This is a genomic window from Pseudomonas reactans (assembly GCF_013387025.1).
GTDB classification, from domain to species: domain Bacteria; phylum Pseudomonadota; class Gammaproteobacteria; order Pseudomonadales; family Pseudomonadaceae; genus Aquipseudomonas; species Aquipseudomonas reactans.
Map to the genome: position 1 here is coordinate 1 of NZ_JACAQP010000036.1, position 55,001 is coordinate 55,001.

Sequence of the window (55,001 nt, forward strand, 5' to 3'; positions counted from 1 at the left end):
GTCTTTTTCAGAGTTTCCTTAACTGGAAATGCAGGATGGACGGGGTGCGCGCAGGCCGTCTCACTGGCACCACGGGTTGCGGTCATACCCTGTAACCCACCCGTTTTTGACTCCTTCAAAACATCACCTAAGTTAGAAAGGCAGCTTCGGAAAGCTGCTTTTCTTCTATCGATGTCATGGAGCGTCACAATGCACAATGCGTACATTTCTTCCCTTGTTTTCGCCTTTCTCACCAGCCTTTCAGTGACTACCACTGCAGCACCCTCAGCGAAACCCGAGTTGCCAACGCCGATCACCGCCCAGATGACCCAGGTCGAGCAATCCACCAAGGTCAACCTCAACGCAGCTGACGCCGAAACCTTGCGCCGCGACCTCTTCGGTATTGGTGCCGCGAAGGCAAAGGCCATTATCGCCTATCGCGATAGCAACGGCCCGTTCACTTCGGTGGATGAGTTGTTGGAAGTGAAGGGGATTGGCAAGGCTTTGCTGGAGAAAAATCGCGAGAGGCTGATGATCAATTAAGTGAGGCGAGAGGGCCGGTCACAGACCGGCTTTTTCATGCTCTGAAACCTGGGTTTTCAAATGCTCCCGCACGACCTCCAGTATTCGCATAGCCAATGCCGGATCTTCGACACTTCTGGCGAGCACCAATGCTCCAACCAGCGTCGACATCAGCACAAGACTGTGTGCATCACCCCGTCCATTTGCTAAAGCCGTTTCAATCTGCGTTAGCCGTGCGTCGAGTACTGCGTCCGTCGTTGCACTGTGCTGGCCCCTCAGGCCCAGTTCGGAGGACATGGTTGGCAGCGGGCAGCCTTGGTCCGGGGACGTCAGGTGCCACTCCGACAGGTAGCTATCAATAAACGCTTCCAGCGGCCGCTCTTGGCTGAACAGCATCTCGCAATGGGTATCCAGTTCTGCCGCAGCCGCCTGCAGCGCCTTCTCCACCAACTCATCCTTGGATTTGAAGTGGGCATAAAACCCGCCATGCGTCAGGTTCAGCGCCTTCATCAACGGCTGTAAGCCAGTCGCGCCGATACCGTCGCGTCGAAAGCGTACGGAAGCCTCTTTGATGATGCGCTGGTGGGTCTGGGCTTTATGATCGGATGAATAACGCATAGGACCGCCTCGGTTACAGGCAGGCAGTTTAACCAACTTGAGTCTTTTTACACCCATGCACATTGGCATGAAACGTGATTACCTCTACGTCGTAGATTGTTCAACAATCATGAGGTGTCCATGACGCTCAGTTTGTCTTTAGCCGACCAGATTGCCCTGGAGCTTCGCGCCGACATCATCGGCGGGCGGTTGTTGCCGGGGATGCCGTTGGTCGAGGTAGAACTGGTGAAGGCTTACAACGCATCACGCAATACTATTCGCGAAGCGTTGCATCGCCTGGGTCAGGAAGGGCTGACGCGTTATGTGCGCAACAAAGGGGTAATGGTCCGGCGTCTGCAACGAGAGGAGGTGCGCGATTTGTTTGTCGTCCGTCGTACCTTGGAACTGCAGGCCATCGCCCAAAGCGGTCCCCTCACAGAGACCCAATCCGAACACATGCAAAACGCAATCGACGCCACCACTTTGGCCCGTGAGCGCGAAGACTGGCGTGCGGTCGCCACCCACAGCCTGGTGTTTCACCAGCAGATCGTCGGGTTGATACGCAGCCCTTTGTTCGATGAGTTTTTTGCCCAGGTCATCGCTCAACTGCGTCTGGTGTTTTGCGCCGCGCCTGATGAGCAGCGTTTTCAATCGCCATGGTTGGAGCGCGACCGGGAGATTTTCACGTTATTGGCCCGGCAGGATAAACCGTCGGCAGGGGAGGCGATGAGCTTGTACCTGGATGATTCGGAACGCCTGTCACTGGCCTTGTTTAACCAGCCCTGATCGAGGATCTGCACCATGTACAAAGACTACCCGGCCGCTTATCAGGTCAGTAAAGGTTCGGCGTTGCAGGTCGACACGGCGTTTTACGAGCGCATTCGTGATCGAAAAGATCAACGCAGTTTGATTGAGCAGTTTGAGGTGCCGATTCGTACGGGCAGGGCATGGAAGGTGCCGGCCGGGCACGTGTTCCGCGTGACCACACCAGTCGGCCCGCAGGTGGGTGACTTCAATGTGTGGAATGCCAACGACCCTCGCGAACGTCTGTGGGCAGCGCGTACACGCCAATTGCAGGGTGCGCATGTCAGCACTCATGACCGGTTATGGTCGAACCTGCCATTCCTACGGCCTTTGGTGACGATCACCGACGATAGCCTGGCGAGCTACGGCATCGACGAACACGGCGGGCGCTTGCATGACTTACTCGGCACGCGTTGCGATCCCTATGTGAACCGCATGCTGACCGGCGAAGACTTCCATCACCATTGCCATTCGAATCTGACCCGCGCGGTGTTACCCCACGGTCTGACAGAATTCGACGTGCATGACGTGTTGAATATTTTTCAGTGCACCGGCCTCAATCACGACGATATGTATTTCATGAAGGCCTGTCCGGCGCAGAAGGGTGACTACTTGGAGTTTTTTGCCGAAATTGATTTGCTGTGTGCGTTATCGACGTGCCCCGGTGGGGATTTGTCTTTGCCGATGTGGGGACCGGAGGCGCAGGATCCGCTGACGGTGTGCCGTCCGCTGGGAGTCGAGATCTACAAGCTGGAGGATGAGTTGCTGAACGGCTGGAGCCAGCCGGAACGTGCTGCCTATAAGGGGCAGCACGGGCTGCATATTGCCAAGGCGGCTTGGGAGTAGCTCCTCAGAGGGGCTGCTTCGCAGCCCAACGGGAGCAAGCTCCCTCGCCACAGGTGTGAATCAGGTCAGCCACGTCAGCGATCCTGCGCGTCCTTGGCATCCGCCTGGGCGTTGCGTTCGGTCACACGCTTGCGTTGTTCGTCGGTGAGCTCGACTTTGTTGGCGCTGTCTCGCAGCATCATCAACCCACCGACGATCGACCCGATCGCAACTACCATAATCAACCACGCATACCACGGCATAAGGCTCTCCTTGAGGCAGATTGCCGTGGGAGAACTTTCCCACGGGAACAACTGCTTTGAGTGACGGGCTTTCTTACTAGTTCAGTGTAGGCCCGTTCTGCCTCTCAGTAGATCAGAGCCCGGTCAACATCGCATCTGCCGGTGCATCGGCCCGGTCTTGTGCCGTCATCTGGAAGTAGGCAAACCCCACCACCATAAAGCCCAGGAAGATCAGCCCGATCAGCGCGTTGAACCAGGCCATGGCTACCAGGCACACCACCGCCAGTACCAATGCAATGCCCGGCACGATAGGGTAACCCGGTGCGCGGAAGGTACGCTCCAGCAGCGGTTCGCTCTTACGCAGTTTGAACAGGCTGAGCATGCTCATGATGTACATCACGATAGCGCCGAACACCGCCATGGTGATCATCGCGGCGGTCAGTGTCATGCCGCCCAGGTTGATCAGGCCGTCGCTGTAGATCGCCGCGATGCCGACCACGCCCCCGGCGATGATTGCGCGGTGCGGTGTCTGAAAACGCGACAGTTTGGCGAGGAAAGAGGGCAGGTAACCGGCGCGTGCCAGGGCGAAGAACTGCCGCGAGTAACCGAGGATGATGCCGTGAAAACTGGCCACCAGGCCAAACAGGCCGATCCACACCAGCATGTGCAGCCAGCCGGAGCTGTCACCCACCACGCTTTTCATGGCCTGTGGCAAGGGATCGTTGATGTTGGACAGGGTGCGCCAGTCGCCCACGCCGCCGGCAAAGAACATCACGCCCATGGCCAGGATCACCAGGGTCAGGATGCCGCTGATGTAGGCTTTTGGAATGGTGCGCTTCGGATCTTTCGCTTCTTCAGCCGCCATGGCCGCGCCTTCAATGGCGAGGAAGAACCAGATGGCGAATGGGATCGCAGCAAACATGCCAGCAATCGCGGGTGCGCCAAAGGTGTCTGAGCCGGCCCAGCCGTTCAGGGCGAAGTTGCTGAAGCTGAACGCAGGTGCGACGACGCCCATGAACACCAGCAACTCGGCGACGGCGAGCACACACACCACCAGTTCAAAGGTGGCGGCGAGTTTGACGCCGAGGATGTTCAGGCCCATGAACACGATATAGGCCCCAACGGCTGCGTGTTTTGGGTCCAGCGCGGGAAATTGCACATTCAGATAGGCGCCGATGGCCAATGCGATCGCAGGCGGTGCGAAGACGAATTCGATCAAGGTCGCAAGCCCGGCGATCAGGCCACCTTTCTCACCGAAGGCGCGACGGCTGTAGGCAAATGGGCCGCCCGCATGAGGAATAGCCGTGGTCAGCTCGGTGAAACTGAAGATGAAACAGGTGTACATCGCGGCGACCATCAACGAGGTCACCAAGAAGCCCAGTGTCCCGGCCACGCCCCAGCCATAGCTCCAGCCGAAGTATTCGCCGGAAATCACCAGCCCGACGGCGATGCCCCATAAATGCAGGGTGCCCAAAGTGGGTTTGAGTTGTGTGTTCATTGTGTTGCTCTCCCTGAACCGGTTGGAATGATTCAAGGTGTTGCAGCGGACATGCCAGGATGGGAATGATTGTCGTAAAGCTGCGCAACTGTCGCCACGGGAACGGTTTGGCGTTTGAAATTTGCCTGCCTTGCACCAGATAGGTGCTGCGTTGACTGAGCTGGCGCCTTCGCGGGCAAGCCCGCTCCCACACTCGACCGAGTTGTCATGGCGAGCGGTGATCAAAGTGTGGGAGCCGGGCTTGCCCGCGATGAGGCCCTCCCATTCAACAAAAAAAACCCTGTAAACCCCGCATAAACCCACTCTTTACGCCGTCTTTACGCCCTGCCTGCTCCCTCGCTCTCGTTCCTTTACGCCACTCCTGCCGACAATTGCCCCACACGCGGCACTCGCCGCTAAACGGAGAGACTTCCATGAGCGTTCTGGACGGGGTGTCACTGCTATTGGCCGTGGCGCTGTTCATTTATCTACTGGTTGCGCTGTTACGCGCGGATCGGAACTAGGAGCGGGCCATGCACAGTTATGACTATTGGCTGATCATTGCCTTCTTTGCGGTGGTGCTGGTGCCGGCCCCGTTCCTGGGGCGGTTCTATTACAAAGTGATGGAAGGGCAGCGCACCTGGCTCACGCCGGTATTTGGCCCGGTAGAACGCGCCTGTTATCGCCTGTCGGGCGTGGACGAGCATCAAGAACAAAGCTGGCAGAAATACATGCTGGCCTTGCTTGCGTTCAACCTCGCAGGCTTTTTGCTGTTGTTCGCGATCCTGCTGTTCCAGGACTACCTCCCACTGAATCCGCAGAAATTGCCGGGTCAGGAGTGGACGTTGGCCTTCAACACCGCGGTCAGTTTCATGACCAACACCAACTGGCAGTCCTACAGTGGTGAAGCGTCCCTGAGCTACCTCAGTCAGATGGCGGGCCTGACCGTACAGAACTTCGTCAGTGCGGCCACCGGTCTGGCAGTGCTGGTCGCTTTGTGCCGTGGAATCGGTCGCAAATCCACCAAGACCTTGGGCAACTTCTGGGTCGATATGACCCGCGCCACCCTCTATGGCCTGCTGCCGTTGTGCCTGGTGCTGGCGTTGTTCCTGGTGTGGCAGGGCGTACCGCAAACCTTCGCTCACTACGTTGATGCTGTGACGATGCAAGGTGTGGATCAAGTGATCCCCCTGGGCCCGGCGGCCAGCCAGATTGCGATCAAGCAATTGGGCACCAACGGCGGTGGCTTCTTCGGCGTCAATTCGGCGCATCCGTTCGAGGATCCGACCGCTTGGGCCAACCTGTTCGAGCTGGCGGCAATCATCCTGATCCCGGTGGCGTTGGTGTTCACCTTCGGCCACTACGTGAAGGACCTGCGCCAAAGCCGCGCAATCCTCGGCTGCATGCTGGCTCTGTTCCTGATCGGCGGCGCGACCTCGCTGTGGGCCGAATACCAGCCCAACCCGACCCTGAACAATCCGGCCGTGGAGCAAACCGCGCCGCTGGAAGGCAAGGAAGCGCGCTTTGGTACCACCGGTACAGTGCTTTGGTCGGTGACCACGACGGCGGCGTCCAACGGTTCGGTCAACGGCATGCAGGACAGCCTCAACCCCCTTAGCGGCATGGTTGCGCTGGTCAACATGATGGTCGGCGAAGTGATTTTTGGCGGCGTCGGCGCCGGTATGTACGGCATGTTGCTCAACGTGTTGATCGCGGTGTTCCTCGCCGGCCTGATGATCGGCCGCACCCCGGAATACCTGGGCAAGAAGTTGCAGGCCAAGGAAGTGCAATTGCTGGTAGTGACCTTGCTGGTCATGCCGGTTGGCGTGCTGGTGCTCGGTGCCATCGCCGCGAGCCTGCCTGGCCCGGCCGGAGCCATCAGCAACCCTGGCCCCCACGGTTTCAGCCAATTGCTTTATGCCTACACCTCGGCCAGTGCCAACAACGGCTCGGCGTTCGGCGGCTTCAGCGCTAACACCCCGTTCCACAACTTGATGCTAGGCCTGGGCATGTTGATCGGTCGTTTTGGCTACATCCTCCCGGTACTGGCCCTGGCCGGCAGCCTGGCGATGAAGAAGACCGCACCGATTGGCCAGAACAGCTTCCCAACCCACGGCCCGCTGTTCGTGACCCTGTTGACCGTGACCATTTTGCTGGTGGGCGGCCTGACTTTCCTGCCAACGCTGGCGTTAGGCCCCATTGCTGAACACTTGAGCATGGGCTTCTAAGGGGATATGAAAATGAATATGCCTGCAAAAAATGCGGCTCCGGTGCAAACCCAGGAGCCTGCCAAAACTGCCATCTCCGCCCTGTGGCGCCCGGCGTTGGTCCAGGCGTTCGTCAAGCTGGATCCGCGTCAACTGCAACGCTCGCCGGTGATGCTGGTGGTCGAGTTGACGGCCATCCTCACCACCCTGCTGTGCTTCGTGCCTGACACCGCCGTGCCCACCTATGTCGCGGTGCAAATCGCGGTCTGGCTGTGGTTCACCGTGCTGTTCGCCAACTTCGCCGAAGCCTTGGCCGAAGGGCGTGGCAAGGCCCGTGCCGACAGCCTCAAGGCTGGCAGTGAAGGCCTGAGCGCTCGTCGCAAAGAGGCCGATGGCAGCTTCAAGGTCGTGCCGGCCACCAGCCTGCGCAAAGGCGATGTGGTGCGCGTGGCCGCCGGGGAAATGATCCCCGGTGACGGCGAAGTCATCGAAGGGATCGCGGCGGTCAACGAGGCGGCGATCACCGGCGAATCCGCGCCGGTGATCCGCGAGTCCGGTGGCGACCGTTCGGCCGTCACCGGCAACACCCGCCTGGTGTCGGACTGGCTGTTGATCCGCATCACCGCGAATCCCGGTGAGTCCACCCTCGACCGCATGATCGCGCTGGTCGAAGGCGCCAAACGCCAGAAAACCCCCAACGAAGTCGCGCTGGATATCCTGCTGATCGGCCTGACCCTGATCTTCCTGTTGGTGGTGGTGACCTTGCAACCCTTCGCCCACTTCGCTAACGGCAGCTTGCCCCTCGTGTTCTTGGTCGCACTGCTGGTGACGCTGATTCCTACGACTATCGGCGGCTTGCTGTCGGCCATCGGCATCGCCGGCATGGACCGCCTGGTGCGCCTCAACGTGATCGCCAAGTCCGGCCGCGCCGTGGAAGCGGCGGGTGACGTGCATGTGTTGCTGCTGGACAAGACCGGCACTATCACTTTTGGTAATCGTCGGTGTGCGGCGGTGGTCGCAGCGCCTGGCGTCAGCGGCAAGGAAGTCGCCGAAGGCGCCTTGTTTGCCTCCCTGGCGGATGACACGGCGGAAGGTAAATCCATCGTCGAATACCTGCGCGCCTTGCACCCTCAAGCCGAACCGACCGCAGACGAACTGACCGCCGTGCCGTTCAGTGCTGAAACCCGCTTGTCCGGTGTCGACTACCAGGGCCGTGTGTTCCGTAAAGGCGCGGTGGATTCGCTGTTGGCCTTCATCGGTCAACAACGTCGCGACTTGCAGCCTGCGCTGTCGCGGGAAATCGACAAGATCGCCCAGAGCGGCGGCACCCCGTTGCTGGTGTGTGCCGACGGCAAGTTGCTCGGTGCGATTCACCTGAAGGACGTGGTCAAGCCCGGCATCCGTGAGCGTTTCGCCGAGCTGCGCAAGCTGGGCATTCGCACCGTGATGGTCACCGGCGACAACCCGCTGACCGCTGCAGCGATTGCTGCCGAAGCGGGCGTCGACGACGTGCTGGCCGAAGCCACCCCAGAGAAAAAACTCGCGCGCATTCGTCATGAACAGAACGACGGCCGCTTGGTGGCAATGTGCGGTGACGGTGCCAACGACGCCCCGGCGCTGGCCCAGGCTGACGTCGGCATGGCCATGAATGACGGCACCCAGGCCGCCCGCGAGGCCGCCAACATGGTCGACCTCGACAGCGACCCGACCAAGCTGCTGGACGTGGTGCAGATCGGCAAGGAATTGCTGGTGACTCGTGGCGCGCTGACCACCTTCTCCATTGCCAACGACGTGGCCAAGTACTTCGCGATCCTGCCGGCGCTGTTCGCCTCGATCTACCCACAACTGGGTGTGCTCAACGTGATGCACTTGCAGAGCCCGCAGAGTGCGATCCTCTCGGCCATTGTGTTCAACGCATTGATCATCGTGGTGCTGATTCCGTTGGCGCTGCGCGGTGTGCGTGTGCAAGCGGCGAGTGCGGCGGCGTTGCTGCGCCGCAACCTGCTGATCTACGGGCTGGGCGGGATCCTGGTGCCGTTCGTGGGCATCAAGGCGATCGACATGCTGCTGACTGCGTTGCACCTGGTTTGACCCGAATCCTGTGGGTGCCAGATGGGGGCCCACAGGTTGCAATGACCGAATTGAGGAATCCGAAATGTCCAACATGATCCGCCCGGCCCTGAGCCTGCTGGTGCTCATGACCCTGATCACCGGCGTCGCCTACCCATTGGTAGTGACTGGCGTCGCCCAAGTCGCCTTCCCGGACCAGGCCAATGGCAGCCTGGTACGCGATGACAGTGGCAAGGTGCGCGGTTCCAGCCTGATTGCCCAGGATTTTACCGGCGATAGCTGGTTCCACCCACGCCCATCGGCCGGTGCTTTTGCGACGGTTTCCAGCAGTGCCAGCAACCTTGGCCCGAGCAACCCGGCGCTGGCGACGCGCATTTTTGATGACGCTAACAAACAGTTGGTCGCTAGTCAGGGGCCCGTACCTTTGGCATCGCTGACTACCTCTGGCAGCGGTCTTGATCCACACTTGCCACCACCAGCGATTGCCTATCAACTGGCGCGGGTGGCGGCGGCGCGGAATGTGCCGGTGTCGACCTTGCAGCGCTTGCTCGATGAGCACATCGAAAGCCCGTTGGTGGGCCCGCCGGTGGTGAATGTGCTGGCGCTGAACATGGCGCTGGAAAAGCTGTAACCCGATCAATACCTGAAGGACACTGCCCGCATGAGCGACTCCGGCCGCGCCGATGCCTTGTTAGCCGATCTGCCACGGGACGGCCGTGGCCGGCTCAAAGTCTTCCTCGGCGCCGCGCCGGGGGTGGGCAAGACCTATGCCATGCTCCAGGCCGCGCACACTCAGTTGCGCCAAGGCGTGCGGCTGATTGCCGGTGTGGTCGAGACCCACGGTCGCGCCGAGACCGAAGCTTTGCTCAGTGGCCTGCCGCAACAACCATTGCTGCGCAGCGAATATCGCGGCGTGATGCTTGAAGAAATGGACCTCGACGGCCTCCTCGCGGCCAAGCCCAAGCTGGTGCTGGTGGACGAACTCGCCCATAGCAACGCCCCCGGCAGTCGCCATGAAAAGCGCTGGCAAGACATTCAGGAACTGCTCGCCGCCGGCATCAACGTATTCACCACGGTCAACGTCCAGCACCTGGAAAGCCTCAACGACCAAGTGCGCGGCATTACCGGCGTGCAAGTGCGTGAAACCCTGCCGGACTGGGTGTTGCAAGAGGCTGACGAACTGCTGCTGATCGACCTGCCTTCCCGCGAGCTGCTGGAGCGCCTGCGTGACGGCAAGGTCTATGTGCCCGAACAGGCCCGCGCGGCCATCGATGCGTTTTTCACCCAGACCAACCTCATGGCCTTGCGCGAGCTGGCGATGCAAACCGCCGCCGCCCACGTCGATGATGATTTGGCCCAGGGCTACCGCCAGCTCGGCCAGGCCGCGCCGGCGGTGCGTGGTCGCTTGTTGGTGGGCGTGGATGGCGATGCGCAGGCCGAGCGGCTGGTGCGGCATGCCAGCCGCGTTGCCCAGCGTCGGCATTTGCCGTGGAGCCTGGTGCATATCGATAACGGCCGTGCGCGGGATGAGCAATCGCGACTGCGTCTGCAAAACGCGCAGCAACTGGCCGAGCGACTGGGCGGTGAGGTGGTGTTGCTGCGAGCGGGGGAGGTGGCCAAGACACTGATCCAGCATGCTGCTGAACGTCGCGCCAGCCTGTTGCTGGTGGGGCAGTCGCGGATGCGTTGGCGGCGTCGCTTGTTTGGCGGTGGCCTGGCCGCGCGGTTGTTGCGTAATGCGCGAGGCCTGGAAATCAACGTCCTCGACAGCGACGACATCCCGGCACCGCCGCGTTTGCCGGATGTGCGCGGGTTGGTGTGGTTCGATTATGCGCTGGCGGTGGTGGCGACGGTGGTGGCGGCTGCGGTGGCGTGGGCGGTGTCCAGCGTCTTGCCGCTGCCGAATATCTCGCTGGTGTTTCTCGCCGCCGTGTTGCTGGTGGCGGTGCGCAGCAGTTTGGGGCCATCGCTGGTGTGCGCGGCGTTGTCGTTCCTGACCTATGACTTTCTGTTTATCCCGCCGAATTTTTCCTTTGCCATCCAGCGCGAGGAAGACGTGTTGACGCTGTTGTTCTTCCTGTTGATGGCGGCGTTGACCGGCAACCTGGCCGCGCGTCAACGCCGGCAGTTGCAGGCGTTGCGCGATACACAGGAAGAAACCAGCGAACTGCTCGACCTGTCGCGCAAACTCACCGCTGCCACCGATCGCCAGGCGGTGGTCAGCGCGGCTGCGCATCATTTGGAGGGTTGGAGCGACCTGGACCTGTGCCTGGTCAATCGCGATGGTCAGGGCGGTTGGACAATCGAGACCGGTGGCCCGCTGACGCTTACCGAAGCCGAACGCGCCGCTGCCGATTGGGCCTGGCAGCACGACCAGCCGGCGGGCATGGGCACCGGCACCTTGCCGTTCGGGCGTTGGTGGTGGTGGCCGTTGTCGGGTGAGGAGGGCCCGCTGGGGTTGCTGGGCGTCAGTCCCAAACCCGGCTTGGAGTTGAGCGGACAACGCCGTCGCTTGCTCACGGCCTTGAGCCAACCGTTGGCCCAGGCTTTGGCGCGTGCGCAACTGGCCCAGGAGCTGGAGTCCGCTCGATTGCACGGCGAAACAGAGCAACTGCGCAGTGCTTTGCTGGCCTCGGTGTCCCACGATTTGCGCACGCCGCTGACGTCCATGCGGGGCAGTATCGACAGCCTGCTGGCGCTCGGTGAAGCCATCCCGTTGGAGGATCGCCGCGAGTTGCTTGAAGGCACACGCGATGAAGCTGAGCGGCTGGACCGCTATATCCAGAACCTGCTCGACATGACACGCCTCGGCCATGGCGCGTTGAAACTGGCACGGGACTGGGTGTCACCGGGCGATATCGTCGGCAGCGCCCTCGGCCGTCTACGTGCGGTGCTCGCGCCGTTGCAGGTGAGCACCGATGTGCCGCCCGAGTTGCCCTTGTTGTACGTGCATGCCGCGTTGATCGAGCAAGCGTTGGTCAATGTGCTGGAAAACGCCGCACGTTTCTCACCGCCGCAAGGCCGTTTGCGACTGAGCGCCGGCGTTGCGGACAACCAGCTGTTTTTCGCCGTGGCCGACGAGGGACCGGGCATTCCGGAAGACGAGCGGGCCAAGATCTTCGACATGTTCTACACCGCCGCCCGAGGTGATCGCGGCGGACAGGGCACGGGCCTGGGCCTGGCGATCTGCCAGGGCATGGTCGGCGCCCACGGCGGGCATATCAGTGTGGCCGACGGTATCGACGGGCGTGGCACCTGCATCACCTTGTTCCTGCCGTTGCCGACACAGCCTGGCCTGGAGCAAAACCTGTAGGAGCGAGCTTGCTCGCGAAGATCGTTAACGATAAAGATGGCATCCTGAATGCACGCGGTGCCTTTGAGTTTTTCGCGAGCAAGCTCGCTCCTACAATGAGTTGTTTTCACGGATTTTGATGGGACACCATGAGCCAGACCGCGACGATTTTGGTCATTGATGACGAACCGCAGATTCGCAAATTCCTGCGCATCAGCCTGGCCTCCCAGGGTTACAAAGTGATCGAGGCCGGCACTGGCAACGAAGGCCTGGCCCAGGCGGCATTGAGCAAGCCGGATTTGCTGGTGCTCGACCTCGGCCTGCCGGACATGGACGGCCAGCAAGTGCTGCGTGAGTTTCGTGAGTGGTCGACAGTGCCGGTACTGGTGCTGTCGGTGCGGGCCAGTGAGGGGCAGAAAGTTGAAGCCCTCGATGGTGGTGCCAATGATTACGTCACCAAACCTTTCGGCATCCAGGAGTTTCTCGCCCGTGTTCGTGCCTTGCTACGCCAGGCACCAGCGGGTGAGGCGCAGGAAGCGGCCTTGCGTTTTGGCCCGCTGACGGTGGACTTGGCTTATCGCCGCGTGCTGCTGGACGGTGCCGAAGTGGCGCTGACCCGCAAGGAGTACGCGGTGCTGGCGCAATTGGCGCGGCATCCAGGGCGGGTGATTACCCAGCAGCAACTGCTCAAGGATATCTGGGGGCCGACTCATACCGAGGACAGTCACTACCTGCGCATTGTCGTGGGCCACCTGCGACAGAAGCTGGCGGATGATCCGACCCAGCCACGGTTCATTGTGACCGAGGCGGGGGTTGGGTATCGGTTGTTGAGTGCTTAGCGTGTAGGTGTCTGGCCTGGCCTCTTCGCGGGCAAGCCCGCTCCCACATTCGACTGAGTTTCTTCAGGCTGTATGCGATCAACTGTGGGAGCGGGCTTGCCCGCGAAGAGGCCATCAGCAACACCAGACCTTTCAGCTCTGCTCACTTTCATAGCGGTCCAGCGTATCACTGGCGATTTCCCGCCCAAGGGCGATCAGCTCCGGCGCCTTGTAGAACTCGAAAAACCGGCACACCCGCTTCGGCACGTTGATCAGCACGTCGGGTGGGTAGCCGGCAATCTTGTACTGCGCCAGCGACGTCTGCATCACCTCGAAGCTCTGGTTGATCAGGTCCAGCAGCGACGCTGGGCCGACGTTATCGATGATGAATGAGCCGGTCGCGGACTTCGGTGCCCCCGGCTTTTCCGGTGCGGCGGCGGGTTGTTGGGATTCCGGCTCGGCCGACTCCAGCCACGGATTGATCTCCGCTGCCTGGGCCTCCAAGGCTTCCTGCTCCAATTTCATTAATTGTTCGGCCTGCTTGCGGCGAAACGGCAGGTGCGAGCCGAGTGACTTGGCCAGGTTGTTGAAGCGACTCTTGAAGGCCGGCGGGCGCTGGATCACTGGCAACTGGTAGTGCTTCTGGTTGGTGGCGTTGAGGTTGACCGCGATGATCAAATCGCAATGGCTCGACACCACCGGCACGATGGGCAGCGGGTTGAGCAGGCCACCGTCGACCAGCATGCGGTTGCCTTGCATCACCGGGGTGAACAGGCTGGGAATCGCCGCTGAGGCGCGCATCGCCTGGTGCAGGCAACCTTCCTGGAACCAGATTTCCTGCTGGTTGGTCAGGTCGGTGGCGACGGCGGTGTAGGGGATGCGCAATTCTTCGATATTGATCTCGCCGACGATTTTGCGGATCTGGCCGAAGACTTTTTCGCCACGAATCGCCCCCAGGCGAAAACTCACGTCCACCAGGCGCAGTACGTCGAGATAATCGAGGCTTTCAATCCAGTTCCGATAATCATCCAGCTTGCCGGCGGCGTAGATCCCGCCCACCACGGCCCCCATGGAGCATCCGGCGATACAGGCGATGTCATAACCGCGCCGTTCAATCTCTTCGATCACTCCAATGTGCGCGTAACCCCGAGCCCCGCCGGAGCCCAGCACCAAGGCAACACGTTTTTTCATGGTCCATGTCCTCCCCAAGGCAGGGGCCCACAATGCACCCATTGAGGGGGCGGCTTCAATCTTCGCGGGCGGCCGGCGATATTTTTCCAGAATAGCCGCGGTGCTCGGGTATGCTCTGGTCTGTAGGTACTATCGATTTCAGGCTAAGGACAGGCACTTTTCCATGTAGGCAACGTCTACAACGTACGACTGTTTTTTCTTTTTGAGGTGTCATCAATGAAAGCCTGGATGTGTGTACCTGTGATCATGCTGGCCCTGGCCGGTTGTGCCGGGAAGACCGCGTACCGCGACAGCTGTGGCAGCCAATTGGACGCAGCCTGGAAAGAGCTGGATCTGGCCAAGGCTGAAGGCTTTGCTGGCACCGTGAGCTACTCTAAAGCGTTGTCCCTGCTGACGGGCGCCAAGACCCAGCAACAATTTGAAGCGTTTGAAGGCTGCTCCAATAAGGCCGAGAAAGCGCGGTTCTATATTCGTGAGTCTCGCGCCGGGCGTTGACCTGCAGCAGCGAGTAGGATTTCTCATCAGACAGTGAGGGCGGGATGTCAGCTTTGGTCGATCAGTTAGTCGCTCAGGTCATTGGCCTGGAAGTAGGGTTACTGAGCTGCCAGGCTCGCCTCGCCGCCGTCACCGACGATGAAGCCCTGCATGACCTGCGCACCACCGTGCGCCGTTTGCGCAGCTTGTTGCGCCCCTTGCGCGGGTTGCCGGGGGTGGAACAGCTTGAATTGGCCGCCAGTACTGTCGGCCAACTGACGACGCCGCTACGCGACCGTGAGGTGCTGGCGGCGTATTTGCATCAGCATGGTTATCACGAAGCCGCCAACCGGCGCCTGCGTCTGCAACCTGAGGCCTATCGCCAGGTGGCGCAAAGTCCTGAACTTGCGCATTTGCTGCTGATCCTGGATGCCTTTCCGCGTTTTGTCCGTGCATCTGAACATCAGAAATTGCTCAAAGGCCTGCGCCCACGTATTGAAAAACGGCTGGCCAAGCAATGGCAGAAACTGGATGAGGCCTTGAGAGATCCCGACCATGATCGCCATCGCCTGCGGTTGTTGATCAAGCGGGTGCGCTATGCGGCCGAAGCCTATCCCGAGTTGGACAAGCTGCCCTCCAACGCGATGTCGCGCCTGAAAAAAGCCCAGGGCGCTTTAGGGGATTGGCACGATTGCTGGCAATGGTTGGCCCAGGCTGAGCATCAGGCGGATCTGCAACCTTGTGTTGCGGTGTGGCATCGCACCATGGCCAAGGCAGAAGGGCAGGCGGACCGCGTGCTGGACAAACTCAGCGCCGATTGTTTCTGAACCGGTCCGGCTTTTGGCCGGAATAGGCGCTGTACCTGGCTGGCCCGATGGTTAAGATCCCCCATCTGTTCCTTTTGATGTGAGACCGCCATGCGCTTTAGTGATTTGCTCGACGCCGCCCGCAGCAACCCGCTGGATGTCACCATCCCCGCCGAATGGGCCCAGGGCCGCGCAACCTTTGGTGGCCTTGTGGCTGCCTTGCAATACGAAGCTCTGCGCGCCCAGGTGCCGGCCGAGCGTCCGCTACGGTCGCTGGCCATCACCTTCGTCGGCCCTGTAGCGCCGGATGTTCCTGCCAGTTATCAAGTCGAAGTGTTGCGCGAAGGCAAGGCCGTCAGCCAATTGCTTGGCCGTGTGGTGCAGAGCGGTGAAGTGGCGACATTGGTACAAGCCAGTTTCGGTGCGTCCCGTGAGTCGGAAATCGCGGTTGAAAGCGAAGCGCCGCCAGTGTTCAAACATTGGGATGAATGCCAGGAACTGCCCTATATCAAGGGAGTTACCCCCGAATTCATGCGTCATTTGGCGATGCGCTGGAGTGTCGGCGGCTTACCCTTCACCGGCAATAAATCCCGCGACATGGGCGGTTGGGTTCGTTTGCGCGGCGATGTCAAAGAGGAGCCATTGACTGAAGCGCACATCCTTGCCTTGGTCGACGCCTGGCCTCCTGCCTTGCTGCCGCACCTGAAAAAACCAGCACCCGGCAGCACCCTGACCTGGACCATCGAATTCATCCAGCCCTTGCAGGATCTGACGACCCTCGACTGGTGCCAGTATTACGTCAACATCGAACACGCCCGCGATGGCTACGGCCATGCCGCTGCCGCCCTCTGGAGCCCGACCGGCGAGCTGATCGCCATCAGCCGCCAGACCGTAGTGGTCTTCGCCTGACCTCAATGCCGATGGCGCTGCCGCCAAGCGCGCCACCAGCCCCCGCTGAGTACAAAGCGCGGAAAAGTCACGAACTGCTCGACCACCAGGCGCTGCACCGCATCTTTACGGTCACTGAACGGCTCACTGGCCTGGGCTTCCAGGCTATGGCCATGACGCTGCAACGCCAAGCCGGCCAGGATCCCGACCACACCCACGGCAAAACTGGCCAGGCTCAGGCTGAAAACCCCGGACACGATCAACAGAAACCCGATGATGAACAGCGGCACGGCAATCAGGTGTAAAGCCAGGTTGGTCGGGTGTTGGTGGTTCTGCGGGTAGTTACGCCATTGCCAGGCGGGGAGATTGGGGTGACGTTTGCCCATGATGGTGAATCCTCTGTCCGTTGAAATAGCATGGAGAGAGTTTAGGTGGGGTTGGCGGGAGGGGCGAATTGGGGCTGGCTATGGGGGGCATAGAGCACATTTTTGTACCAAGCCTCGTTTACGCCCCAATTATGCATTTTATGGTAGATCGGTCACCAAAATAATTGCCGATTTTATTAGTTTTCGTGAGTTGTAATTATAGTTGTTTTGAAGTGGTGGTTGCTTGCAGCGTTCATGTAAACATTCGGTCCACTGAGCTTGATAGACTTTGCGTTGAATTTTATAGAGGCGTTTTCACTGATTGCTTCAAATGTGTGGTAGTTGTCGTCTACATTGATTCTTACAGTAAACTCTTCATGCTTGGGAATGTTTAATATCTTCAGGTGTTCAATGTCGTTGCAAATTATCCCGACGCTACACATAGTGTAACCTTTGTTTTTCCATTTTTCTGGCAGGTTGTCCGGGAACTCGGATATGTCAAAATTCAAGTTGATACAAGATTGATTGTTTTCTATCCTTAAAGAAAAGAGAGATATCTTTCCAATTTCAACGGGGTAGGTGAAGATTTTACTGAAAAGTGTGCTGTTATCTAGCTCGTTCCAGTTTTTCATTTTAGAATTCCGTATAAAATGGTTTTGTTATTGAGGTGGTTTTTTAAAATTCTTATTTTTTGTCTTTTGTGTAGACGTTTGGACTACAAAGGAATATGGTTTTTGCATTGAGTTCAAGTAAGGAGTTTTTGTTCATGGCTTGGAGTCGAAAGTGATCGCCTTCTTTTTTTATTTTTAGAGAAAAGTCGCCTCGATTAGGTATGTTTAGTATTTTTAGATTGCTAATACCATAGCAGTCAATGCCAAGCCTGCAAGCGTTGTAACCTTTATTTTTCCATTTTTCCGGTAGCGTATCTGGGAACTCGGGTATATCGAAGCCGATTCCCAGAGCCGGGCGATCATTGTCTATTTGTAGAGAAATTTGAGCGATATTACTTATCTCAATAGGGTTGCTAAAGATTTTTTCAAAAAATATATTTTTATCTACTTCATTCCAGAATTTCATTTTTTTCTCCTGAAAAAAGTGTGCTTCTGTGCGAATAGCTTTGCCGTTCGGGGTCGTTTAGAAGGCCGTAAAATTGAGCAGCTCCAATGCCATCCGCTCTGCTGTGTTTTGTGCCAAGTAGAGTTTATTGTGGTTTTAATTAGTAGATTTGAAAAGTAAGTATCACTCTCAAAAGACATGCCAGCTATCCAATTTGGATTTTTTTGGTTATATAGGTATGCTGCGGTATTGTGGGAAGTATTCGTAGAGCTTGAGGGGTATCGTTAATGTTGATTAAGTTTGCGCTGTCGATAGAGACGCCTAAAAAATCAAAACACTTTTAGTGAGTGGTTTGATTGTGTTCGCAAGTGATTTCATTGATTGTTTCGATGTCAGGATAGCTCGTTTTACGAACCTTTCAGTTGGCTGGAACAGGGTTTTTTCGTGCCTTTAAATGTATAGCGTGTTACGTTTTTTTCTATGAGTCCATGCATTGATATGTGCACTTTTTTGTGTCGTGCTCAATGCCATCGCTTCAAGGTAATTTTTTTAAATTTTTTAAAGCCGTGTTTAGGTCTATTTATTTGATTTGGCAGCCTTATGCCACCGAGCTGTTCGGGCACGAACCTGCGCGGCTTAACCTTCTGCTTTTCTGAGAGAGCATACAGGTGAAGTGAACAACGTGAGTGTCACGCTCTTGAATCCATTACCTGTGGATATATTCGTAAACACCTTCCTGCTGAATTTCTTCCAAATTCATTTCTTTGATTAATTTTTCCAAAAAAGTTAAGTGTTCTGCGTGGCAAATCAGCTGGGCAACACCATGTGTTTCTGCATCATAGAACCGGAAAGAAAAAGAGCTCTCATCAGATAGAATCAGTTTGAAGTCGTCAGTCTTTGAAATGTACGTGAGTGTGCTCAGGTTGTGCCATAGGTGCTCAAGGCTACTGTTAGTATTTAGCATAAGTATTACAGATGTGCGGTAGCCTGACATGCTATCAGGATCTATTCGAAATGGATCGCAATCTAAATTAGTTATTCGTGAGTAGATGTTTGTATGGGCGTTTTTTCGTAAGATGTCTCCTGGATTTGATTTTTTAGTAAATGTTTTTTGTAAAATGTATTCTTCGCTCTTACTGTAGCAAGGTGATAGATGGGTATGCCATCGTACAATTTTTGGCCATCTTTTTGTAATCGAAGAGCTGAACTCACACCAGGTTTTCCATACGCCCGCATAATCTTGATGAAGCAGCGTTATCGTTATATAGGTCTCATCGTTGCTAGGATTAATTTGGTCCCAGGGATGGATTCCTATTTGTCTAATGAATACTGTTTTCATTTTTATTTCTTAAAGTATGAGTGATTATCTACGTCGTTTTTTAACGGTATTGATTGTTCGTCAATTCTAATCTCGGTGTTGAAGTGCGGACCAAGGTTACCTTTTTCATGACCCAATGAGTGTTCCCTAATTTCTATTTGGCGTTTTTTTAATTCGAATGTATACACTCTCCCCTCCATGTACCGCTCCTGATCAGTAATCTTAACTCTGCTTACTAGCTTTGGATGTTGGGTCTTTGGGATTTCGGCTATTGCTTTTGCTCTCTTGAATGCGCCATTTCTAGATAGTTTGGTATCAAAGCCTTTGGGGAGCTCAACGTCACCCTCACTGACTTTGACGTTTTCCGCCGGATTTTCTGGGCGATTTGTGGTTTTACATCCATCCTCCCCCGGACACCTGCTCAGCCCTAGCGGATCCACCCAACCCGTAGGGTTGGGCACGTACTGGTAGGCGTTAATCCCACCCGCCAACTTAACTGGATCTTGCGTCAGGTAGCGACCAATATCCGGATTGTAGTAGCGATGGCGGTTGTAGTGCAGTCCGCTTTCTTGATCGAAGTATTGGCCCTGGAAGCGCAGCGGGTTGTCGATTTTTCCGATGTCGAGACGGCTGGTTTCGCCGTAGGCGCGATAGTGCGCGGACCAGACGATTTCGCCGTTGGTATCGGTGAGTTCCTGCGGCGTACCGAGGTGGTCGAGTTGGTAGTGATAGGGCTTGGTTTCCTTTGGACCAAAGCCTTCCAGCAGCGCCAATGGCCGGAAGCTGTCGGGCTCGTAGAGGTAACTGCGGTGGCGATCCGTCTGGTGTTCGGCGATGAGTTTGTCGCCTTGCCAAAAAAACTCCGTGGTTATGCCATCCACGGTTTTGCTGATGCGCCGCCCAAACGGGTCGTAGCGATAGCTGGCGGTCTGGCCATTGGGCGTTTTAATGCCGATCAGCCGGTGTTGGCAGTCGTAACGGTATTCGGTGACGAGTTGATGGCCTTTGCCGCGTCGTTCGCGGATGAGGTTGCCGAAAGCGTCGTAGTCGTAGTGGTGGTCGCCTTGGATCATCAGGCGGTTGCCGGCCACGATGTCCGGGCCGGGGCGGTTTTGCATGAGCAGGTTGCCGGCGGGGTCGTGGCCGAAGCGTTCTTGCTCGCCTTGAGAATGGTCGGCGCGGGTGAGGCGGTTTAGCGGGTCGTAGTGGTAGTGGTGGTCGCCTTTGCGGGTGTCGAGCAGGCGGGTGAGGTTGCCGGCTTTGTCGTAGTCGTAGTGGCGTTGGTAAAGGGTGTGTTGCTGTTGGGTAACGGCGTGGGCGTGCAGGCGTTGCTGGTCGTCGTAGTGGTAGTGGCTGATCAGTTGGCCTTGTTGGCGTTGGTGTTCTTGGGCGGCTTTGAACAGGTGAGAGGTCAGTACCGCGCCGTTCAGTTCGACGGTGACTAGGTGACCGCCTTTGCCGTGGTTGAACGCCACCCGATTGTTGTCGGGCAGGCGCAGGTTTTGCAGTTGGCCGCAGGCGTCGTAGCCATAGCGCAGCGTGCCCCAGCCTTGATGTTCGGCGGTGAGACGGTTTTGGCTGTCGTACTCGTAGGCCAACGCCCAGTGGCCGTCTTCGACGCTTAGGAGGTTGCCCTGACGGTCGTAGGCGTAATCGACCAGGTTGCCGTCGGGTAGGGTTTTTCTTACGAGTCGACCGGCATAATCGCGCTCGTAGCGGGTAACTAGCTGACTGCCGTCATCACCGTGTTCGGTCTTTTCCTGCAGGTTACCGTTGAGGTCGTAGAGGTAAGCCGTGCGCTGGCCGTCAAAGCCGGTTTCCTGTTGGATCAGGCCATTGGCGTGATACTGGAGTCGGTAGGTTTCTCCGACTTCGTTTTCGATCTCGGTCAGCAATAACCGCAAGTTGTCGTAACGGTATTTGACATGAGTGCCATCAGCGTTGATGCGCCGGCTGATCAGGTGCAGTCCGTCAGCGTATTCGTAGCGGGTGATGTGGCCGAGTTCATCGTGTTCGGAGGTAATTTTTCCGTACGCGTTGTAGCTGTACTCCCGTGTGGCTCCGCCGGGTAGCACGACGCGAATCAAGCGCCCGACGCTGTCCCATTGATACTGAGTCAGCGCTCCATGCTCGTCCTCACGCGCAACTTGCCGCCCGCGATCGTCATAGCGATAACGCTTGATCCCGCCATTCGGCAACTGCTCTTCAAGCAACTGCCCGCGCTCATTCCAAACCAGCCGATGACAGCTGTGATCCGGTAGCCAAACCTGGGTCAGTTGCCCGCGTTTGTTGTAGCTGTACTCAGTCGAATGGCCGTCGGGATCGACCTTGCGCGTAACATCACCCTGATCATTACGCTCATATTTCCAAACCGCCTGACCCCGCCTTACAACCCGTACGAACCCATTGTCATGTTCGTAGGTCGTCGGCTCATCATCCCCCGGAAACAACGCCACCAAACGCCCGGCTTCGTCGTACTGGTAGGCCGTGATCGCCCCGAGAGGGTCCTGCTCAACCGTCAGCCGGCCTTTGTCATCGTACGACTTGAAGTGCTCGGCCCCGTCAGGATCCACCCGCTGCACCAGCCGCGCCCGCTGGTCATGCACGTAGACTTCCTGACTGCCATCGGCGTTAAACACCGTGACCTGGCCGTTATCGTCCCAGGCATACCGCGTGTCCATCTGCGAAAAACTGGCCCAATGCCGGACACATCGCGCCGCTTTACCAGACCTTTCCCACTCCCAAAAGAAACTCGCCCCACCGGCCAGTCCACGCTCAAGAATGACGTGCTGCTCGTCGTACCGATAAACCTCGCTTTCGCCTACGGCATTGGTCGCTGAAACCAGCCGACCCACCGCGTCATAGGCGTAGGCAACAACGTTCTGCTCCGTCACCCAGACAAACGGACCGTCATCCACCGCCCGCTCAATCTGGTAATCCACCGCCACAATGCGGCCCGACGCATAGCGCAAAAACAGCGAACGCCCGACACCGTTATCCAGCCGCTCAATCTGCCCCAGGTAATTGCGAGAAATGCGCAACCGGTTGTCATACGCATCGCTGATCGCCGTCAGCACACCGTCGCGAAAGTGGTAGAAACGTGACGACTGAGCCAGCACCAACTCATCGGGCAACGACCCCAAGTAGATCGCCGCTTCCGCCAGGCTATTGGTGATCGCAGGTCGAGAAACCGTGGGCAAGGGCAGGGTAGTCGAGCGATTCTCATGATCGGTCCACACCACCGAATCCCCGGAAACACTCAACCGATGCGCCAGCGAGTGACTCCAACCAAACCCCAGCCCGCAATCCACTTCCACCGCGCTGGTGCGATACAACCGGGTCCACTCAAACGGCAAAATCCCGTCCAGTGCACCATCGGTGAGGGTCAGCAGTTCCTCACCCGTGACCATCGAAACCGGGCAGCCGTTGGTGGCCGTCTTGTCTGACGACGCCGCTGCGTCCCCAGCCGGATTCTTCCCAACATCCGGCACATCATCCACATGTTCCTGGCGCACCAACACCGTCCGCTGGGCCTTGTCCCGCACCACCGGCACCGCGTTGGCAACCACCTGATCCCCAGCCTTCAACGGCACATCCGGAATCGTCCGAATCGGCGTCGCCGAGCTACCCAACAACATGGGCTTGGCCGCGTCGACATGCGCGTCCAACCGAGGCCCAACCAACTGCTCAGCCAACATCTCAAGCCACTTACGCACCCGACCCGACTTGATATGCCCCAACACCTGCATACCCAGCCGAACCTGCACGCCCATGCCCCGGGTCGCCCAGATCAAAAACAGATTGATCAGAATCTCGCCGGTAATCTCGCCCACCAGTTCATACATATCCGGCGGCGGTAGCATGCGTATCCAGGCGACCATTGCCGACAGATAGATGAACAGCAGCGGCTCATCGCTGAGCACCAGCAGGCCATGGGCGATGGCGTCCTTGCCCAGTTTCAGTAGCTCGTCCAGCTCGACCTGGGTGATGTACTTCAGGAGCTTTTCGCTGTTGGCCTTGAGGTCCGCCAACAGGTCGTACAGCTGTGTGACGTTATCCCAGAGGTTGTAGAGCGCCTTGCCAATCCCGCCCGCCAACGCCACGCCTTGCATCGCGCTGCGCTCGAACGGTGTGGCGTTGGCGAAGTCCTTCCATCGCGGTTTGAAGGTCTTCGTCCATTCATCACGCAAGCGTTGTTCCAGCCCAGCGATCACCGACTGATAAGACGCATACAGCGCTTTGACGTGTGCCTTGGAAACGTTGGGGTAAAAAGTGATCTGGTAACGCTGGTCGCGGATGCAGTCGTTGACTTCAAGAATGCCGCTGGCGTCGATGGTTCGACGGATAGGGTCACCGAATGGCGTGCCGTCCGACCCGATGGCTTGCAGCATCACCGGCGTATTGCCGATGGGCACAAACCGCGTGCTTTCAAACATATGCACCAGGGTCAACGAGCCCTGGGCCTTGCAAACAGCTACCGTGCGATTGGGCTTTTTGGAGGATGCGGGAGCGACGAGGGAAACTTCCTGGCCGACCTTGAACACCTGCTCCACGTCCAGAGCCGAGCCGCTCCAGAAGCTTTCGGCCCACTCGTCAAATGCGTTCAGGCACGTTCGGAAATCACGCAGGACGGTTTCCACGTCCGGCCTTTCGGCATCCATGGGGGAGAGCACGAACTGCGCAATAACCGGAATCATGAAACGGCCCCATTAAGTGGGGCACTGATAGAGAGGTGCATCGGCGGTCCCTCGCGCTGATTGGTCAGGCGAGAGACTTTGGAGAGGTTGGTTGAGAAAAGAAGTCGGCGTTATTCGCCGGGAGGGCTAGGAAGTTTCGCCAAAACTTCGGGCAAATCGAGGCTATGTTGTAGGCGGTGGATTACAGGGTGAACAGTCCTACAGCTTCAACTGCCCAATCGCCTTGCTCAACTCCCCGGCCAGGGTGGCCAGTTCATTGCTGGTGGTGGCCGAGTCCACGGTCTGCTGCACGGTGTTCTCGGTCACGTCGCGAATGCTGACGACGGCGCGGTTCATTTCTTCGGCCACGTGGCTTTGCTGTTCGGCGGCGACAGCGATCTGGGTGTTGCTTTCGCGCATCTGCGCCACGGCACCGGTGATTTCGGCGAGGGCGACGCCCGCTTCCTGGGCCTGCTGCACGCAGTCGTCGGCCTTGAACGAGCTTTCCTGCATGAAGTCCACCGCGTCGCGGGTGCCGGCCTGCAGGGCCGAGACCATACGGGTGATTTCATCGGTGGAGTTTTGCACGCGTTTCGCCAGGTTGCGCACTTCGTCGGCGACCACGGCAAAGCCACGGCCCATTTCCCCGGCGCGGGCGGCCTCGATGGCGGCGTTGAGGGCGAGCAGGTTGGTCTGCTCGGCAATGCTGTGGATCACGCTGACCACGCCGTTGATTTTCTGGCTGTCCTCGGCGAGCTTCTGGATCATTTCGGCGGTTTGTTGCACACCGGTGGACAAGCCGGCAATCGAACGTTGTACGCGGGTGACCACTTCCTGGCCGCTGCCGGCGAGGGTGTCGGCGGTCTGGGACAGATCCCTTGTGGCGCCTGCGTGCTGAGCAATGTGATAAACCGTTGCAGTCATTTCGTTGATGGCGGTAGCGGCCTGGTCGGTTTCGCTTTGCTGGCCGAGCATGCCGTGTTGCACCTCGTTCATGCTGCTGGCGAGGCGCGCGGCGCCGTCGTCCAGCTGTTGGGCAGTACGCGCTACGGTGCTGACCACTCTCTGGTAGCCGGCCTGCATCGCGTTGAACGCGCTGGCCATCTGGCCGACTTCGTCCTTGCACGCCAAGGGCACGCGGGCCGACAGGTCGCCGGTTTTCTCTACGTGCAGCATCACGTCCTTGAGGGTGTTGAGTTGGCTGAGCAGGAAGCGGATCAGCAATTGCGAGGCGCCGAGCATCGCCAGCATCAGGATCATGACCGCCACCGCATAGTTGACGAAGCGCTCTTCGAATACCTGGCTCAGGCTGGGCGCATAGGCAAGGACGGCGACGTATTGACCATCAGGACGGGCGACGACTTCGGCGCCCATCAGCGGGTTCTCGCCGAACACAGGCATGTGATTGAGTTCGATCCAGCCCGTGGCGCTGCCCAGGGCTGACAGATCCTGGTCGGCCAGTTGTGGGACTTGGCCGCGTTTGAACGTCAGCCAGTGCTCGCCCTTGGGCAGTGCCTCACCAGCCGGCCAGGCGCCAAGCAGCCGCGCTTGTGCTTGCGCAGAGGCGAGGGACGCTGTGCTGCGCGCCTGTTGTTCAAGCTGCACGGCATAGAGCACCAGCAGCAAAGTGGTGATGAAAGCGACCGCGTTGACGGCCCAGAATTTGTATTTAAGCGAGATATTGCTAAGCCAGGCACCCATGGAAGGTTTTCTCTGATAGCGGAAACAGCATTGGCAAGGTGCCATTATTGTGCCGCTATCCAGGGAAACGGTTTTGACGTGGGTCAATGCGCCGCATCAATCCACTTCAGGCAGCCCAAAGAAGTGGCGGGCGCATGCCGTGCTGTTAAGGGCGAGGTCTTCCATGCTTTCGTTGCGGTGCAGGGCGACTTCGCGCAGGACTTCCGGCAGATACGCCGGCTCATTCCGGCCATTTTTCGGCTTGGGGCGCAGGGTGCGCGGCAGCAGATAGGGGGCGTCGCTCTCCAGCATCAGACGGTCACCGGGAATTTCCCTGACCAGCGGGTGCAGGTGTGTCCCACGACGCTCGTCGCAGATCCAGCCGGTGATGCCGATGTGCAAGTCGAGGTCGAGGTAGCTGAACAACGCCGCCTGTTCACCGGTGAAGCAATGCACCACGGCGGCGGTGAGGTGGTCGCGGTAGTCCTTGAGAATTTCCAGCAGGCGCTGGTTGGCGTCACGTTCGTGGAGAAACACCGGCAATTTGAGCTCGACGGCCAGGGCCAGGTGTTCTTCGAGGACTTTTTCTTGCTGCGGGCGCGGGGAAAAGTCCCGGTTGAAATCCAGCCCGCATTCACCCACCGCACGCACGCGGCTTTCGCTGAGCAAAGCGCGCAAACGCTGGGCGCTGTCGCCGTTCCAGTCGCTGGCGGAGTGGGGGTGGATGCCGGCGGTGCTGAACAGTCGCTGGCCGCTTTGATCGAGTTTTTCGCACAATTGCAGGGCTTGTTCGCTGCCCTCGATGCTGGTGCCGGTGAGCACCAATTGCTGTACGCCGGCGGCATAGGCGCGGTCGAGTACAGCCTGGTGCTTCTCGTCGAAACTAGGGTTGGTCAGGTTGACGCCGATATCAATGAGTTGCATGGTGCTATCTCCGCCTGCGGCCGGAAAGCATATCAGAGCTGTAGATTTATAAGAAAAACGAAGAACTACAACGAGTTATAGCTGTCTTTGAACGTCGCAAGTGACATTGTGGTCGGCCAGCCGCTGTTCACCCTGCCACCGTTGCGCGCAAAGCCTGCGCATAAAGCGCTCTGTTTCTGACTCCCACCGCCTCGTTTTTCGCAAGGGCGTTGGCCAGTATTCTTTTCCGGAGAGCGGATGATCCGACCCTCGGCGTTGCTTATGTTGTGCCTGACGTTGCTGCTGCCCATGGCGGCGGTCGCGCGTCTGGACGGGCCGCTGGAAGTCACCAAGCCCAGCAAGGTCCGTGACCTGGCGGAGATTCGCTCCAGCCGCACCCTGCGCGTATTGGTCAACCAGAGCCGTAACAGTTCCGGCGAGGTCCAGGGCCAGGCTATTGGTGTCGAATACCATCGCCTGCGCGCTTTCGAGCAATACCTCAATGGCCACGCCCGTGATGGCCAGGAAATCAACTTCAAGATCATCCCCAAAGCCAAGGACCAGCTGCTCGGTGCGCTGGCCCGTGGCGAAGGCGACTTGGTGGCGCCGGGTGAATTGCTCGATGTGAAGGCTGCGCACAAGATCAGCACCAGCGACCCGATTGTCAGCGATGTACCGTTGTGGTTGGTGGGGGTGAAGGGAGAGCGACGGTTTACCAAGTTGGAGCAACTGTCGGGCCGCACCCTGGCGCTGACCACCGGCAGTGCGGCGGCGGATGCCGTCAGCCAGGTCAACCAGAAGCTGGCCCTGCACAAACAGCCACCCATCAAGGTGGAATGGGTGGACCCGACCCTGGCCGTGGAGGATGTGCTGGAGATGGTCCAGGCGGGTATTTTTCACCTGACTATTGTTGAAAAACCGATTGCCGAACGCTGGTCGAAGATCCTGCCCAAGTTGCGCTTCGACAAGCAGGTGGCGATCAGCGAACCGGGCGACGAGTACTGGTTTGTGCGCCAGGACGCGTCGATGCTGCGGGCAAGCATTGATCGATTCCTCAAGACCTACCGAACCCCCTCAGACCAGGATGTGGCGTTCCAGCGGATCTACCGGCGCCTCTATCAAGTGCGCAATCCGTTGGCGCGGGTCGACCGTCAGCGCCTGGAAAAACTGCGCCCGGTGTTGCAAAAGCACGCCCGCGAGCAGGGCATGGATTGGCTGAACCTGGCGGCACTCGCTTTCAAAGAGTCGGCGCTTGATCCTGGCGCCCGCAACAGTGGGGGGCCCACCGGCCTGATGCAGATCACGCCCTCGGCAGCGCAGCGTGTGGGAGTCAACAATATTGAGAGCCTCGACAGTAACGTGCAAGCGGGCGCGCGCTACCTGGCGATGATTCGCCGCAAGTTCTTCGCCAGTCCCAAACTCAACGAGCGCGAGCGCATGGCCTTCGTATTGGCGGCCTACAACATGGGGCCGGAGCGGGTGCAGGGCATGCGCACTGAAGCCAAGCGCCGGGGGCTTAACCCCAATCAGTGGTTCTTCCAGGTTGAACGCATTGCCATGGAGCAGGTAGGGATGGGCGGTGTCAGCTATGTTAATAGCGTCAACAAGTACTATTTGGCGTTCGATCGGGAGCGCGAGTCTCTAGAGCCGCCAGCGCCGAAAATCGCCTCACGGAAGTAATCGATTTTATCGATATTAATCAGGCATTTTTTCGGCTTTTATCATTGCTTAAACTGATTAATATAGCGGCCAACCAACCCCTACTTTGAAAAGGATTATCACCATGAGCCCACTGATCAAAAGCATCCTGTCCACCCGCGCCGGTTACGGCCTGACCCTTCTGCGCATTGTTGTCGGCATCATTTTCGCCGCCCACGGTTCGCAAAAACTGTTCGGCTGGTTTGGTGGCTACGGCCTGGCGGGCACTGCCCAGTGGATGGAAAGCATCGGCCTGGCGCCGGGTACGCTGATGGCGTTGCTGTCGGGCGGCACTGAGTTCTTTGCTGGCCTGGCATTGATCATCGGCCTGCTGGCTCGTCCTGCGGCACTGGGCCTGACCATCCTGTCGCTAGTGGCGATCTTCTCGGTGCACATCCATAACGGTCTGTTCATGGCCAACAACGGTTATGAGTTCGCCCTGGCCTTGCTCGGTGGCTCGCTGGCGGTACTGCTGGAAGGCGCCGGCAAGCTGTCTGCGGATCGTGCCATCGCCAACTGATCCTTGTAGAACCTTCAAAAGGCCCGCCCTGTGCGGGCTTTTTGCTGATCGGGATTCTTGACACCGCCCCACCGGCTTCTCTAGGATGCCGCTCATGCGCCGATTTAAACAGCTAATTGCGGGGCGCCATGGGTGATCGTTATCGGTCCCGACAGAAGCATGTTCCATGCTTCGAAATTCCGCTAAAGCGCTGGTTCGGTGTTGCCTCTCACCTGCCCGCAGACTTTTGAGGCAGAGACACGACACGATGAATGCACTACGCCCCCTGATACGCCTGGCCCCGATCACCGCGGACCTCACTCAACGCAATCCTAAAATTCTCTTGGGCGGCAAACACCAGCCGACGCTGTTGCGCTACCTGGACGGCTGGCCGCGTCGTACCGGCCGACCCTCCGCGTTCTTGATCCAGTTTGTCGAAGATGGCGATTCCCTTGCGCGGTTCGCCAGCAACAGTTTTGACCTTGCGGTTATCCAGGCGCCCAGTGCTGGCGACGCCGATGAGGTCATCCGTCAGTTGACCCGCATTGCCCGGCAAGGGCTGATCGCCCGTCGTTGAGCGTTCAGTGAATGATGCTGTCGGCTTTCAGCCGGCGACGGCGTTGGCCCAGAAAGACCAACCAGGCGATCAGGCATAACGTCAGCGGTATCGCAAAGGTCACGACCAGTTTTATAGTCAGCTCCATTCGACGTACCTGCGCATAAGCTTCGTGCTCCAGCGCGTGCAGCTCCATGGGCAAGCGCAGACGCTCCTTGTTGAGTGCCTGCAACCGGGTGCTAGTGTCCACTGCCTGGGTGCCGAGGGCGGTTGTCCATGGGCTAAGTCGTTGCCATTCCTGTTCCGTGCGCTGCAGGCGCCGCTCCAGTTCGCCGGCCTTCAGGCGATAGGCCTGTTTCGCGACTTCACGCTTGCCTTCAAGCGCATTGGGTGACCTTTCCTGCGCCACGCGCGGGCGTATGGCGGCCAGTGTGTCGGGGGCGGACAGGTTGTCCAATGTATTCAGGACAAACAGCGCGTTGCCGTCCGGTGCCGCGTTGTTGACCTTGTCCATGAGCATGTCCGTGTCAGCAACGACCACGACATGAATCTGTGCAGCTTTGCGCAAGCCAGGCGGCTGCCCCTGGATACCATCAGGAAACACCGAATAGCTTGGCCCCTCGATACGCGCAGCAATGACATGACGCCGTTCTTGATTCGACGCCTCTTCTATTATTGAGTCCATCGTGGTGGTGCTTTTGAGGCTGTTGGCGTCCAACAGGACAGACTGTTCGGAACTTTGCAGGAGCGGGCTGAAGGTCGTACGGCTCTTGCCCAGTCGGAAGAGAGCACCCGTGCTCGATACCGTGACCCTATTGAGGTTCCATGCACTGATGTCATGTGTGTTCATCGCCTGCCGGGGCAGGTTCAACCTGACCTGATTGGGCTTACCCAGTGTCTCGCGTGGCGTGTAGAGGTTGTCGACTACCACTTTGTCCGCAGGCATCTGGATACCCCATGCGGCAAGTAGTTCGTTCAGCCGCGTGTTGCCGGGACGGTTCGGGCGCTGTTCACTCAAGGGGTCGATAAACATCATCAATCGGCCGCCTCTCAAGACAAATTGTTCAATGCCATACAGGGTCCGTTCAGACACCTCCTGAGGGTGCACGACCATCAGTGTTTGGATGGGGGCGGGAATTGACGCGGCAGTCGATTCCAGATTGACCAAATCGAATTCTTGCCGCAAATCCTGCAACAGGCGACCCGCAGACTCGCTCATCGCCAGCCCTGACAGCAGCGCAACGACTGGCCGCTTCGGCTGCTGCAATTTGTAGAGCAGATGACTGATTTCATACTCAAGCAACGGCTTTTGGTCGAGGCTGAAGGCGGCAATTCTTCGTACACCGTGACCGGCGCGGGTGCCGATAAGCCCGAGAAACCCGGTATTGTCCTGGAGCCCGGATAGTCGGGCTTTGTAGGCATCCTCCGAGAAAGGGGCTGGTTCAACAAGGTGCAGATTGATCATGCCATTGGCGGTCTCTTCGTACTCCTTGAGCAGGTCTTCAATATGCTTGCTGTAGCGCTGCACTGCATAACTTCTTTTAGGATCGTTGTTGGAATTGAAGTAATACAAATCCAGCGGGTCTTCCAATGTAGTGAGTAGCCGTTGTGCGGCGGGCGTTAACGTGTGAGATTTTTGTTCAGAAAGATCCCACCGTAGGTCAGGAAGTTTACCTATCCAAACCAGATTGAACGCTAAGAAAAGCAGTAAGGTAACGATGAGTGTCATGCCGGTGCGCAGCGAGGACCGCATTAAGGATTTCCCTTCTCAGCTGTGTTTATAGTTGAGGGTGGCTGTCGTCGCAGCGAGAAAAGCGAAGATCATGCTGATGAAGTAAAGCGTGTCACGCAGTGTGAGCTTTCCATGATCGATACTGCTGAATCGCAAAGCAGGGCTGAGTGAAGCGAGGTTGTCGATCAATCCAATAGGGGCTTGATGTTCAAGTGCGTCCAAGAGGGAGGAAAGTCCGCTGGCTGTCAGAAGTAAGCCCAGGGTAAGTAAGAAGATTACAGTGCGCTGACGTACCAGTGCACATATAAAACAACCGACTGATAGATAACTTCCCGCCAGCAGCCAACTTGCGAACAGTTGCGAAGCAATAACGCTGTTATCTGCACGGCCCAAGTAATTGGTCATGATGACGAGAGGAAACATCAGGAGCAGGGCAGTGCCGGCTACGAGCCAGGCGGCGAGGAATTTTCCGACAACCCATTCATAGGTCGTGATGGGCAGGGTCTTCATTAGGTCGAAAAAAACGGCATTGGACTCATCCCACCATAATCGTGTGGTCAAAGCGGGAATGAAGAGTAAATAGAGCCAGGGATGGAACTGGACGAACACCTGCAAGTCACTGCCGTTTTGTTCCGGCCACGGGCTTATATACCCCCCCAGCGTCACTGAAAGTATCAGGAAGACCGCAATATTCAGGTAAGTACCGGGGGCGCTGGCGTAGCTGGCGAGTTGACGCTCGAAAATGACAGGCAACAATTTCAAAGAGGCGTCTCCTGGCTCAGATGGTGGACCACATCATTCAGGCGACCTGGTTCAAGGCTCAGCGAGTTGATCTTCCAACGGCGACTGGCAATCAGCATGTTGATATGGGGGTAGATGGTATGCCCTGGCATGGCGAGAACAGTTACCGTACCGGGTGCATGGCGATGTTCCTCGATGCCGGCCACCCCGGGCAGTACGGCCAGTGCCAGCAGGTCCAGCGGCGTATCCGCAGCGAGAGTGACCGCCTGGAAATGGCGCGAGTCGCGTTGCAACTCGGGCAGTGGGGTATCGGTGACCAGGCGACCGCTTGCGATGACCAGTGCACGGGTACACAACTCAGAGAGCTCATCGCAGTGACGAGAGGCGATGATGACTGTCATTTCTTGCGTCAATGATTGGATAAGCGCCCTGAATGTATGCTTTTGATCAGGTGCGAGTCCTTCAGTTGGCTCATCCAGCAGTAACACCGCAGGGTCGTGCAGGACGGCCTGGGCAATGGCGACTTTACGTTTCCAGCCGATGGAAAGGGCATCTAGGGGAGCGTTGAGCACTTGAAAAAGATCCAGTCGTGCGACCGCTTTTTCCAGCCGTGCGCGTTTTTCGGCGCCGTGGAAGCCGCGCACGGCAGCGATGAAACCAAGGAACGTTTTGACGGACATCGTTGGATGGGCGAGGTCCCCAGACAATTGATAGCCGACGAGTCGTCTCGCTTTAAGTGCATGGGTCTGTGTGTCGAACCCTTGGATGCTTATATAGCCACTGGACGGCTGTGTTGAACCCGCTATTGCATTGAACAGGGTTGTTTTGGCCATCGGATCCTGTCCGAATAGGCCTAGGCATTCTGGTTGATGAGCACTGAATGAAAGGTCGCTGAGTACAGTTGTGCTACCCGCGTGTTTTGTCAGATTGCTTATTTCGATCATTTTTTTACCGAATAAGTTTGGCGTGACGTAGGGGGCGTGAAAAAAGGGTACGGGTAATGGTCGTTTTAGGGAACGCCGATAATTATTAATAAGAGAAGTCCTACGTGCGGGTTGGGCAAGTCGCTGAAACAATGTGTTAGGTTTCAAAATGTCCAATTTTTGAATGTTTATTGGTTGTTTAGATAAACTTTCTACCCTGCACAATGAGGCCTTAATGCCATGATGCTGCTACGTACCCTTGTTCTTGAGCGCAACGGTCAAGATGCTCCCGTTAACGGCGCACTGCTCTGTGGTTTTGCTGTAGGCCAGACAGCGTCCAACTTTCTTGTTTACAGTCTGGATGAGGAAGTGGAGCCGGAAAGTTCTAGGGTTTATATCGCCGCGTTACGTAAGAAAGTTGATCGATATTTTCTGGGCGGGGTGGAGTCCAAGGAAGACCTGCAGTTGGCCTTGCACGTGTTCAAGCAAATTCTGACGTTGGCGGCTTCGGGCATGAAGGCGGGAGGGGGTACCGAAACCCAGGCGCCCTATCACTTTGTCGATTTGAAAGGCTGCAAGCTGCCGCCTGCAAGGCCCGAGGACCATCACTCGGTGATCATCAAGAAGGCGTTGGTGATGAAGGTGATCACTCTGGGCATGTCTGCACCCACGCTCCCAGCGATCGAGAGCACTTCGGTGATTGTGCCGTCCATTCGTTTCTCGTCCCAATTGAGTTCGTCTCCTAAAACGATCAACCCTTCCGAACCCGTCCGGACACTTGTGCATGAGCAGCCCGTTGAGGAGAGTCGCAATCCACCTCTCGAGGCCCCCTTGATGATGGCGCAAACCGCACCGGTCATCCCGCCGCCTCCCGGTGTGCCTGCACCACTGATACGGCCTGCTCCCGACGACCACAGCACGCTGCTCGAAGTGGACAGTACGTTGACCAACCTTGCCCGTGTGGCCCAAGAGTTGACCCAGCAAAAACTTGCGGCCATTGAGCGGGAATCGGCACTTGAGCAATGGCAAGCGCGATTGCAACAGGAGCAGAAACAATTGGATGAGAAGGTTGGAGAACTGGAGCAACGTACCACTCAATTGCATGATCATTCGCTTGCGGTCAGCCAGAGGACCGAAGCACTGAAGGTGATGACCTCGCAGGTATCGAGCTTGCGACAGAGTCTGCGGGGCGTGCTGCTTGAGCTGGATCAGGCGTTGGATGGCTAGACTGGCCTGGCTACTTTCGCCGGTTCATTTATCATCAACGCCAGCCAGCCGACGCCTGGGCATTAAACACAGGCACATCGGCACCTATGGACATTGCCTCGGGATGCAAGCGTTTGAGTACCAAGCTGATTACCAAAGAAGGTCATGAAGCGCTGAAAAAGGAGTTGGATTACCTGTGGCGCGAAAAGCGCCCGGACACTACGCGCAAAGTGACCTGGGCGGCCTCGCTGGGAGATCGCAGCGAAAACGCCGATTACCAGTACAACAAGAAGCTGCTGCGTGAGATCGACCGTCGCGTGCGTTACCTGCGCAAGCGCCTGGAAGACATGCGTGTGGTGGAGTACATGCCTGAGCAGGAGGGCAAGGTGTTCTTCGGCGCTTGGGTGGACATCGAAAACGAGGCGGGTGAGACCAAGCGTTTTCGCATTGTCGGCTATGACGAGATTTATGATCGGATGGATTACATCTCCATCGATTCACCCATGGCCCGTGCGTTGTTGCGCAAGGAAGTAGACGATGAGGCCATCGTGCAGACCCCGGGTGGAGAAGTGTGCTGGTGGATCACCGGCATCGACTATGTGAAGTGAGTGAAGTCGGCCCGTGTTCAGTGATGAACATGGGCCGACTGCGTTTCAGCCTTCACGCAACACGGTCAACGGGCTGGCGTTGAGTGCGCGGCGAGTGCCGAATACACCCGCACCGCCGATCAATACGGCACCTATCACCGGCAGCAGCAGCAGCCACGGATGAGGCTGCCAGGCCAGGTCAAACGCATAGCGGTACAGCACAAAGGTCACCAACTCGGTCCCGAGTGCTGCAAGCAGGCCACTCACGGCACCCAGCAAACCGAACTCGATACGCCTGGCCTTGACCAGCAGCTTGCGTTCCGCGCCCAGTGCACGTAGCAGGGCCCCTTGGCGGATACGCTCATCAAGGGTGGCTTGGAGGCCGGAGAACAGCACTGCCATCCCCGCCGCCAAGACAAACAGTAGTACGTATTCCACCGCCAGGGTCACTTGGGCGAGGATGCTGCGCAACTGTTCCAAGAGTGCCTCGACTTGCAGGATGGTCACTGCCGGGAAAGCGCGGGACAGGTCAATGATTTGCTGGTCGTGCCCTGGTGCCAGGTAGAAACTGGTCAGGTAGGTGGCCGGCAAATCCTTCAAGGTACCCGGTTGGAAAATCATGAAGAAGTTGGGCTGGAAGTTATCCCAGTTGATGGTCCGCAGGCTGGTCACCCGCGCTTCACGGTTTTCCCCGGCCACCGTGAATACCAGGTGGTCATCGAGCTTGAGTTTGAGGCTTTCTGCTACCTTGGCTTCGACCGAGACACCCGGGATTTCATCAGTGGGTTGCTGTGACCACCACGATCCCTCGGTCAGGGCGTTGCCCGGTGGCAGGTCGGAGGCCCAGGTCAGGCTCAGGTCGCGTTGCACCGCACGATCACCGCTGGAGTCCTTGCTGACGATTTCCTGTACGGGTTCGCCATTGATACTGATCAGGCGCCCCGGCACCACTGGATACAGCGGCGCGGATTGCGCCTGCACTTCCAGCAGACGGGTGCCAAAGGCGTCCTTGTCGGCGGGAAGGATGTTCAACGCGAAATAGTTCGGCGCATCCTTGGGCAACTGATTTTGCCAGGTGTCGAGCAGCTCGCCACGCAGCAGGGCGATCAAGCCCATGGAGAGCAGGATCAAACCGAATGCCAGGGATTGACCGGCTGCCGCCAGTGGATGACGCAACAGTTGGCCCAGGCCCAGTCGCCACGGCAGGGAGGCGCGGGCCAGCAGGCGGCGCAGGCTTTGCAACAGCAGCAGGAGCAAACCGCCGAGTATCAGCGCAGCGACCACGCCGCCGCCGAGCAGGGCAAAAGTCAGTACCAGGTCGAGGCTCAGGCGCCACATGATCAGGCCTAACGCAAACAGCGCCGCACCGTAGACCATCCAGGTACTGGAAGGGATCGGCAGCAGGTCGCGACGCAACACCCGCAGCGGTGGCACGCGACCCAGTGCAGCCAGGGGCGGCAGGGCGAAGCCGGCAAGTGCGACCAGCCCGGTGCCGATCCCGGCAATGGCTGGTAACAGTCCGCCGGGTGGCACGTCCGATGGCAGCAGGTCGTGGAGGAAGTAGAACAGGCCAAACTGCGCCAGCCAGCCGAGCAGAGCGCCGGCAAGGCTGGCCAGCAACCCCAGTACAGTCAATTGCAGGCTGAACAGCAACATGGCTTCACGTCGTGACAAGCCGAGGCAACGCAGCAAGGCACTCGCGTCGAAGCGTCGGGTGGCGAAGCGATTGGCCGACAGCGCCACGGCCACACCGGCCAAGAGGACGGCCACCAGACTGGCCATGTTCAGATAGCGCTCGGCCTTGCCGAGGGCGCCGCCGATCTGCTGGTTGCCATCCCGTGAGTCTTGCAGGCGCTGGTTGGCGGCGAGGCCCGGCTTGATCAGATCACGATAGGTTTGCAGCGCGGTACTGCCCTGCGGCCCACGCCACAATTCGCGGAAACTGACGCGGCTGCCGGGTTGCACGACGCCGGTTGCATCCAGGTCCGCCAGGTTGATCATTACCCTGGGGGTAAGGCTGTAGAAATTGCCGGCACGGTCCGGCTCATAGGTCAGCACGCGGGCCAGGCGCAGCGTCTTCATGCCCACGTCAATGCTGTCGCCGACCTTGAGGTCCAGCGCCGTCAGCAATCGTGCTTCCACCCAGGCTTCACCGGGTTTCGGTCCGCCGCCTGGGGTTTCATCGCCAAAGGGCGCAGCCGCGCTTTTGAGTTCTCCGCGTAGCGGGTACTGCTCGTTAACGGCCTTGATGCTGGAAAGCTGGATGCCGTTATCGGTGGCAATGACGCTGGAAAACTCCACAACGCGGGCGTGCTCCAGGCCCAGCTCGGTGCCGGACTGGATTTGCTCGGGGCGGGCCGGCGAGCTGCCTTCAAGTACCAGGTCGGCGCCGAGGAACTCGGTGGCGCGCAACAGCATCGCACCATTGAGGCGCGCACCGAAATAGCCGATGGCGGTGCTGGCGGCCACGGCCACCAGCAAGGCGAAGAACAACACGCGCAGTTCGCCGGCGCGGGCGTCGCGCAGCAGTTGGCGCATGGCAAGGCTGAACAGGCGCAATAGCGGCAAACGTGCCATCAAGGCTCCAGGGGCGCGACCATCAGGCCGGCTTCAAGGCGGATCAGGCGTCGGCAACGATGGGCCAGGCGCTCGTCGTGGGTGACCAGCACCAGGGTCGTGCCGCTCTCTTTATTGAGTTCGAACAGCAGGTCGCTGATGCGCTCGCCGGTGTGGCTGTCGAGGTTACCGGTGGGTTCATCGGCAAACAGCACGTCCGGCTCCGCAGCAAAGGCGCGGGCAATGGCTACCCGTTGTTGCTCGCCACCGGAGAGTTGGCGTGGCGAGTGAGTCAGGCGTTGGCCCAGGCCGACACGTTCCAGCAGGTGCCGGGCGCGCTCACGGGCGTCTTTGCGGCCGTCCAGCTCCAGCGGCAGCATGACGTTTTCCAGCGCGTTGAGGCTGTCGAGCAGTTGGAACGACTGAAATACGAAGCCCACGTGCTCGGCACGGATACGTGCGCGCTGGTCTTCGTCGAGGGTGCTGAGGGCTTGCCCGGCGAGGGTGACTTCGCCGCTGCTGGGCAGGTCGAGGCCGGCCAGCAGGCCGAGGAGGGTGGATTTGCCGGAACCGGAACTGCCGACGATAGCCAGGCTATCGCCCTTGTTCAGTTCCAGGCTCAGTTCGTGCAGGATAGTCAGTTCACCTTCCGCGCTGGGAACCACTTTGCTAAGGTTCCGCGCGGTGAGAATGCTTGCGCCCATGGAGAATCCGATGCGAATGTGGTTTTTGAGTGCTGGCCTGGCCTTGATGTGCATGGCCCAGAACGCAGCGGCGGGTACAGTCCTGATCGTTGGCGATAGTATCAGTGCCGGTTTCGGCCTGGATACCAGCAAAGGGTGGGTTGCCCTGCTGCAGCAACGGCTCAAGCAGGAAGGTTTCGACGATAAAGTGGTCAATGCCTCCATCAGTGGCGACACCAGTGCCGGAGGCCTGGCGCGGCTGCCGGCGGCGCTTGCAGAGCATAAGCCGGACGTGGTGGTGATCGAGCTGGGCGGTAACGATGGCCTGCGTGGGCAGCCGCCTGCGCAATTGCAACAAAATCTTGCGTCGATGATTGACCAGTCCAAGGCCGGCGGGGCCAAGGTGTTGTTGTTGGGGATGCAGCTGCCACCCAATTATGGCCCGCGATACACCACTGCATTTGCCGAAGTCTATGGTGTGCTGGCCAAGGAAAAAAACGTCCCGCTGGTGCCGTTTTTCCTCGACGGTGTGGGCGGGCACCCGGACCTGATGCAGGCCGATCAACTGCACCCGGCGGTCGGCGCCCAGGGCAAGTTGCTGGAAAATGTCTGGCCGACGCTAAAACCGCTGCTATGACGCTTTTCTACCGGCAGGCTTTCGGCTAAGGTGGCGCCCCCCCGATTTGGAGCCCCTGATGTCGCGTCCTGCCTGGTCCCTGTTTAACTACCAACTGATCGAGCCGGACGAACAGCTGGATCTGTTCGCCTGCCAGGAAGTGCGGGTGCATCTGGTGGCGCGTCAACTGGAACTGGGCGGCTCCATTGATCGCACACTGTGCGGCACATTATTGCCTGCGCAGCCGCGTTGGTCGCGGGTCGATCGTTCGATCTTCCAGGACCAGCGCCTGTGCCCTTTGTGCCGTGCGATCCTGGAATCCCAGAAGCGGGGCACGCCGCCGATCTGGCCGGAGCTGCGTTTCGAGTTGTAGGGGGCAGCTAGAAGCGCGCTTCACGTATACAATCGATGTTTACCTCCCCGTCGTTCTGCGAAGGATTTACCGGATGTTGTCGCGCCTTTCCGTCGTCACCTGCTGCCTGTCTCTCGCTGCACTCTGTGCGGTCGGTTCGGCGTCAGCCCTGCAGTTGCCCTTGCCACCACCGGGTGAAGACATCGTCGGCCAGGTCCAAGTGATCAAGGCCAAGTACGAAGACACCTTTGCTGACTTGGGCACCACCTATGACCTGGGTTACTCGGAGATGGTCGCGGCCAACCCGGGCGTGGATGCCTGGTTGCCGGGCGCGGGTACCGAGATCGTGTTGCCGACGCGCTTCATCCTGCCGCCTGGCCCGCGCGAAGGCATTGTGATCAACCTGGCGGAATATCGACTCTATTATTTCCCCAAGGGCCAGAACGTGGTCTACACGTTCCCGCTGGGGATCGGTCGTGAAGGCTGGGGTTCGCCGATCGCCCATACCAGCATCATTGCCAAGACGCCCAACCCGACCTGGACGCCGCCGGCCTCGATCAAGGCCGAGCACGCCGCCAACGGCGACCCGCTGCCCAACGTGGTGCCGGCCGGTCCGGACAACCCGCTGGGGCCGTTCAAGTTCACCCTGGGCACGCCGGGTTACCTGATCCACGGTTCCAACATGAAATTTGGTATCGGCACGCGTACAAGCCACGGCTGCTTCCGCATGTTCAACAATAACGTGCTGGAAATGGCGGGCATGGTGCCGGTGGGGACGTCGGTGCGCATCATCAACGACGCCTACAAGTTCGGTCGCAGTGGCGGCAAGGTCTACCTTGAAGCGCATACGCCGTTGAATGATGACGGGACGCCGTCGGTGGTCGACAAACACACCGCCGTCATCAACGCTTTGCTCAAGCGTGAAGACTTGGCCAACCAATTGCGCGTGAATTGGGACCAGGTGCGTGACGTGGTAGCGGCGGAAGACGGCTTGCCGACGGAAATCGGCGTGCCTGGCGCAGCCTCGGTGGCCGCCAGTGCGCCGATCGATCCCTTGTAGGAGCGAGCTTGCTCGCGAAAAACTTGAGATCACCGCGTTAGTTCAGGGCTTGCGCGCCATGGTTGAGGACCTTCGCGGGCAAGCCCGCTCCTACAAAAGATCGTAGGAAATTCAGGCAATAAAAAAGCCGACCCATAAATGGATCGGCTTGATAACAACCCCGAGGGATTATTACTTGCGGCTAGCTTTTTCAAGCATACGCAGAGCGCGCTCGTTAGCTTCGTCAGCAGTCTGTTGTGCTTTTTGAGCAGCAGCCAGAGCTTCATCAGCTTTACGGTAGGCTTCGTCTGCACGGGCCTGGGAGCGAGCTGCTGCGTCTTCAGTTGCAGTCAGACGAGCTTCTGTTTCTTTGGAGACGCTGCTGCAACCGGTAGCCAGAACTGCGGCCAGAGCCAGAGCAGAGAATTTCAGAACGTTGTTCATCGTGTTCCCCTTCAAGGACTTTCTATTAGATGGCTAGTTCGCCCAGAGTGAGCTAATAGCCGGCGTACATACTACCCATTACTTGTAGTAAGTAAACTGACGTAGCGCAAGAAGCAAAAAAAATTCTCGCGCCGAATCTATTTTGGCTAATCTTTTGGAGGTTTGTATAAAAACCGTCCAATTTTTTTCAAACAGGCAAAAATTGGATCCAGGCTGAAAGGGCCGGCCCGCATGTGTTAAGCCTTGTAAACAGATGAAAATTTATATATCCAAGCTGACACTTACGTTCAGCCTGGCTTTGCTTTGCCCGGCATCTTTTACGCATGTAGAGGTGACTTTAAGAGCGCCTGTTCGTCTTAAGGTTCAACTGCCGGCAATGTTCAGGCTTTCGATCCCAGGTTGATCGGAGCCCTTTCTATATCCACCAGCGGCTGGGGATGACGAGCGCGCCTTGAGCAATTTCAGGATTGGTGCCTACTATTCCCTACGTGCTGGTTGTAAACGCTCAGGGTTTTCTCGATGTCGAAACCGGCACGGGGTGGCGTAGATGTTCCTTCGCCGGACAAACATCGGTAAGGTAGGGGTCAGAAACCAAGACCCGCGAGGAGTAGTGATGAGCGAGGCGTTGTCCATCCACCATGACCAGGCTGGTCATCAGTTCGAGACCAATGTGGACGGTCATCGTGCCTATCTGACCTATATGGACCTCGGCAAACAGACCCTGGATATCTATCGGACCTTCGTGCCCAACGCACTGCGGGGCCGGGGGATTGCGGCGGCACTGACCGAGGAAGCCTTGAAGTTCGCCGAAGAGGCTGGCTATACGGTGATCCCGTCCTGCTCCTATGTCGAACGCTACATGGAGCGCCATCAGCGCCATGCTGCGAAGCTGTAAACCGTAAGCAGCACCATGAAAAACGCCGGGCTTAGCCCGGCGTTTTTGTGTGCGCAGTTTAAGGTCAGGTGCGTTTGCGTTTAGGCAGAACGTCCTTGAGCTTGGCATGCATGCTGCGCAGGGTGTTTTCAGTGGCGGCCCAGTCGATGCAGGCATCGGTGATAGACACGCCGTACTGCAAGTCGGCCAGGTCTTTTGGAATCGCCTGGCAGCCCCAGTTCAGATGGCTCTCGACCATCAGGCCGATGATCGACTGGTTGCCTTCCAGGATCTGGTTGGCGACGTTTTCCATCACTAGCGGTTGCAGGGCCGGATCCTTGTTGGAGTTGGCGTGGCTGCAGTCGACCATGATGTTCGGCTTGATCTTGGCCTTATTCAGTGCCTGCTCGCACAGCGCAACGCTGACCGAATCATAGTTGGGCTTGCCGTTGCCGCCACGCAGCACCACGTGACCGTAGGCGTTGCCCTTGGTGGTGACGATGGACACGCCACCTTCCTGGTTGATCCCCAGGAAGCGGTGCGGGCTGGAGACCGATTGCAGCGCGTTGATCGCCACGGTCAGGCCGCCATCGGTGCCGTTCTTGAAACCTACGGCCGAAGACAGGCCGGACGCCATTTCGCGGTGAGTCTGGGATTCGGTGGTACGTGCGCCGATGGCCGACCAGCTGATCAGGTCTTGCAGGTACTGCGGGGAGATCGGGTCGAGGGCTTCGGTGGCGGTGGGCAGGCCCATCTCGGCCAGGTCCAGCAGCAACTGACGACCGATGTGCAGACCGTCCTGGATCTTGAACGAGTCGTCCAGGTACGGGTCGTTGATCAATCCTTTCCAGCCGACGGTGGTACGCGGTTTTTCGAAATAGACGCGCATCACCAGGTAGAGGGTGTCGGACACTTCCGCCGCTAACACTTTGAGGCGCTCGGCGTACTCGTGGGCAGCCTTGAGGTCGTGGATCGAGCAAGGCCCGATGACGACGAACAGGCGGTGGTCGGTGCCATCGAGAATGTCACGGATGACTTCGCGGCCTTTGGTGACGGTCTGCAGGGCAGCGTCGCTCAGAGGTATTTCGCGCTTGAGCTGATCGGGCGTGATCAGGGTCTCGTTGGATTCGACGTTTAGGTCATTGATCGGTAAATCAGCCATCGTGTTACTCGTCAGGGTCACGGGTGCCGGCCGCCAGCCATCCCCGTGCGGCGGAGCACAGCATGATTTGAATGCAGGGGGGAGGAACCTTAGCGCGTAACACGGGCCCGCGACAATGGGCAAAGCCCGCTTTAATCCAGCGCTGGCGCCACAAAGGCCTCATGAGAGAACTCGCTGGCATGGCGCGATACCCACTCGCAGGCCAGGGCTTCGAGTTGCTGGGGAGTGGGTTCGGCGTCTTCGTGCTGGCGGCAGTAGCGCTCTATCCGGCATGCTTGCTCACCCATTCGTGCACCAAACAGGGCATGTTCATCGGTAAACGCGACACCGACGCGGTAGCCGTTTTCCACCTTGCGGCACCACGCCACATAGCCGGGGTAACGCGCGCTGGCGCCCAGGGACGGGATGTGTAGATCAACCGCCGTACCTTCGCGCCAGGCACGTGGCCAATGGCAGGCGATACCGCCCAGGCCGGCAGTGTGCAGGCGTTGGCGGGGGATGGCAGGAGAGGGGCGTTGGATTAACTCGACAGCGACATCATCAGGGTGAGGTAAAAAACGACCCATGTACACGGACTCCGAGCACCGTCCAATTGACGGCGGTGGCAGCAGTATAGTGAAGGAACTGGAATTGACCGACCTGGATATTGACCAGCAATTGCTGGGATTGCCAGGTATTTCGCTGGTCGTGTTTACAAGCAGTGGCTGTTCCAGTTGCCGTTGGGCGCGTCAGCAGTTACCCGGCTGGTCGCTGCCGGTGGACCGCGTGTGCTGGGTGGATGCCGGGCACAACGGTGGCGCGGTCGAACGCTACCAGATCTTTCATTTGCCGGCGTTGTTCGTGGTGTGCGAGGGTCAGTTCCTCGGGCAATTACAGACGCGTCTTACACGTGTTGACCTAAACGACGCCATCCATCAAGCGCTTACACGCACTCCAGAGGATCTGCCATGACCGCACAAGCACCCCGCATTGGCATCATCGGCACCGGCGCCATCGGTGGTTTTTATGGATTGATGCTGGCGCGTGCCGGTTTCGATGTGCACTTCCTGTTGCGCAGTGAATACGCGGCAGTCAGCGAGCACGGCCTGCAACTGAATAGCACGGTGCATGGCCCCTTGCACCTCCACCCGGTGCAGGCGTATGCCCGCGCCGCCGATATGCCGCCGTGTGATTGGTTGCTGGTGGGCACCAAATCGACCGGTAACGTCGACCTGGCTCCGACTATCGCCCAAGTTGCCGCCCCGGATGCCAAGGTGGTGCTGCTGCAGAACGGCCTTGATGTCGAAGACAGTCTGCGTGAACACCTGCCCGCATCGCTGCATCTGCTCGGCGGCCTGTGCTACATCGGCGTGCACCGCTCTGCCCCCGGCGTGATCGAGCACCAGGCGTTAGGCCGGGTCAACCTGGGTTATCACAGCGGCACGGCGGCCAATGACGGCGACGCGCAAAAGGCGATTGTCGAAGCCGGGGCCGCGCTGTTCCACAAGGCCGGCATCGAGTCCCAGGCCATGGCCAATGTGCATCAGGCCCGTTGGCATAAGCTGGTATGGAACGTGCCCTACAACGGCCTCTCCGTGTTGCTCGGTACCGGCACCACGGCGATGATGGCTGACGAATCCAGCCGCGAACTGATCCAGGCGCTGATGGCCGAAGTGGTTCAGGGCGCTCACGCCTGCGGCCATGAAATCCCCAAGAGTTACGCCGAGCAGATGTTCACCATGACCGAAACCATGGACGACTACCTGCCGAGCATGTATCACGACCACGTGCACAAGCGCCCGCTTGAACTGGAGGCGATCTACGCAAGGCCACTCGCTGCCGCCAAGGCTGCAGGTTGCGAACTGCCGCGGATGCAGGCGCTGTACCAGGCCTTGAGTTTCATTGATCGGCATAACCGCTGAGTCGAGGGGGACACATTATGGCAAAGGGTTTGGGCGACAAACTGGTGCTGGCGATTTCATCGAGGGCACTCTTCGATTTGAGTGAAAGCCACAAGGTCTACCTGGCCGAAGGGGTCGAGACCTACCGCCAGTACCAGATCGAACACGAGGAGGAAATCCTCGAGCCCGGTGACGCCTTCCCGCTGGTCAAGAAGCTACTCAGCCTCAATGCCAGCCTCGGCCGTGCCCGGGTCGAAGTAGTGCTGGTGTCGCGCAACAGCGCGGACACCGGCCTGCGCGTGTTCAATTCAATCCAGCATTACGGCCTGGACATTTCCCGCGCCGCTTTCGTAGGCGGGCGTAGTCCTTATCCTTATCTGGCGGCGTTTGGCTGTCATCTGTTTCTCTCGACCCATGCTGAAGATGTGCGCAGTGCCCTCGATGCCGGGTTTGCGGCGGCGACGATTCTGTCCGGCGGCCCGAACCGCGCCTCCAGCGAAGAACTGCGCATTGCCTTCGACGGCGACGCGGTGTTGTTTTCCGATGAGTCCGAGCGGGTCTATCAGGCTGGCGGATTGGAAGCATTCCAGGCCAATGAGCGGGAGTCGGCGCGCCAGCCTTTGCATGGTGGCCCTTTCAAGGGTTTCCTGGCGGCGCTCAACCTGTTGCAGCGCGAGTTTCCGGACGAGGCCTGCCCGATCCGTACCGCCCTGGTCACCGCCCGTTCCGCGCCGTCCCATGAGCGGGTAATTCGCACCTTGCGCGAGTGGGATATCCGACTGGACGAATCGTTGTTCCTCGGTGGCCTGGAAAAATCGGCGTTCCTGGAAGCGTTTGCCGCCGATGTGTTTTTCGATGACCAGGCCGGGCATTGCGAGAAGGCCATGGAATTCGTCGCCACCGGGCATGTGCCCCATGGCATCAGTAATGAGGTGAAGATCTAAGTCAATCCAAGTCGCCTGGGCACTGCTAAGCTGATTTCATCTCCGCCATCCTGGCAGTTCCAGGGGGTTCTATGATCCGTTCGATGCTGTACGCCACAGACCTCGGTCTGTACGCGCCTTATGTGATGCAACATGCGCTGGCGCTGGCCCGAACGTTCAAGGCGGACCTGTATGTGATTCACGTGGTCGAGCCCATCGGGCTGTTCGCCGAATCGGTGTTACAGAGCTACCTTGATGAGAAGGCCCTGAATGAATGGCAGAGCCAAGGGCTGACCACGGTAATGGCGACGATCGAGCAACGGGTGCTGGACAGTTTTCGCGAGGAGTTGGGGGACGGGGAGCAAGACCTGAAGTTGATTCGCTCGGTACGGGTGATCCAGGGGGATCCGTGCGAGGTGATTCTCGACCAACTGCGCAAACTTTCTGTGGACCTGTTGATCGTCGGCAGTCATAGCCATGCAACCGCAGCGGCTACCCCGTTGGGGCGCACCGCTGCCCGGGTGCTGCAGCTGTCTACGGTGCCGGTTTACCTGGTGCCTTCGTTGCAACGTCGCCGCAGTGATGACGTGTGATGGGTGAAAACGATAAAAAGTTCTAGATTTATCCATCAAACCTTTAATATAGTTATATACCGTCGCTGATACCCGTGGCGTCTATCTGCTTTGAGGGACACATATGAAGCTTCAACAACTGCGCTACATCTGGGAAGTGGCGCACCACGACCTCAACGTTTCCGCTACCGCTCAAAGCCTCTACACCTCGCAACCCGGTATCAGCAAGCAGATCCGCCTGCTCGAAGACGAGCTGGGCGTCGAAGTGTTCGCGCGCAGCGGCAAGCACCTGACCCGCGTCACGCCGGCCGGTGAGCGCATCATCACCACCGCCGGTGAGATCCTGCGCAAAGTCGAAAGCATCAAGCAGATCGCCCAGGAATTCTCCAACGAGAAGAAAGGCACCCTGTCCATCGCAACCACCCACACCCAGGCGCGTTACGCCTTGCCGCCGGTGATCCGCGACTTCATCAAGCAGTACCCGGATGTGGCGCTGCACATGCACCAGGGCTCACCGATGCAGATCGCCGAGATGGCCGCTGATGGCACCGTCGATTTCGCCATCGCCACCGAGGCCCTGGAGCTGTTCGGTGATCTGGTGATGATGCCGTGCTATCGCTGGAACCGTTGCGTGGTCGTGCCTCAAGGTCATCCGTTGGCCAAGCTGCCGAAACTGACCCTGGAGGCCCTGGCGGAATACCCGATCGTGACTTATGTGTTCGGTTTCACTGGCCGCTCCAAGCTCGACGAAGCCTTCAGCCATCGCGGCCTTACGCCTAAAGTGGTGTTCACTGCGGCTGACGCTGACGTGATCAAGACTTACGTGCGCCTGGGCCTGGGCGTGGGTATTGTCGCCAAGATGGCGGTCGACACGGCCCTCGACAAAGACTTGGTGGTGCTGGATGCCAGCGAACTGTTCGAGTCCAGCGTGACCAAGATCGGTTTCCGTCGTGGCACCTTCCTGCGTGGCTTCATGTGCGACTTCATCGAAAAATTTGCGCCGCACCTGACCCGTGAAGTCATGGCCAAGGCGATCCAGTGCCACAACAAGCAGGAACTGGAAGAGTTGTTTGATGGCGTTGAGCTGCCCGTCCATTAAGTGAATGAATGCGATCCACTGTAGGAGGTAGGAGCGAGCTTGCTCGCGAAAATCGTCAACGATAACGCAGGGGCCAGGATTCACGCGGCATGCTTGCGTTCTTCGCGAGCAAGCTCGCTCCTACAGGTTATTTGGCGTCGGTAACCGTGAAGTGTTGCCGAGCGCCCGCCACCAGAATTTCCACCTCATCGCCTTCGAACTTGCCCAGCAGGCTTTTGCCCAGCGGCGAGCGCGGGGTGATGACGGTGACCGGTTGCCCGACCACATCCACTTTCAAACCTGCAGCATCCGGCGCCAAAAACAGCCACTGCTGGCGACCGTTCTCGTCTTCCAGCCCCAGTAGCGCGCCAATTTCTATACCTCGTTGATCATCGTAAGCCCGCAGCGGCATGTTCTGGCACAGCAGCAACGCCTGCTTGATCTCCTCCACGCGTTTGGCTTGCCCCGCCGCCAGGTAGGAGGCCTCCAACCCTAGGGTGTCGTATTTGTTTTCCGCGATGTTTTCTTCGTGGGTCGCGGTTTCGTAAGCGGTCTGCGCTGCGCGTTGGGCAATATCGAGATCGAGGGTGAGCTTCTCTAATACAAGCTGGTGGACGGCGTGTTTATTCATGGGTCATCAATCACAGAATTGCAGGACATTCGCCCGGGTCTTTTCGTTGGGAGCGTTCTGGTCCTGTTGCAGCCAGAACTGGCATTTGGGGTTGGACAGGTTGCGCGCATTGTTGCGGGCCTGGTCCAGGGTTTGCTGCTGTTCCTGCTTTTGCAGGTTCTGCTGATATTGCTCGAACATGCGGTTCGGCGGTTCAGGTGTCACCGTCGCAGGTTTGCCCAACTGCTGCACCGCCTGGGCCACCGGCGCCACGCTCTGCGGGAACAGGTAGCGTGAAGCCAGCCAAGCCGTTAGCGCGAGGGCGATAAACCCCAACCACACCCCAAACGCGATGGAAGCACTGAGCTTGAACAGCGACAACGGACGATCAGACATGATGGCCTCCTGGCAGGCATAAACGGCGTGGCGGCGATTGTCGCACAGCCACTGTGCAGAATAATCGCGATCAAGCCTTCTGCATCCGCGCATTTATGCGGACAATCGAGCCTTTGAGCGTTGGAGCCCGGAATGAAAGCCCGCTGGGATATTTTTTGTAGCGTCGTCGATAACTACGGCGACATCGGCGTGACCTGGCGCCTTGCCCGGCAGTTGGTGGCGGAGCACCGATGCGATGTACGCTTGTGGGTCGATGATTTGCGTGCATTCGAGCGCATGTGCCCGCAAATCGATGTGCAGCAAGACCTGCAATGGCAGGAAGGCGTCGAAGTGCGCCACTGGCCGGCCGAGTGGGTGAAGGCGCCGGCAGCCGACGTAGTGATTGCCGCGTTCGCCTGTCAGTTGCCGCCTGACTATATGGAAGCCATGGCCGAGCGCGAACGTGTGCCGTTGTGGATGAACCTGGATTACCTGAGTGCCGAAGAGTGGGTGGTGGGCTGTCATCGCCTGCCGTCGGTGAAATTCAAGGGCGTGCAAAAGTACTTCTTCTTTCCTGGGTTCCGAGCCGGCACTGGAGGGTTGTTGCGTGAGGCGGGATTGTTGGAACAGCGTAGGGCGTTTCAGCAGGATCCCGACGCGCAGCGAGATTTCCTTCAAGCCTTGGGCATAGTTCCTGCAGCCCGCGCACGGCTAATCTCACTGTTCGCCTACGAAAACGCCGGACTGGCCAGTTGGCTGGACGTGTTATCGACGGACGGGCGTGCCACTCATCTATTGGTTCCGGAGGGGCGCATCCTGGGCGATGTGCAGCGCTGGCTCGGTGTGGACCGGCTGGTCGCAGGGGATATCCAGCAGCGCGGAGTGCTGACGGTGCAGGTCATCGCGTTTGTGCGCCAGGAACAATACGACCGCCTGCTGTGGTGCTGCGACTTCAATGCCGTGCGCGGCGAAGACTCGTTCGTGCGTGCCCAATGGGCCGGGCGTCCGCTGTTGTGGCACATCTACCGACAGGATGAAGACATCCATCTCGACAAGCTCGATGCCTTCCTGGCGATGTACACCGCCAACTTATCACCGGCGGCCAGGGCTGCCGTGATCGGGCTCTGGCAAGCCTGGAACACGGACGCCGACATGGCCCAACCGTGGAAAATGCTGCTGGAACACGGGCCTGAAGTGAATCTGCACGCCGAAACATGGTGTCTGGAACAGGCTTTGCAGGCCGATCTTGCGACGGCGCTGGTACAGTTTTATGAAAGTTGGATATGATACGCCACCTTGAATTTTGTAAATCCCATCCAAATTTCGGATATTCGTAATGAAAACTGGTAAAGAACTGAAACCCGGTACCGTGATCCGTATCGACAACGACCCTTGGTTGGTTCAGAAAGCTGAGTTCACCAAGTCTGGTCGTAACAGCGCAATCATGAAGACCAAGCTGAAGAACCTGCTGACCGGTTACAAGACCGAAACCGTTTACAGCGCCGACGACAAGCTGGACGACGTGATCCTCGACCGTAAAGAAGCGACCCTGTCCTTCATCAGCGGCGACACCTACACGTTCATGGACACCACCGACTACACCATGTACGAGCTGAACGCTGAAGATATCGAAGCCGTTCTGCCGTTCATCGAAGAAGGCATGACCGACGTTTGCGAAGCGATCTTCTTCGAAGAGCGCCTGGTTTCCGTAGAGCTGCCGACCACCATCGTGCGTAAAGTGGCCTACACCGAAGGTTCCGCTCGCGGCGACACTTCGGGCAAAGTCATGAAGCCTGCCAAGCTGGCTAACGGCACCGAGCTGCAAGTAGCTGACTTCATCGAAATCGACGACATGATCGAGATCGACACCCGCGAAGGCGGTTCGTACAAAGGTCGCGCCAAGAAGTAATTCTGGCCCTGCCGATACGAAAAAAAGCCCGACCTTGAGTCGGGCTTTTTCATGGGCGTCACTTTTTACTTCAAGTGTTGCTTCAATTCATCCGAGGCCTGGAGCAGTGCCGAACGCACCGCTGGGACTTGGCTGACCACGTTGAGCAAACCGTAGTCGTGGATCATGCCGTTGTAGCGCACGGCGGTCACCGGTACACCGGCGGCGTCCAGCTTGCGTGCATAGGCTTCGCCCTCATCGCGCAGCACGTCGGCACCGGCGGTCTGGATCAGCGCGGGCGGCAAGCCCTTCAACTGATCAGTGCTGGCCCGCAGCGGCGAGGCATAGATCTCGGCGCGCTGCTTGGCGTCGGTGGTGTAGTTGTCCCAGAACCACTTCATCATGTTGCGGGTGAGGAAGTGCCCTTCGGCATATTGGTTGTAGGAACCGGTGTCGAAGTAGGCGTCGGTCACCGGCCATAACAGCACTTGGAACTTGATGGCCGGGGTGCCCTTGTCCTTGGCCATCAGGCTGACGACCGCCGCCATATTGCCGCCGACACTGTTGCCCGCGACCGCCAGGCGCTTGCCATCGACGTTGATCTCTTGGCCATGCTCGGCCACCCATTTTGTAGCGCCGTAGGCCTGGTTGATCGCCACCGGGTAGTGCGCTTCCGGCGAAGGCGTGTAATTGACGAACACCGCCACCGCCCCCGAACCCGCCACCAAGTCCCGCACCAGGCGTTCATGGGTCGGGTAATCCCCCAGCACCCAGCCGCCGCCGTGGAAGAACATGAACACCGGCAATGTGCCCTTGACCCCGGCCGGACGCACGATGGTCAGGTCCAGCGGCTTGCCATCGACCTGGATGGTCTTCTGGCTCACCTCTGCGGCTGGCAAGGTCAGCTTCACACCGGCCTGGGCGCCGGTCAGAACAGCACGGGCATCCTTGGGCGTCAGTTGTTCCATCGGTTTGCCGGTGCCGGCGTTCAACACATCCAGAAACGCCTGGGTGTTGTGTTCGACTTCACCTGACGCAGCCAAGGCGTGGGTGACGGACAAGGCGAGCAGGGTGCCGGTGAGTGCTTTACCAATTGTGTTCATTGCGTTCTCCAGGGGCGGCCGAGGTCATTTAGACAGTCACGTGCAGGCGTACATCGACGTTGCCACGGGTGGCGTTGGAGTACGGGCAGACTTGGTGAGCGGCGTCGACCAGGCTTTGCGCGTCGTCTTGAGCCAGGCCGGGCAGGCTGATGTGCAGGTCGATGTCCAGGCCGAAACCACCGGGGATCTGGCCGATGCCGACGTGGGCAGTGATCGAGGCGTCATCCGGGATTTTGCGTTTGGTCTGGCTGGCGACGAATTTCAGGGCGCCGATGAAGCAGGCCGAGTAGCCGGCAGCGAACAGTTGTTCGGGGTTGGTGGCCTGGCCACCGGCACCGCCCAGTTCTTTGGGGGTGGAGAGTTTGACGTCGAGAATGTTGTCGTTGGAAACAGCACGACCATCACGGCCGCCGGTGGCGGTAGCTACTGCGGTATAGAGCGTTTGCATGGCGTTTTCCTCAGGGTTGTTGGCGCTAAATATTTGCGCGCTAAGTAGTTGGTGAGGCGAATGTATAGCGCTAATGTTTAGTGCGCAAGATAAATTTATAAAAATATTCTGAGGCAGGGACGAACGGTAGTTTTCTGCGGGCGCCGCGGACGCGACGCCCTTGATGGGAGAGGTTAAATGCTGCCTTGCAGGTTGGTGCGCAAGGCAATCAGGTCACCTTGCAACTTGCGCAATTGCTCCAGCTCCAGGCCGCTGGCGCCGAGGATGCACTGGGGTATGCCCATGGCCTTGTCCTGCAGGGCGCGGCCGGCGTCGGTCAATTCCACGACCACCACGCGTTCATCTTCGCGGCTGCGGGTACGGCTGAGCAGGCCTTCAGCTTCCAGGCGCTTGAGCAGCGGTGTTAGCGAACCCGGATCGGTCAGCAGCCGACTGCTGATTTCGCCGACCGTCAAACCGTCCTCTTCCCACAGCACCATCATGGCCAGGTACTGCGGGTAGGTCAGGCCCAGTGCTTGCAGTAGTGGCTTGTAGACCTTGGTCATCAGTAGCGAGGTGGAGTGCAGGGCGAAGCACAGCTGGTTGTCCAGCATCAGTGATTCGCAAGGATCTGGGTTTTTGCTCATGACGATGCCTCCGGAAACGTATCTGGGCTGGAATCTAGCGGGCAAATCTTTAATGCGCCAGATAATTCTGTCCGAGCGGTCAGACCAAGCCACTTTGCAAGGCCAGGTCCCAAGGTGGCACGGGGCTGAAACGGGTTTTGAGGTATTCCAGCAACAAGCGGCTGCGTGCGTTGGGTTGCTGTTCCAGGCGCAGCGCATAGATCCCGGTGGTTTCCGGGCTGGGCAGGCCATTTTCGCAAAACAGCGGTAGCAGTTCGCCGCGCACCAGGTATTCACTGGCCAGCCAGGTAGGCAGGTGGGCAATGCCCAGTCCGGCCAGGGCGCCGGACAGCAAGGCTTCGGCGTTGTTGGCACTCATGCGGATGCGACGCGGGCGGTAGGTGGCGCGGCGTCCATCCATTTCAAAGCGCCAGGCGAACGTGGGCGCCAGGCCGTCCCAGTCCAACCCGTCGTGTTCGCTCAGCTCGCGAGGGTGGCTGGGCGTGCCTCGGCTTTTCAGGTAGGCCGGGCTGGCGCAGGCGACGCGCACGATGCTCGCCAGGGGCGTGGCGATCAAGCGTGTGTCGACGAGATGCCCGGCACGCAACACCAGGTCGACCTTGCCCAGGTGCGCGCCCTGCATGTCCACGAAGCTGTCGATCAGATGCAGGTGCACATCCAACCCTGGGTAGACATTCAGGAAGTCGGCAATCACTGGCGCCAGGTGCCGTCGGCCGAATGCTGCGGGCGCATCCACCCGAATGAGGCCCTCCGGGGCATGGCTCAAAGACACCGCCTCGGCTCGCGCCAACTGCAATTCGCTGACGATCCGCCGCGCCCGCTCGGCAAAGGCCAAGCCCGCCGGGGTCGCCACCACCGCGTGGGTGCTGCGCTGGAACAGGCGACTGCCCACCGAATTTTCCAGGCTGTCGATACGCCGCGCCACGGCAGAGGGCGTCAACGGATGACGGCGTGCGGCAGCGGAAAAACTGCCGGTTTCCAGCACGTCGAGAAACAGGCTCAGTTGATCGGTCAGGGTATTCGGGTTCATCGAAAGTGCGCTTATGCGAGATTGGCACAGCCATTGTGCGTTGCTGTGCGTTTCCGCGCCAGAGCCGACTGCGTAGCATGCAAGGCCTGGGATTGCGGAGTAACAGCGGTGTTGGATTTAGTGATGTACCTGGTATTAGGCGCGGCCCTCGGCACAGTGGGCGGCCTGTTTGGCATTGGCGGCGGGCTGATCGCGATCCCGGTGCTGGGCGTGTTGTTCGGCCTCGATCAACAGTTGGCCCAGGGCACGGCGCTGGTGATGGTGGTGCCCAACGTGATGCTGGCGCTGTGGCGCTATCACCAGCGCAACCGTATCGAACTGCGCCATGCGCTGCCATTGGGCGTGATGGGGTTCAGTTTCGCCTGGCTCGGGTCTATCTGGGCGGTAGGCCTGGACGCGGGCGCGATGCGCATTGGTTTTATTGCCTTCCTGCTGACACTCTCGGCCTACAACCTAGTGCGCATGTTCACCCGCAACGCACCGCCGACGGCACAGATGCGTTACTCCTGGCCGTGGCTCGGGGTGCTCGGCGCAGCCTCCGGCTCCATGGGCGGCTTGTTCGGCGTCGGCGGCGCAGTGGTCGCGACGCCCGTGTTGACCAGCGTGTTCGGCACCACCCAAGTGGTTGCCCAAGGCCTGTCCCTGGCCCTGGCATTGCCGAGTACCGGCGTGACACTGGTGACCTACGCTTGGCACCAAGAAGTGGATTGGATGATCGGCGTGCCCTTGGCCGTCGGTGGTCTGCTCAGTATCAGTTGGGGCGTGAAAGTCGCCCATGCCCTGCCAGAGCGCGTACTGCGCGGGCTGTTCTGCGGCTTCCTGGTGGTGTGCGCGGTGATGTTGACGTTTAAAGTCTGAAACCTTCGATGATGTAGTCCGCCAGGCAATCGGTGATGGGCGAATTCATCCGCGTGTTTCGCAGCAAATGCAGATTCATTGACGGCAAGGGCGGGAAACCCTCGTCGCGGCCGAGTATGCGCAGGTCATCGGTCACCAGGCTTTCCATGCTGACCATCACCGCCAGGCCCGCATTGACCACGGCCTGGATCGCCGACACGTTGGAGCTGTGATAGGCCAGGCGGTAATCGCGTCCCGCCGCATCCAGTGCCGAGCGGGCCCACTGAGTGTACAGGCAGTCAGTGCCGGACATCGCCAGGGGCAGCGAGTCGTGCTCGTCGCTGCAGAAGCACGGCGCTGCCGCCCACACCATGCGCTCGGTGCGCAACAATTCACCGATCTCATTGCCAGGCTCGCGGCTGACAACGGTCAGTGCCAAATCCCGCCGTTGCATCAGTACCGTGGACGCCTCGCAGTGCATCTCGATCTGGATCAGCGGGTACGCCTTGGAGAACTGCTTGAGAATCCCTGGCAGGAACCGCATCACGTAGTCATCCGGCGTGCCGATGCGCACCAGGCCCACCATATGCGGCTCACGCAGGGTGTTGAACACCTCACTGTGCAGCTTCAGGATGCGCCGCGCATAACCCAGCAACACTTGGCCCTCAGGCGTCAGCCGAACCTGCCGGCCATCGCGCTCGAACAGCTTGCGCTGCAATACGTCTTCCTCCAGGCGCTTCATCTGCATGCTCACCGCCGACTGGGTGCGGTTTACGAGTTCGCCAGCGCGAGTGAAACCGCCTTGGTCGGCGATGGCGACGAAGGTGCGCAGGACTTCAGTGTCGATGCTCGGGAAGCTGGACAATTGATCAATCTCTGAGATGTATTGCATAAGAAACATTCGTTGGATTGATCTTAAGCCCAGGCACACACTTGCGCCATCCCCACTGGAGGGCGAGAAGATGAAAGGTCAAAGAGGTTTTGTGTTGATGGCGAAACGTCCGTTTGCCGGGTTGTTTCACAAGATTGCCCGGTGGCAGGCGCTGCATGAGGAGCGCCAGATGCTGGCGACCTTGAGTGATGATGCGCTCAAGGATATCGGCGTCACTCGCGGTGATGTCGAGCACGAGCGCCACCTGCATTTCTGGCAGGATCCGCTGCGAAAATGATCGCGGATGCAGTAGGGTAGTCGGCGCGCCCACACGGAGAACCCCATGCCCGCCGACCTGTCTTTTTCACTCAAGCAAGCACGACGCATGGCGCTGGGGGCCCAGGGTTTTTCCGGGCGCCAGGCGCCTGCATTGATCAAGGCTGCACACCTCAATCGCATGATCGAGCGCTTGGGTGTGTTGCAGATTGATTCGGTCAATGCCGTGGTGCGTTCCCATTACCTGCCGTTGTTTTCCCGTCTGGGCAACTACTCCCCGTTGATGCTTGAACAGGCCGCCTGGAGTCAGGGGCGACGGCGCTCGCTGTTCGAATATTGGGGGCATGAAGCCTCTTTACTGCCGATGGCGCTGTACCCGTTGCTGCGCTGGCGCATGGAGCGGGCCAAACAGGGCCAGGGTATTTATTCGCAGATGGCGCGTTTTGGCCGTGAGCAGCAAGCCACCATTCAGCGAGTGTTGCAGACGGTCGAGCAGCAAGGCGCATTGGGGGCTGGCAGTTTGTCGACCCGTGAGGAGCGCGCCGGCCCTTGGTGGGACTGGAGCGATGAAAAACACGCGCTTGAATGGTTGTTTGCCGCCGGATTGGTCACGGTTGCCGGCCGAC

Annotated in this window: 57 protein-coding genes (1 of these 57 running past the window's edge); 31 read left to right on the forward strand and 26 right to left on the reverse strand. The window is 58.8% G+C overall.

Annotated features, from left to right (window positions below):
• The first annotated feature begins 189 nt into the window (after positions 1-189).
• Positions 190-522: a ComEA family DNA-binding protein gene (locus tag HX793_RS25365; RefSeq protein WP_016975343.1), complete on the forward strand. Its 333-nt coding sequence runs from the start codon at positions 190-192 to the stop codon at positions 520-522.
• 18 nt (positions 523-540) lie between these two features.
• Here HX793_RS25365 and HX793_RS25370 read toward each other — a convergent pair whose 3' ends face one another.
• Positions 541-1,119, reverse strand: a complete 579-nt coding sequence (locus HX793_RS25370; protein ID WP_016975344.1) for a TetR/AcrR family transcriptional regulator — start codon at positions 1,117-1,119, stop codon at positions 541-543.
• A gap of 120 nt (positions 1,120-1,239) precedes the next feature.
• On the opposite strand from HX793_RS25370, the gene HX793_RS25375 reads away from it, so the two are divergent.
• Together HX793_RS25375 and HX793_RS25380 are read left to right on the forward strand one after the other, a co-directional pair.
• Positions 1,240-1,884: a GntR family transcriptional regulator gene (locus HX793_RS25375; RefSeq protein ID WP_025999659.1), complete on the forward strand. Its 645-nt coding sequence runs from the start codon at positions 1,240-1,242 to the stop codon at positions 1,882-1,884.
• Positions 1,885-1,899: 15 nt separating this feature from the next.
• Positions 1,900-2,748 carry an urea carboxylase-associated family protein gene (locus HX793_RS25380; protein ID WP_016975346.1) on the forward strand — a complete coding sequence of 283 codons (849 nt, stop codon included), beginning with the start codon at positions 1,900-1,902 and terminating at the stop codon, positions 2,746-2,748.
• Positions 2,749-2,822: 74 nt separating this feature from the next.
• On the opposite strand, the gene HX793_RS25385 is transcribed toward HX793_RS25380, so the two are convergent.
• Positions 2,823-2,990 carry a DUF2897 family protein gene (locus HX793_RS25385; RefSeq protein WP_177095907.1) on the reverse strand — a complete coding sequence of 56 codons (168 nt, stop codon included), beginning with the start codon at positions 2,988-2,990 and terminating at the stop codon, positions 2,823-2,825.
• A gap of 112 nt (positions 2,991-3,102) precedes the next feature.
• Positions 3,103-4,467, reverse strand: a complete 1,365-nt coding sequence (gene eat, locus HX793_RS25390) for an ethanolamine permease (protein ID WP_177051248.1) — start codon at positions 4,465-4,467, stop codon at positions 3,103-3,105.
• A gap of 413 nt (positions 4,468-4,880) precedes the next feature.
• Here eat and kdpF point away from each other — a divergent pair, with 413 nt between their 5' ends.
• The 6 genes from kdpF to HX793_RS25420 all read left to right on the forward strand — a co-directional run bounded on the left by kdpF (position 4,881) and on the right by HX793_RS25420 (position 12,854).
• Positions 4,881-4,970 (forward strand): K(+)-transporting ATPase subunit F, encoded by a 90-nt coding sequence (kdpF, locus tag HX793_RS25395; protein WP_003218754.1) that lies wholly within the window; start codon positions 4,881-4,883, stop codon positions 4,968-4,970.
• Between the two features lie 9 nt (positions 4,971-4,979).
• Positions 4,980-6,674, forward strand: a complete 1,695-nt coding sequence (kdpA, locus tag HX793_RS25400) for a potassium-transporting ATPase subunit KdpA (protein ID WP_016975348.1) — start codon at positions 4,980-4,982, stop codon at positions 6,672-6,674.
• Between the two features lie 12 nt (positions 6,675-6,686).
• Positions 6,687-8,744 (forward strand): potassium-transporting ATPase subunit KdpB, encoded by a 2,058-nt coding sequence (gene kdpB, locus HX793_RS25405; RefSeq protein ID WP_177095905.1) that lies wholly within the window; start codon positions 6,687-6,689, stop codon positions 8,742-8,744.
• 64 nt (positions 8,745-8,808) lie between these two features.
• Positions 8,809-9,354, forward strand: coding sequence for a potassium-transporting ATPase subunit KdpC (kdpC, locus tag HX793_RS25410; RefSeq protein ID WP_177051254.1), 546 nt, complete (start codon positions 8,809-8,811; stop codon positions 9,352-9,354).
• Positions 9,355-9,384: 30 nt separating this feature from the next.
• Positions 9,385-12,036, forward strand: coding sequence for a DUF4118 domain-containing protein (locus HX793_RS25415; protein ID WP_177051256.1), 2,652 nt, complete (start codon positions 9,385-9,387; stop codon positions 12,034-12,036).
• Positions 12,037-12,164: 128 nt separating this feature from the next.
• Positions 12,165-12,854, forward strand: coding sequence for a response regulator (locus tag HX793_RS25420; RefSeq protein WP_010211910.1), 690 nt, complete (start codon positions 12,165-12,167; stop codon positions 12,852-12,854).
• A gap of 132 nt (positions 12,855-12,986) precedes the next feature.
• On the opposite strand, the gene HX793_RS25425 is transcribed toward HX793_RS25420, so the two are convergent.
• Positions 12,987-14,024 (reverse strand): patatin-like phospholipase family protein, encoded by a 1,038-nt coding sequence (locus tag HX793_RS25425; protein ID WP_038844524.1) that lies wholly within the window; start codon positions 14,022-14,024, stop codon positions 12,987-12,989.
• A 216-nt stretch (positions 14,025-14,240) separates the two neighbouring features.
• Between HX793_RS25425 and HX793_RS25430 the strand changes: the two genes are divergently transcribed.
• From HX793_RS25430 to HX793_RS25440, 3 genes are all read left to right on the forward strand, one after another.
• Positions 14,241-14,519: a hypothetical protein gene (locus HX793_RS25430; protein WP_003172685.1), complete on the forward strand. Its 279-nt coding sequence runs from the start codon at positions 14,241-14,243 to the stop codon at positions 14,517-14,519.
• Between the two features lie 44 nt (positions 14,520-14,563).
• Positions 14,564-15,325: a CHAD domain-containing protein gene (locus HX793_RS25435; RefSeq protein WP_177051259.1), complete on the forward strand. Its 762-nt coding sequence runs from the start codon at positions 14,564-14,566 to the stop codon at positions 15,323-15,325.
• Between the two features lie 90 nt (positions 15,326-15,415).
• The gene (locus HX793_RS25440; protein WP_177051261.1) at positions 15,416-16,213 is read left to right on the forward strand and encodes an acyl-CoA thioesterase; all 798 of its coding nucleotides are present in this window, start codon (positions 15,416-15,418) and stop codon (positions 16,211-16,213) included.
• A gap of 2 nt (positions 16,214-16,215) precedes the next feature.
• Here the strand turns inward: HX793_RS25440 and HX793_RS25445 are convergent, their stop codons facing one another.
• The 7 genes from HX793_RS25445 to HX793_RS25475 all read right to left on the reverse strand — a co-directional run bounded on the left by HX793_RS25445 (position 16,216) and on the right by HX793_RS25475 (position 26,211).
• Entirely contained in the window at positions 16,216-16,578 is a 363-nt protein-coding gene (locus HX793_RS25445) for an Mpo1-like protein (RefSeq protein ID WP_010566540.1), read from the reverse strand.
• 176 nt (positions 16,579-16,754) lie between these two features.
• Entirely contained in the window at positions 16,755-17,189 is a 435-nt protein-coding gene (locus HX793_RS25450) for an Imm50 family immunity protein (RefSeq protein ID WP_177095903.1), read from the reverse strand.
• Positions 17,190-17,241: 52 nt separating this feature from the next.
• Entirely contained in the window at positions 17,242-17,634 is a 393-nt protein-coding gene (locus tag HX793_RS25455) for an Imm50 family immunity protein (RefSeq protein ID WP_177095901.1), read from the reverse strand.
• A gap of 685 nt (positions 17,635-18,319) precedes the next feature.
• Positions 18,320-18,952: a hypothetical protein gene (locus HX793_RS25460; RefSeq protein ID WP_177095899.1), complete on the reverse strand. Its 633-nt coding sequence runs from the start codon at positions 18,950-18,952 to the stop codon at positions 18,320-18,322.
• 2 nt (positions 18,953-18,954) lie between these two features.
• Positions 18,955-23,628 (reverse strand): RHS repeat-associated core domain-containing protein, encoded by a 4,674-nt coding sequence (locus HX793_RS25465; RefSeq protein ID WP_177095897.1) that lies wholly within the window; start codon positions 23,626-23,628, stop codon positions 18,955-18,957.
• 198 nt (positions 23,629-23,826) lie between these two features.
• Positions 23,827-25,308, reverse strand: coding sequence for a methyl-accepting chemotaxis protein (locus HX793_RS25470; protein ID WP_177095895.1), 1,482 nt, complete (start codon positions 25,306-25,308; stop codon positions 23,827-23,829).
• 96 nt (positions 25,309-25,404) lie between these two features.
• Positions 25,405-26,211 (reverse strand): TatD family hydrolase, encoded by an 807-nt coding sequence (locus tag HX793_RS25475; RefSeq protein WP_177095893.1) that lies wholly within the window; start codon positions 26,209-26,211, stop codon positions 25,405-25,407.
• Between the two features lie 237 nt (positions 26,212-26,448).
• Between HX793_RS25475 and HX793_RS25480 the strand changes: the two genes are divergently transcribed.
• The 3 genes from HX793_RS25480 to HX793_RS25490 all read left to right on the forward strand — a co-directional run bounded on the left by HX793_RS25480 (position 26,449) and on the right by HX793_RS25490 (position 28,964).
• Positions 26,449-27,870, forward strand: a complete 1,422-nt coding sequence (locus HX793_RS25480; protein WP_177051272.1) for an MltF family protein — start codon at positions 26,449-26,451, stop codon at positions 27,868-27,870.
• A gap of 103 nt (positions 27,871-27,973) precedes the next feature.
• Positions 27,974-28,408 (forward strand): DoxX family protein, encoded by a 435-nt coding sequence (locus HX793_RS25485; protein WP_016975360.1) that lies wholly within the window; start codon positions 27,974-27,976, stop codon positions 28,406-28,408.
• 247 nt (positions 28,409-28,655) lie between these two features.
• Positions 28,656-28,964, forward strand: coding sequence for a hypothetical protein (locus HX793_RS25490; RefSeq protein WP_016975361.1), 309 nt, complete (start codon positions 28,656-28,658; stop codon positions 28,962-28,964).
• A 4-nt stretch (positions 28,965-28,968) separates the two neighbouring features.
• Here the strand turns inward: HX793_RS25490 and HX793_RS25495 are convergent, their stop codons facing one another.
• From HX793_RS25495 to HX793_RS25505, 3 genes are read right to left on the reverse strand one after another with little or no spacing between them, the layout of a single operon-like run.
• A complete protein-coding gene (locus tag HX793_RS25495; RefSeq protein WP_178905550.1) occupies positions 28,969-30,696 on the reverse strand; it encodes a Gldg family protein in 1,728 nt (575 codons plus the stop codon).
• Between the two features lie 15 nt (positions 30,697-30,711).
• Positions 30,712-31,437 (reverse strand): ABC-2 transporter permease, encoded by a 726-nt coding sequence (locus HX793_RS25500; protein ID WP_177060103.1) that lies wholly within the window; start codon positions 31,435-31,437, stop codon positions 30,712-30,714.
• On the reverse strand, positions 31,434-32,360 hold the full coding sequence (locus HX793_RS25505; RefSeq protein ID WP_177095889.1) for an ABC transporter ATP-binding protein: 927 nt from the start codon (positions 32,358-32,360) through the stop codon (positions 31,434-31,436). Before HX793_RS25505 ends, HX793_RS25500 begins: the two co-directional genes overlap by 4 nt.
• Positions 32,361-32,579: 219 nt before the next feature.
• On the opposite strand from HX793_RS25505, the gene HX793_RS25510 reads away from it, so the two are divergent.
• Positions 32,580-33,566 carry a hypothetical protein gene (locus HX793_RS25510; RefSeq protein ID WP_016975365.1) on the forward strand — a complete coding sequence of 329 codons (987 nt, stop codon included), beginning with the start codon at positions 32,580-32,582 and terminating at the stop codon, positions 33,564-33,566.
• Between the two features lie 113 nt (positions 33,567-33,679).
• Complete coding sequence (greB, locus tag HX793_RS25515) at positions 33,680-34,153, forward strand: transcription elongation factor GreB (RefSeq protein ID WP_025999661.1); 474 nt, start codon at positions 33,680-33,682, stop codon at positions 34,151-34,153.
• Between the two features lie 45 nt (positions 34,154-34,198).
• Here greB and HX793_RS25520 read toward each other — a convergent pair whose 3' ends face one another.
• Positions 34,199-36,709, reverse strand: coding sequence for an ABC transporter permease (locus HX793_RS25520; RefSeq protein WP_177095887.1), 2,511 nt, complete (start codon positions 36,707-36,709; stop codon positions 34,199-34,201).
• On the reverse strand, positions 36,709-37,392 hold the full coding sequence (locus HX793_RS25525) for an ABC transporter ATP-binding protein (protein WP_005786391.1): 684 nt from the start codon (positions 37,390-37,392) through the stop codon (positions 36,709-36,711). The genes HX793_RS25520 and HX793_RS25525 overlap by 1 nt, the downstream gene beginning before the upstream one ends.
• Positions 37,393-37,402: 10 nt before the next feature.
• Between HX793_RS25525 and HX793_RS25530 the strand changes: the two genes are divergently transcribed.
• The 3 genes from HX793_RS25530 to HX793_RS25540 all read left to right on the forward strand — a co-directional run bounded on the left by HX793_RS25530 (position 37,403) and on the right by HX793_RS25540 (position 39,399).
• The gene (locus tag HX793_RS25530) at positions 37,403-38,008 is read left to right on the forward strand and encodes an arylesterase (protein ID WP_028615635.1); all 606 of its coding nucleotides are present in this window, start codon (positions 37,403-37,405) and stop codon (positions 38,006-38,008) included.
• Positions 38,009-38,066: 58 nt separating this feature from the next.
• Entirely contained in the window at positions 38,067-38,360 is a 294-nt protein-coding gene (locus HX793_RS25535; RefSeq protein WP_010211879.1) for a hypothetical protein, read from the forward strand.
• Between the two features lie 73 nt (positions 38,361-38,433).
• Positions 38,434-39,399, forward strand: a complete 966-nt coding sequence (locus HX793_RS25540) for a L,D-transpeptidase family protein (RefSeq protein WP_016975369.1) — start codon at positions 38,434-38,436, stop codon at positions 39,397-39,399.
• 171 nt (positions 39,400-39,570) lie between these two features.
• Here HX793_RS25540 and oprI read toward each other — a convergent pair whose 3' ends face one another.
• A complete protein-coding gene (gene oprI / locus HX793_RS25545; RefSeq protein ID WP_003172710.1) occupies positions 39,571-39,822 on the reverse strand; it encodes an outer membrane lipoprotei OprI in 252 nt (83 codons plus the stop codon).
• Between the two features lie 613 nt (positions 39,823-40,435).
• On the opposite strand from oprI, the gene HX793_RS25550 reads away from it, so the two are divergent.
• Positions 40,436-40,717: a GNAT family N-acetyltransferase gene (locus HX793_RS25550; protein ID WP_003189869.1), complete on the forward strand. Its 282-nt coding sequence runs from the start codon at positions 40,436-40,438 to the stop codon at positions 40,715-40,717.
• A 64-nt stretch (positions 40,718-40,781) separates the two neighbouring features.
• Here the strand turns inward: HX793_RS25550 and HX793_RS25555 are convergent, their stop codons facing one another.
• Together HX793_RS25555 and HX793_RS25560 are read right to left on the reverse strand one after the other, a co-directional pair.
• Positions 40,782-41,858, reverse strand: a complete 1,077-nt coding sequence (locus HX793_RS25555; protein WP_016975370.1) for a 3-deoxy-7-phosphoheptulonate synthase — start codon at positions 41,856-41,858, stop codon at positions 40,782-40,784.
• 131 nt (positions 41,859-41,989) lie between these two features.
• A complete protein-coding gene (locus tag HX793_RS25560) occupies positions 41,990-42,424 on the reverse strand; it encodes a PilZ domain-containing protein (protein ID WP_177095885.1) in 435 nt (144 codons plus the stop codon).
• Between HX793_RS25560 and HX793_RS25565 the strand changes: the two genes are divergently transcribed.
• The 5 genes from HX793_RS25565 to cysB all read left to right on the forward strand — a co-directional run bounded on the left by HX793_RS25565 (position 42,423) and on the right by cysB (position 46,332).
• A complete protein-coding gene (locus tag HX793_RS25565; protein ID WP_177095883.1) occupies positions 42,423-42,809 on the forward strand; it encodes a YbbN family protein in 387 nt (128 codons plus the stop codon). The genes HX793_RS25560 and HX793_RS25565 overlap by 2 nt on opposite strands.
• Positions 42,806-43,759: a putative 2-dehydropantoate 2-reductase gene (locus tag HX793_RS25570; protein ID WP_177095881.1), complete on the forward strand. Its 954-nt coding sequence runs from the start codon at positions 42,806-42,808 to the stop codon at positions 43,757-43,759. The genes HX793_RS25565 and HX793_RS25570 overlap by 4 nt, the downstream gene beginning before the upstream one ends.
• 17 nt (positions 43,760-43,776) lie before the next feature.
• A complete protein-coding gene (locus tag HX793_RS25575; protein ID WP_025859170.1) occupies positions 43,777-44,682 on the forward strand; it encodes a 5'-nucleotidase in 906 nt (301 codons plus the stop codon).
• Between the two features lie 71 nt (positions 44,683-44,753).
• Entirely contained in the window at positions 44,754-45,254 is a 501-nt protein-coding gene (locus tag HX793_RS25580) for a universal stress protein (protein ID WP_016975375.1), read from the forward strand.
• 103 nt (positions 45,255-45,357) lie between these two features.
• Positions 45,358-46,332 (forward strand): HTH-type transcriptional regulator CysB, encoded by a 975-nt coding sequence (gene cysB, locus HX793_RS25585; protein WP_012722988.1) that lies wholly within the window; start codon positions 45,358-45,360, stop codon positions 46,330-46,332.
• Between the two features lie 127 nt (positions 46,333-46,459).
• On the opposite strand, the gene HX793_RS25590 is transcribed toward cysB, so the two are convergent.
• A complete protein-coding gene (locus HX793_RS25590; protein WP_016975376.1) occupies positions 46,460-46,942 on the reverse strand; it encodes a GreA/GreB family elongation factor in 483 nt (160 codons plus the stop codon).
• 6 nt (positions 46,943-46,948) lie between these two features.
• Complete coding sequence (locus tag HX793_RS25595; RefSeq protein WP_025999662.1) at positions 46,949-47,317, reverse strand: hypothetical protein; 369 nt, start codon at positions 47,315-47,317, stop codon at positions 46,949-46,951.
• Between the two features lie 132 nt (positions 47,318-47,449).
• Here HX793_RS25595 and earP point away from each other — a divergent pair, with 132 nt between their 5' ends.
• Positions 47,450-48,583, forward strand: a complete 1,134-nt coding sequence (gene earP / locus HX793_RS25600; protein WP_177095878.1) for an elongation factor P maturation arginine rhamnosyltransferase EarP — start codon at positions 47,450-47,452, stop codon at positions 48,581-48,583.
• Between the two features lie 49 nt (positions 48,584-48,632).
• Positions 48,633-49,205, forward strand: coding sequence for an elongation factor P (locus HX793_RS25605; RefSeq protein ID WP_016975379.1), 573 nt, complete (start codon positions 48,633-48,635; stop codon positions 49,203-49,205).
• Positions 49,206-49,270: 65 nt separating this feature from the next.
• Here the strand turns inward: HX793_RS25605 and HX793_RS25610 are convergent, their stop codons facing one another.
• The 4 genes from HX793_RS25610 to HX793_RS25625 form a co-directional block, all read right to left on the reverse strand.
• A complete protein-coding gene (locus HX793_RS25610; protein ID WP_016975380.1) occupies positions 49,271-50,287 on the reverse strand; it encodes an alpha/beta hydrolase in 1,017 nt (338 codons plus the stop codon).
• Positions 50,288-50,315: 28 nt separating this feature from the next.
• Positions 50,316-50,735 carry an organic hydroperoxide resistance protein gene (locus tag HX793_RS25615; protein WP_010211852.1) on the reverse strand — a complete coding sequence of 140 codons (420 nt, stop codon included), beginning with the start codon at positions 50,733-50,735 and terminating at the stop codon, positions 50,316-50,318.
• A gap of 173 nt (positions 50,736-50,908) precedes the next feature.
• On the reverse strand, positions 50,909-51,361 hold the full coding sequence (locus HX793_RS25620) for a MarR family winged helix-turn-helix transcriptional regulator (protein ID WP_177095876.1): 453 nt from the start codon (positions 51,359-51,361) through the stop codon (positions 50,909-50,911).
• Positions 51,362-51,440: 79 nt separating this feature from the next.
• Complete coding sequence (locus HX793_RS25625; protein ID WP_177060081.1) at positions 51,441-52,391, reverse strand: LysR family transcriptional regulator; 951 nt, start codon at positions 52,389-52,391, stop codon at positions 51,441-51,443.
• A gap of 108 nt (positions 52,392-52,499) precedes the next feature.
• Between HX793_RS25625 and HX793_RS25630 the strand changes: the two genes are divergently transcribed.
• Positions 52,500-53,249: a sulfite exporter TauE/SafE family protein gene (locus tag HX793_RS25630; RefSeq protein WP_016975383.1), complete on the forward strand. Its 750-nt coding sequence runs from the start codon at positions 52,500-52,502 to the stop codon at positions 53,247-53,249.
• Here the strand turns inward: HX793_RS25630 and HX793_RS25635 are convergent.
• The gene (locus HX793_RS25635; RefSeq protein WP_016975384.1) at positions 53,239-54,120 is read right to left on the reverse strand and encodes a LysR family transcriptional regulator; all 882 of its coding nucleotides are present in this window, start codon (positions 54,118-54,120) and stop codon (positions 53,239-53,241) included. The genes HX793_RS25630 and HX793_RS25635 overlap by 11 nt on opposite strands.
• Positions 54,121-54,190: 70 nt before the next feature.
• Between HX793_RS25635 and HX793_RS25640 the strand changes: the two genes are divergently transcribed.
• Positions 54,191-54,397: a DUF1127 domain-containing protein gene (locus HX793_RS25640; protein WP_025999664.1), complete on the forward strand. Its 207-nt coding sequence runs from the start codon at positions 54,191-54,193 to the stop codon at positions 54,395-54,397.
• A gap of 45 nt (positions 54,398-54,442) precedes the next feature.
• Positions 54,443-55,001, forward strand: the beginning of a protein-coding gene (locus HX793_RS25645) for a winged helix-turn-helix domain-containing protein (protein ID WP_177095874.1). 662 nt of this gene lie beyond the right edge of the window; the window shows 559 of its 1,221 coding nt (coding positions 1-559); the start codon lies at positions 54,443-54,445; its stop codon lies beyond the right edge, outside the window.

What these genes read in the sequence shown, in the direction of transcription:
- HX793_RS25365 (WP_016975343.1), top strand. Translation starts at nt 190, where the DNA reads ATGCACAATGCGTACATTTCTTCCCTTGTTTTCGCCTTTCTCACCAGC.
- HX793_RS25370 (WP_016975344.1), bottom strand. Translation starts at nt 1,119, where the DNA reads ATGCGTTATTCATCCGATCATAAAGCCCAGACCCACCAGCGCATCATC.
- HX793_RS25375 (WP_025999659.1), top strand. Translation starts at nt 1,240, where the DNA reads ATGACGCTCAGTTTGTCTTTAGCCGACCAGATTGCCCTGGAGCTTCGC.
- HX793_RS25380 (WP_016975346.1), top strand. Translation starts at nt 1,900, where the DNA reads ATGTACAAAGACTACCCGGCCGCTTATCAGGTCAGTAAAGGTTCGGCG.
- HX793_RS25385 (WP_177095907.1), bottom strand. Translation starts at nt 2,990, where the DNA reads ATGCCGTGGTATGCGTGGTTGATTATGGTAGTTGCGATCGGGTCGATC.
- eat (WP_177051248.1), bottom strand. Translation starts at nt 4,467, where the DNA reads ATGAACACACAACTCAAACCCACTTTGGGCACCCTGCATTTATGGGGC.
- kdpF (WP_003218754.1), top strand. Translation starts at nt 4,881, where the DNA reads ATGAGCGTTCTGGACGGGGTGTCACTGCTATTGGCCGTGGCGCTGTTC.
- kdpA (WP_016975348.1), top strand. Translation starts at nt 4,980, where the DNA reads ATGCACAGTTATGACTATTGGCTGATCATTGCCTTCTTTGCGGTGGTG.
- kdpB (WP_177095905.1), top strand. Translation starts at nt 6,687, where the DNA reads ATGAATATGCCTGCAAAAAATGCGGCTCCGGTGCAAACCCAGGAGCCT.
- kdpC (WP_177051254.1), top strand. Translation starts at nt 8,809, where the DNA reads ATGTCCAACATGATCCGCCCGGCCCTGAGCCTGCTGGTGCTCATGACC.
- HX793_RS25415 (WP_177051256.1), top strand. Translation starts at nt 9,385, where the DNA reads ATGAGCGACTCCGGCCGCGCCGATGCCTTGTTAGCCGATCTGCCACGG.
- HX793_RS25420 (WP_010211910.1), top strand. Translation starts at nt 12,165, where the DNA reads ATGAGCCAGACCGCGACGATTTTGGTCATTGATGACGAACCGCAGATT.
- HX793_RS25425 (WP_038844524.1), bottom strand. Translation starts at nt 14,024, where the DNA reads ATGAAAAAACGTGTTGCCTTGGTGCTGGGCTCCGGCGGGGCTCGGGGT.
- HX793_RS25430 (WP_003172685.1), top strand. Translation starts at nt 14,241, where the DNA reads ATGAAAGCCTGGATGTGTGTACCTGTGATCATGCTGGCCCTGGCCGGT.
- HX793_RS25435 (WP_177051259.1), top strand. Translation starts at nt 14,564, where the DNA reads ATGTCAGCTTTGGTCGATCAGTTAGTCGCTCAGGTCATTGGCCTGGAA.
- HX793_RS25440 (WP_177051261.1), top strand. Translation starts at nt 15,416, where the DNA reads ATGCGCTTTAGTGATTTGCTCGACGCCGCCCGCAGCAACCCGCTGGAT.
- HX793_RS25445 (WP_010566540.1), bottom strand. Translation starts at nt 16,578, where the DNA reads ATGGGCAAACGTCACCCCAATCTCCCCGCCTGGCAATGGCGTAACTAC.
- HX793_RS25450 (WP_177095903.1), bottom strand. Translation starts at nt 17,189, where the DNA reads ATGAAAAACTGGAACGAGCTAGATAACAGCACACTTTTCAGTAAAATC.
- HX793_RS25455 (WP_177095901.1), bottom strand. Translation starts at nt 17,634, where the DNA reads ATGAAATTCTGGAATGAAGTAGATAAAAATATATTTTTTGAAAAAATC.
- HX793_RS25460 (WP_177095899.1), bottom strand. Translation starts at nt 18,952, where the DNA reads ATGAAAACAGTATTCATTAGACAAATAGGAATCCATCCCTGGGACCAA.
- HX793_RS25465 (WP_177095897.1), bottom strand. Translation starts at nt 23,628, where the DNA reads ATGATTCCGGTTATTGCGCAGTTCGTGCTCTCCCCCATGGATGCCGAA.
- HX793_RS25470 (WP_177095895.1), bottom strand. Translation starts at nt 25,308, where the DNA reads ATGGGTGCCTGGCTTAGCAATATCTCGCTTAAATACAAATTCTGGGCC.
- HX793_RS25475 (WP_177095893.1), bottom strand. Translation starts at nt 26,211, where the DNA reads ATGCAACTCATTGATATCGGCGTCAACCTGACCAACCCTAGTTTCGAC.
- HX793_RS25480 (WP_177051272.1), top strand. Translation starts at nt 26,449, where the DNA reads ATGATCCGACCCTCGGCGTTGCTTATGTTGTGCCTGACGTTGCTGCTG.
- HX793_RS25485 (WP_016975360.1), top strand. Translation starts at nt 27,974, where the DNA reads ATGAGCCCACTGATCAAAAGCATCCTGTCCACCCGCGCCGGTTACGGC.
- HX793_RS25490 (WP_016975361.1), top strand. Translation starts at nt 28,656, where the DNA reads ATGAATGCACTACGCCCCCTGATACGCCTGGCCCCGATCACCGCGGAC.
- HX793_RS25495 (WP_178905550.1), bottom strand. Translation starts at nt 30,696, where the DNA reads ATGCGGTCCTCGCTGCGCACCGGCATGACACTCATCGTTACCTTACTG.
- HX793_RS25505 (WP_177095889.1), bottom strand. Translation starts at nt 32,360, where the DNA reads ATGATCGAAATAAGCAATCTGACAAAACACGCGGGTAGCACAACTGTA.
- HX793_RS25510 (WP_016975365.1), top strand. Translation starts at nt 32,580, where the DNA reads ATGATGCTGCTACGTACCCTTGTTCTTGAGCGCAACGGTCAAGATGCT.
- HX793_RS25520 (WP_177095887.1), bottom strand. Translation starts at nt 36,709, where the DNA reads ATGGCACGTTTGCCGCTATTGCGCCTGTTCAGCCTTGCCATGCGCCAA.
- HX793_RS25525 (WP_005786391.1), bottom strand. Translation starts at nt 37,392, where the DNA reads ATGGGCGCAAGCATTCTCACCGCGCGGAACCTTAGCAAAGTGGTTCCC.
- HX793_RS25530 (WP_028615635.1), top strand. Translation starts at nt 37,403, where the DNA reads ATGCGAATGTGGTTTTTGAGTGCTGGCCTGGCCTTGATGTGCATGGCC.
- HX793_RS25535 (WP_010211879.1), top strand. Translation starts at nt 38,067, where the DNA reads ATGTCGCGTCCTGCCTGGTCCCTGTTTAACTACCAACTGATCGAGCCG.
- HX793_RS25540 (WP_016975369.1), top strand. Translation starts at nt 38,434, where the DNA reads ATGTTGTCGCGCCTTTCCGTCGTCACCTGCTGCCTGTCTCTCGCTGCA.
- oprI (WP_003172710.1), bottom strand. Translation starts at nt 39,822, where the DNA reads ATGAACAACGTTCTGAAATTCTCTGCTCTGGCTCTGGCCGCAGTTCTG.
- HX793_RS25550 (WP_003189869.1), top strand. Translation starts at nt 40,436, where the DNA reads ATGAGCGAGGCGTTGTCCATCCACCATGACCAGGCTGGTCATCAGTTC.
- HX793_RS25555 (WP_016975370.1), bottom strand. Translation starts at nt 41,858, where the DNA reads ATGGCTGATTTACCGATCAATGACCTAAACGTCGAATCCAACGAGACC.
- HX793_RS25565 (WP_177095883.1), top strand. Translation starts at nt 42,423, where the DNA reads ATGTACACGGACTCCGAGCACCGTCCAATTGACGGCGGTGGCAGCAGT.
- HX793_RS25560 (WP_177095885.1), bottom strand. Translation starts at nt 42,424, where the DNA reads ATGGGTCGTTTTTTACCTCACCCTGATGATGTCGCTGTCGAGTTAATC.
- HX793_RS25570 (WP_177095881.1), top strand. Translation starts at nt 42,806, where the DNA reads ATGACCGCACAAGCACCCCGCATTGGCATCATCGGCACCGGCGCCATC.
- HX793_RS25575 (WP_025859170.1), top strand. Translation starts at nt 43,777, where the DNA reads ATGGCAAAGGGTTTGGGCGACAAACTGGTGCTGGCGATTTCATCGAGG.
- HX793_RS25580 (WP_016975375.1), top strand. Translation starts at nt 44,754, where the DNA reads ATGATCCGTTCGATGCTGTACGCCACAGACCTCGGTCTGTACGCGCCT.
- cysB (WP_012722988.1), top strand. Translation starts at nt 45,358, where the DNA reads ATGAAGCTTCAACAACTGCGCTACATCTGGGAAGTGGCGCACCACGAC.
- HX793_RS25590 (WP_016975376.1), bottom strand. Translation starts at nt 46,942, where the DNA reads ATGAATAAACACGCCGTCCACCAGCTTGTATTAGAGAAGCTCACCCTC.
- HX793_RS25595 (WP_025999662.1), bottom strand. Translation starts at nt 47,317, where the DNA reads ATGTCTGATCGTCCGTTGTCGCTGTTCAAGCTCAGTGCTTCCATCGCG.
- earP (WP_177095878.1), top strand. Translation starts at nt 47,450, where the DNA reads ATGAAAGCCCGCTGGGATATTTTTTGTAGCGTCGTCGATAACTACGGC.
- HX793_RS25605 (WP_016975379.1), top strand. Translation starts at nt 48,633, where the DNA reads ATGAAAACTGGTAAAGAACTGAAACCCGGTACCGTGATCCGTATCGAC.
- HX793_RS25610 (WP_016975380.1), bottom strand. Translation starts at nt 50,287, where the DNA reads ATGAACACAATTGGTAAAGCACTCACCGGCACCCTGCTCGCCTTGTCC.
- HX793_RS25615 (WP_010211852.1), bottom strand. Translation starts at nt 50,735, where the DNA reads ATGCAAACGCTCTATACCGCAGTAGCTACCGCCACCGGCGGCCGTGAT.
- HX793_RS25620 (WP_177095876.1), bottom strand. Translation starts at nt 51,361, where the DNA reads ATGAGCAAAAACCCAGATCCTTGCGAATCACTGATGCTGGACAACCAG.
- HX793_RS25625 (WP_177060081.1), bottom strand. Translation starts at nt 52,391, where the DNA reads ATGAACCCGAATACCCTGACCGATCAACTGAGCCTGTTTCTCGACGTG.
- HX793_RS25635 (WP_016975384.1), bottom strand. Translation starts at nt 54,120, where the DNA reads ATGCAATACATCTCAGAGATTGATCAATTGTCCAGCTTCCCGAGCATC.
- HX793_RS25640 (WP_025999664.1), top strand. Translation starts at nt 54,191, where the DNA reads ATGAAAGGTCAAAGAGGTTTTGTGTTGATGGCGAAACGTCCGTTTGCC.